Below are 57,671 nucleotides of genomic sequence, written 5' to 3' on the forward strand. Positions count from 1 at the left end.
TGCACCTGCACCTGCACCTAAGTTTCAGCCTGCTCCGGCACCAATGCAACACATGCAGCAGGCCCCTCGCCCACAAGGTCGAGGCTCAATGAACAGCAACACCGTCTCTACTCATGATCTCAACGAAGAAGAGATACCATCATGGGCAGAACGTGCGTTTAAATTCTCCGGTTTGACCGGTGACCATAGTTTAGTATGGAAGAAATTTGTCCTCTGGTATAAAGCCAAAGCCAATGAATTAATGCCATTATCTCGGATTGAATCCAAGCTGCAGTACTGGCTAGTTAACGAGAAGCAAAATGAAAGACAACAACAGCAGAAGACCGCTCAATATTCAGGAAATGCAGGACAAGCTCAAGGAAATGGGTATAGACAAAAGCTTAGCCCATCTGAACGCTTCAGGCAGCAGCTCATTCAAAAAGGCAAAAAGCCAACCTTCTGAGCCAGCTCAACCTGTTGTACCTGACGCTACAGGTCCATTAGTACCTGAAGTGATTGAAGCGCAAAGTACCGAAGTGAAAGTAGCGGCTGCACAAGCTGCGGATTCTGGTGCGTCTCAACAAGTACCTGTTGTTGATCAAGATCCTGCAGAGCTGGAACTAACCGATTGGTGTATTCACGTGTTCGGCTCTTTCTTGAGCGTGTACGAAACGCAGTGGGAATATCAGTACGGTAGTGAGCCAAGCGGTAAGTTCATTGAGTTTGCCAACTCTGTTGATTCAGACGGCCTTAACCGCGTTTTAATGCACTGCCACGAACGTATTCAGCTTGGCAACAGCTGGCCGCCGCAAATGGGTGAGCTGTGGATCCTGAAAGATTCTTTGACTGAAGAAGAGTTGTTGGATAGCCGTATTCGAGTGTTGTCACGCTCTGCAGATAATAAGATTGAGCAATGGTTAATCCAGAATAAACTGTACGATTTAAAGCGTACGGCTGAAAACAAACTCGATGGCCTGTTCAAGAAGTATTACTTGGAAGCGAAACGTTTAGATGAGAAAGGCATGCTTGAAACTGAGTTACCAGAATTCCTTCTTGCCGCTAACTCTGTAAAGAACCTGAACGATTTAAAACGTGAAGAGTACGAAAGTAAACACGGTAAAGCGATTAACCCAAGAATTCAGCGTATTCTGAACAGTAAAAAATAACCATCCGCTTGCTATCTGTTATAAGAAAACAGAGTAGCGATTACACGGTTAACAGATACAAAAATGCCAGCTATCAAGCTGGCATTTTTTACGAATTCTTACGAACTCTACAAATATCCGTGACCAACGGTACGTCCGTCACTGACTGCAAGTAATTACAGTAGGTGGATAGTTGCGTTTAGCGTGAATACGCCAGAGTCGTCATCTTTCATTTTGAAGTTTTGGTAGCTAGCGCCTACAGATAGTGGACCAAAGATGAAGTATTCAGCGCCTACAGCGTACATGATATCAACGTCGTCTTGCTTGAAGTTATCGCCTTTCACTTCGTATGAGTGAAGACCACCCTTCGCGTATACGTGAAGAGGACCGAAGTCGATGCTTGGTTTGATCGCTAGGTAAGCAGTGCTTACGTCAACACCTTGTTTATCACGGTTGCCGTAGCTAACGTTGTCGAAAGAACCTAGATCCCAGTAACCCGCTTCAACACCGATTAGTGGAAGGATACCTGTACCTACGTGGATGCCCACCGCGTTTTCATCTTCACCAGCGAATGAGTTTTGACCACCCATTACACCGCCGTACAACCAAGAATCAGCCATTGCTGTTGAAGATGCACCTAGTAGTGCTAGTGCCAATAACGTTTTTTTCATATTCGACCTTTTTCGTCCTAGTGGCAGGCCTTGAGTGGTAATAAATTGCCACCAAGTCGCCCTGTATGTAATAACTATTCAATTAGTAATGCAATAAGCAAGATTTATACCCAAACCTTGCTATTGCGTCTAGCTTTATTCCTTTAGCAAGCATCAATCGCGTTTTTAACACGCTTATCTGATACTGGGTAAGGCGTACCGAGCTGCTGTGCGAAGAAGCTTACACGAAGCTCTTCTATCATCCAACGCACCTCTTTTACATTTTCTGGAACCGCGATCCCTTTTGGAATTTTATTCAGCAGTTCTTTGTAATCATTCATTACTGACTCAACTTTGATCATGTGAAGACGATCTTTGTTCGGGTCAATTGGCAGTTTTTCCATGCGGCGTTCAATCGCTCTCATATAGCGTAGAATATCCGGCAAGCGTTTCCACCCACATTCTGTGGCAAAACCCTTAAAAATCAAACCTTCTACTTGAGCTTTTATGTCAGAAAGTGCGAATGCCATAGAAAGATCCACGCGTCCTTTCAGCTTTTTACTGATGCTGAATGCCGTGGTTAGGATGGTTTCAACCTGTTGAGCAATCTCTACTACGGTATCACCCAGCTCTGCACGTACGTGTTCTTTCATAGCTTCAAACTGCTCTGGTTCCCAAACCAAACCGCCCTTCTCTTCAATCAGCTTATCAATACCACAAGCGATACAGTCATCGATAAGATCGAGTACCTGTCCGTATGGGTTGAAGTACAAGCCAAGTTTCGATTTGTTCGGCAGGTTCGAGTGCAAGTATTTGATCGGTGATGGCACGTTCAACAAGATTAAACGACGCTGACCCGATTTCATTGCCGAGATTTGCTCTTGCTCGGTTTCGAACAGTTTGATCTCTACGCTGTCTTTGGTATCCACCAGCGCAGGGAAGGCTTTAACATCGTAGCCACCACGTTTCTGTTGGTAGACTTTTGGTAATTCACCAAAGCTCCACGTGTGCAGGTTCTGCTGCTCGATATCGTCGTCTGCCACTTTAGAAAGCGTTTCTTGAACCTTGTCTTTCAGGCTCTCTTTCAACTCATGCAGATCTTTCTGTTCTTTCAGCTTACGCTTGCGATGATCTACAGCGCGGAATGTTACCTTTAAGTGCTCTGGAATCTGGTCTAACTTCCAGTCATCACGTACCACTTCCACACCCGTCATGCGGCGTAGCTCTTTCTCAAGAGAATCCAGTAACGGTGCTTCAAGCGGTGTCACACGTGCCAAGAATGCATCTGCGTAGTTTGGCGCAGGTACAAAGTTACGGCGTAGCGTTTTAGGTAACGACTTAATCAAGCTAATTACTAGCTCTTGACGTAGACCCGGGATCTGCCAATCAAAACCGTTCTGGTCGATCTGGTTCAAGATAGGCAGCGGAATGTGTACCGTTACACCATCGTTATCGTCGCCCGGCTCAAATTGGTAACTCAGCTTGAGCTTGATACCGTTTTGGTGCCAGAAGTTCGGGTAATCCAGATCGGTAACGTGGCTAGCATCACCGCGGAACAGCATCGATTTTTCAAAGTTAAGCAGCTCAGGGGTTTTCTGACTGGTCTTCTTCCACCATGTATCAAAGTGACGGCCAGAAACCGCCTCTTCACCAACACGCTGGTCATAGAAATCGAACAGTTCATCATCGTCGATCAAGATGTCACGACGACGCGATTTATGCTCTAGCTCTTCGACTTCTTGTAGAAGCTTACGGTTCTGCTTGAAGAAAGCGTGTTTGGTTTCCCACTCACCTTCTACTAATGCACTACGTACAAACAACTCACGGCTGACGGTGGCATCAATCGCGCCGTAGTTCACAAGGCGCTTAGGTACGATTGGGATTCCGTAAAGCATCACTTTTTCGTGTGCCATTACCGCTGCTTGTTTCTTCGACCAATGTGGTTCGCTGTAACTGCGTTTAATCAGGTGTTTCGCTAGCGGTTCAATCCATTCCGGTTGAATCTTCGCGATAACGCGCCCCCAAAGTTTTGAGGTTTCTACCAGCTCCGCAGACATGATCCACTTAGGCTGTTTCTTAAATAAGCCAGACGCAGGGAAGATATGGAAGCGTGCATTACGTGCACCTTGATACTCATTCTTCTCTTGATCTTTCATACCGATGTGCGAAAGCAGACCTGATAGCAGTGACATGTGAATGCCATCGTAGCTGCCCGGTTCTGTATTCAACTTAGTATCCAGTTCACGCATTGCTTGGTGAATTTGGAAGTACACATCTTGCCATTCACGGATACGTAAATAGTTGAGGTAATCTTGCTTACACTGTTTGCGGAACTGGTTACTCGACAATGCTTTTTGCTGCTGCTTGATGTAATCCCATAAGTTCACAAACGTGATGAAGTCAGACTCTTTATCGAAGAAACGCTTGTGTTTGTCATCAGACGATTGTTGCTTATCTGATGGACGCTCACGCGGATCTTGAATCGACAACGCAGACGCGATCACCATCACTTCGTGTAGGCATCGGTTACGTGGCGCTTCAATTACCATACGCGCTAAACGTGGATCGATAGGCAGTTTTGCCAGCTTACGACCAATCGCGGTTAGCTTCTTCTTGTCGTCGCCGTGGTTCTTGTTTTTGTTCGCTGGCGGTTCAACGGTGGCGATCGCACCAAGCTCTTCAAGCAGCCTTACACCGTCTTGAATGTTGCGCTTATCGGGCGCTTCAACAAATGGGAACGCTTGAATATCGCCTAGGCCTAGCGCTGTCATCTGAAGGATAACCGATGCTAGGTTAGTACGAAGAATCTCTGGGTCAGTAAACTCTGGGCGTGACTCGAAATCTTCCTCAGAGTACAAACGAATACAGATACCTTCTGCAACACGACCACAACGACCTTTACGCTGGTTTGCACTCGCTTGAGACACTGGCTCAATCGGTAGACGTTGTACTTTAGTACGGTAGCTGTAGCGGCTGATACGCGCCGTACCCGGGTCGATAACATACTTGATGCCCGGTACGGTTAACGAGGTTTCTGCCACGTTGGTTGCCAGAACGATGCGTCGACCAGTATGAGACTGGAAGATACGGTTCTGCTCACCCGCCGATAGACGCGCGTAAAGCGGGACAATTTCGGTATCACGAAGGTTGCGTTTACTTAATGCATCTGCGGTATCACGAATTTCTCGCTCACCGTTCATGAAGATCAAGATATCGCCAAGGCCTTCATCACACAGCTCATCAACGGCTTCAAAGATGCCTTCGATTTGGTCGCGGTCTGAATCACTTTCATCACCACCTAATGGGCGGTAACGCGTATCAACTGGGTAAGTACGACCAGACACTTCAATGATCGGTGCATTGTTAAAGTGCTTAGAGAAACGCTCTGGATCGATGGTTGCCGACGTGATGATCACTTTCAGATCAGGACGCTTTGGCAGTAACTCTTTCAGGTAACCCATGATGAAATCGATGTTCAGGCTACGTTCGTGCGCTTCATCGATAATGATGGTGTCGTACTGATTTAAGAAACGGTCGTGTTGAATCTCCGCCAGTAGAATACCGTCGGTCATCAGTTTGATTTGGGTATTGTCAGAAATCTGGTCGTTGAATCGAACCTTATAACCAACGAACTCACCCAGCTGTGTTTCCATCTCTTCAGCAATACGGTTCGCAACCGAACGCGCCGCAAGACGACGGGGCTGAGTGTGACCAATTAAGCCAAAGCGGCCGCGGCCAAGCTCAGAACAGATTTTTGGTAGCTGAGTGGTTTTACCCGAACCCGTTTCACCCGCCACGATAACCACTTGGTTTTCAGCGATGGCTTTCGCGATGTCTTCGCGCTTTTGGCTAACCGGTAGAATTTCTGGGTATTCAATCGTTGGTTTCTGTGCCGCACGCTGAGTTGCCGTCATCATCGACTTAGCAATGTCTAACGCAATCTCATCAAAGACAGCGTGCTTAGCTTGTTCGTTCTTAATTTTACTCGCACCAGCAATTCGCTTATTCAAACGGAAGCGATCGCGCATCATACATTCGTTGAGCGCTTTACGAAGAGAGGCTGGGCTATTCTGAGATGATTTGTTGTTTGTCGCTGATTGTTCAGCAGATTTTTTCGATGCAGCTTGGTTTGGTTTCGCTTTGCTCTGTGAAGAACTTGGCTGTGCTGCATTCTTGTTGTTATCTGCTTTTTCCGGAGACGAAGTCAAAGCGTGTCCTATTCTTGTACTTATTAAACTCGCGCGATTATATCACAAGTCTCAAACAAAAAAGCCTGACAGCAAAGGGAAAACCTTTAGCTATCAGGCTGATTAATCTCGCTAACACTCGCAGGAGCTATGAAAGCGCGGTCAAATGTAATTCGTACTTAGTCAACTCTGGTTTAAAGCTAACGTTAAAAACTGCGCTTAAAACTCATATTGGAAGTAGACCGTGTTGTAGTTACTGCCGCCTTTGATACGACCATACTGAGAGGATTTTTCAAAGATCGCAGAACGATGATGCAATGAATAACCGAACCATAAGTTGTTCAAGTCATTCTTACCAATCAAGTCGCCAACGTTGACATCGAATGAGAAGTCTAAGTAGTTCAATAGATGGCTTGCGGTGTAACCTTTACGGTCCATCTCAGAGCCTTCGATATAGGTAATCGAATCGATGTAAGACATACCTTCTGCCACACCAACACGCCACTGAGTTGGCCAATCAAAGGTGTAGTACGCCTTGATTGCGATAATGTATTCGGTGCTGCTCGATTGAACGTCTGAACTCCAGTGGTGCGCAATACCTGGGGTTAAATAGATATCCAGTGGCAAACCGAAGATCTCATCGGTTAACGGGTGTCCATAGAAGAACGAGGTCAACTGGTTGTTGTATTCGTCTTTCTCTCGATTGAACTTCATGATGTCGCCAATATTGGATGGCGTTCCCCAGCCGTGTGCGACACGTAAGTACGGCGCATTGCTCAGTTTAGGTTTTGGCGCTTTCTCTTTGTCGTTAAAGAAACCAAAGCCAAGGTACAATTCCCCCTGATAACGGTCTTCAACAATCGAAGAATCGTAAGCGTTATCGTCCAATCGAGTCACACTGGTTGAACCCAATAAGTACAAGTTAGAAACCACATGGTAACGCGTTTCAACACCAACATTTAAGTCAACACCAGCACCAATGGTTTCATTAGATGCGGAGTAATACTCACTGTTGAAATCAGCACTTTTATAACGCAGCGTCGCGCTCGGGTAAAACTCCCAATCTCCAGTTTCATACTTGGCTTTAGCTCGTAAGTTACCGTGGAAGTTGTATTCACTGTCGCTCATGATCTCGGTTTCGACAGACCAAGAATCATCAAGTTGGTAGGTCAGTTGAGCACCAAAGTCCGCCGTATCGCCTTCAATCGCGTTCTGCTCAGATGCAGGAATATCAATAAAGCGCATGCGAGAGATAGCATTGAAAGACCACTTCTCATCGTCAGTTTGATAGAGGTATGCCCCCATCTCAGTACCGTCAATAAACACATAATCGTTCTTGAAAAACAGCATCGGTACGAATGAGCTAACCGATTGGTCGCCACCAGACGTGTCATAAGGGATGCTTGCTGTACGGAACATTGCAGCGATGCCCCACTCTTGCTCTTCAGCGGCCCACGCATTAGCACTTACGAAAATGCCACTTAGGAAAGCGCTACCTAGTAAAACCAATCCAGATGAAGGAAGAGTCGGTAAATATTTGAGCTTCATTCTTGTGTAATTACTCTTTGAAAAAAATATTGTTTTACTGATTAGACATTTATTAACCATGACGGCTAACTATTTTTAGGTTTGCTCGGCATTGACCGTTACAATGTAGAATATTCTCGGTTAAATGAAAGTATTGTGAAAGTCTCCGAATTACAAAACATTATAGATCACTTACCCAAAGATTCCGATCCAGATATTGTTATGGGTGAGGCGTGGTTGCCTGAGCGTTTGGTGGATACCAACCTAGACGGTGACATGCTATTTCTTGAATTCGATAATGCCCCTGAAGACAATCAAGGGGATGAAGAAGGCCGTGGCTTTGTTGAGCACGAGATTGCTATGATTCGAGAAAAGCTCGAACTGTTATTAGACGAGCCTTCCGATACCAAGACCAAAGCCGATGCCCTTTTGGCAATATTTCTAATGGGCCATGAACTTTCTAGCTCAGAAGTTATCGAAGTTCTTGAATCAACAGAATCTGAAATGGCAGAGCCTGAGATTGCAGAGTTTAAAACAACAGAATCTGACTCAGTAGAACTTGAAGCATTAACGCTTGAAACCACAAAGCCAGACACAAATAAGATCGAAACAAAAGAACACCACGACGACTAGCCACCAACGATTTTAGGTACCGTATTGAAACCCTCTACGACATCATCTCTTCCCCTGTTACTCGCCGGACCCATTTTAAGAAAAACCACCGCGACTGAAGTGGTACTTTGGTTAGCCACCAGCTCGCCTCTTACAGGCAGAGCCGAGCTTCATACTCAAGAAATAGACGATTCTGAAGCAGCACAAGACCAGCCGTTTTATACCTCATCGCTTGAAGAACATGATTCGATTCAAATCGGTACACATGCGTGGATAACGCTAATTCGCTTACAAGGTGAGTTTCCGGCTAATACGCTGCTTGAATATGACATTCACACAGAGTCAGGTTCACTAAAAGAGCTCGCCCCTCACCTTGTTTACAACGGTAAATCTCGCGTTGAGTTTAAGATATCGACCTCAGCTGATTACATTCTTCATGGCTCTTGCCGCAACCCGCATCATCCAAGCAAAGACAGCCTAGTTGCAGCCGATAACAAGATGGCCGATCAAACCGTCGCTGAAAGACCCGACATGCTGATGATGAGCGGCGATCAGATCTACGCCGACCATGTGGCAGGCCCAACACTTGATGTTATTCAACAAGTGATTCACCTGCTTGGCCTTGTAGGCGAAAGCTTACCGACTGACTCGCAAATTAAACAAATCAACAACAGTGACGCTCTGTATAACAGTGAATACCACTTATACCAGCGTCATCACTATTTGCCGCACCACACAGCTTCAGAATCGATGATCGATAAGTTATTCCCGAACCGTGGCGTGCCGATTTTTAGCTCTACCGATTGTGAAAACCACTTGGTCACGCTGTCTGAGTTTATCGCGATGTACTTATTGGTTTGGTCTCCGACACTGTGGCAATGCGTCAATCGAGAGCGTTTAATTGAGAATAACTTCACTCAAGGTGGACGCCAATTAACACCGACTGAGCAGCAACAATGGCGTGATGAAAGCGTCATCATGGATGATTTCATTGCTGGCTTACCGCAAGTGCAACGTCTGTTCGCGCATATTCCAACGTACATGATCTTCGATGATCACGATGTGACGGATGATTGGAACCTTACCGTGGGTTGGGAGCATGCCGTCGACCAAAACCAGTTCGCGACCCAAGTCATTGGTAACGGCCTTGCGGCTTACTGGATGTGTCAAGGTTGGGGTAACAAACCGGAGAGCTTCGATGAAACGTTTATCGAGCAAGCAAAACAGCTTTTTGTCGCTCAACCGCTCATTACTAAACAACCGCGCATTAGTAAACAAACTCATAATGAAGCCGGCAATGCAGCGACTACTCACTCTATTGGCAACATCGAGCCAGACAAGCATCAAGCCTTTATTGAGATGCTGAGTCGCTTTGAAGAGTGGCATTACACAATAGATACCTCACCCAAAGTCATTGTGTTGGATACTCGTACGCGTCGTTGGCGTTCAGAGTCACGCATGAACAAGCCTTCAGGTTTAATGGACTGGGAAGCCTTGATTGAGTTTCAACATCAGTTAATGAATCAAGATAAAGTGGTGATCGTTTCTGCTGCACCGATGTTTGGCGTGAAGTTTATTGAAACACTGCAAAAGATGGCGACCACAATCGGCAAGCCATTAGTGATTGACGCTGAAAACTGGATGGCACATCCGGGCAGTGCTAATACGCTGATTAGCATCTTTACCCATACCAAAACACCGACCAACTTCGTGGTACTTTCTGGCGATGTTCACTACTCCTTCGCTTATGACATCAAGCTTAGGTATCGTCGCAACAGCCCGAACATCTATCAAATCACCTGCAGTGGTATTAAAAATCAGTTCCCTGCTCCGCTGCTTAAATTCTGCGATGTATGGGACCGCCTGTTATACAGCCCTCGCTCAGTTTTGAACTACTTCACTAAGCGTAAACGCTTGAAGATCGAAAAGCGAAGCCCTGACAATCAGACCTTCTATCGCCTTTCAAACCGCAGTGCGATTGGAGAATTGAGGCTAGACACTGATGGGAAACCGCAATCGATCACGACACTCAGTGGCGACGGTAAAATTACCCGTTTCCCAGAGCCCGATTGATAAAATGCTCCTTATCGCTCGCGTATCCGTAATGTCAGTTTTTAGTAAAGACGCTTGCGATCACACTCTGTAGACCCAATAGTTATGCTTATGCTTATGCTTATGCTTATGGTTATAGTTGATAGCTATCAGCGTTACGGAACTCGATACAAATTTTAACTGGAGCTCGTTATGTTCAATTCTCTCACATCAATGTTTAAACAATTGATTGAAGGCCAGGACCTAAGCAAAAACCAAGGCACATCACCTAATATCGCCATCGCGAGTTTGTTGTGTGAAGTCGCGGGTGCCGACCATCAGATCAATGAATCAGAAAGAGTCGCTAAGCTACAGCTTCTGCAGCGTTTGCTGGATTTAGATGAAGAACAAGCAAAGGTACTGCTCGCGCAAGCAGAGCCGAAAGTAGAGCAATCAGTATCGCTGTATGACTTTACATCGCAACTCAGAGACCTATCTCAGCCAGTGCGAATCGACTTAATCAAAGCGATGTGGGAAGTAGCGCATGCCGACGGGGAAATTGACCCTATCGAAGATTCTGTGATCCGTAAAACAGCAGAACTGCTCTACGTCGACCACTGTGACTTCATCAAGAGTAAGTTAAGTGTTTTAGGCGAAAATTAGTGCCTGAAATAATGAATTGGAAACTGAAATAAATAAAAGCGACGGGTTAAGAAACCGGTCGCTTTTTTGAATCGGTAAACTGAAAGCTGACTAAACAGGGCTGAGAGGAGCTAAAAATTTAGCTACAACATAGTTAATGTGAGTTTCGCAAGATTATAAGCATCGACATAACCCGAGTGCTGACGACCTTCCCACTCAATATTTTTGGCTTCTTGAGCAGCGCGGTGACCAATGCGTTTGTCTTTCAAGCGATTCTGAACACGGTAAAGCGTTGCGATGTTTAAGAACTCGCTAAACGGAGGCTCGATGCCTTTTTCAATACACTCTTTGTGTAAGATAAGGTCGTCACGTCCCCACGCTGCGTAGATTTTTTTGGGACCACCAAAGTTCTTAATCATCGACTTGATGACAGACTCTAATGGGCGACCCTGCTTTTCGATTTTACGAGGTGTAATGCCCGTTAACTCGGCACAGAATAGAGAGACTTCGTCTTTCTCTGGCTTAACGTAGTATTGTGCTCGCTTCACGATAGTACCGGATGCTAGATCAATCTCAGCAAGACCAACTTCAATGATCTCTCCTGTTGTTCCCACACCGTCTTCGCTCCAACAGCACATTTCCAAATCGAAACACACAACTCGATTGTGATTCATACGTCGCCTAATTCTCTCGTCAAAAATTTTGTGAAATTGTACATGAGCCCAATACAGAACTCGACCCTAGTTGTATCAAGTGCTCATTTAGCCTGCAATTGTCACTCGATTTCGGCCATTCGACTTACTTTGATAGAGCATACTGTCTGTTTTTTGCAGAATCTCTTCCGTGTTTTCATTAGCGTAAATAGCAGCACCAATACTCAAAGTACAACTGAGCTGTCGACCTTTGTGCTCACAATGAGACTGGCTCACTGTTCTTAGAATACATTGTAAGTATCGTTCTAGGGCTTCATGGTTTGTAATACTAGAAATGATACAGAACTCATCTCCACCTATACGAAACAGGTTATCCCCCTCTTTCAAGCTCACTGAAATCAATTTAATTACATGAATGAGTAAAGCATCCCCTGCAGGGTGACCGAATTGGTCGTTAATGCCTTTGAACTTGTCGACATCAAATCCGATGAGACTTAAGGGTTCATTTCGCTGTATCGCTTTATCTAACATCTTATTGAAAGCACGTCGGTTATAAACCTCGGTCAGGCTGTCGTGGTTGGCTAGAAAACGAAGCTCTTCTGTTCTTTTATCAAGCATTTGATACAGGCGCTCTTTTTCTCGAATTTGCAGGTTCACAATATAAGCAAGCAGTAATGAGATAGTGGTACCAACTATGCCGATTCCCGCCAACACTAAGTAACCATTAAATGAAATACATGCATCTATCTTGAAGTCGATAATCCATTCACGGTTAGTTAATGTAATCGTCTTTGTAATGTGCTGCCCAGTTACCGCTTCATAACCATTGGTTTCGAACATTATCGGGGCATCTTCAGCTTCAAAACCCGTATCGGTAACACGAATATAGACATCCATGTCGCCGACAGTAGATGCCAGAAGTTTCTCAAAATAGTATGTGGTACGAACAACACCAATCACAACCCCTAACAAATTGTCCGTTTGACCATCAAACACAGGGTGGTAGACCAACATTCCGCTCTTAGGTGTGTTGCTGTCTAAACCGTCTTGCAACAGACGAACTTTGTCTGAAATATTCGCTTCACGTGTTTTTTTAATGTTATCAATGACCAGATTAAACCGCTCACGAGAAGAGTAAAAACCCAAAACACCGTTGTTCACTGGATCATTCGGATAAATATCTGTCGCGATAAATACGGGCTCGCCATCCAAGACATAACCATAAGTTTTTGGCCCATGTTTAGGGATAGTAAACATTCTATAGGATGGGTATTGAGCTTTCATTTTGGCGGTATGCTCGGCGATATCTTCTAGCGCTACTTTTTGCATCCACTGCAATCCGATCAGGCTTTTCGAACCGTTAATCGTTTGCTGAGCAAAACGATCAAATCGATCCCGACTATCGACATCATTAGAATAGAAAAAATTTGCACCGGAACCGATATAAGCGACATCGTTATCAATAAACGCTTTTAAACTGAGCGTTTGATGCTGAGCAAAGCTATCCAGATTCTCATTCAAAGACCTATTTTGATTCGCCGCAACCAAAACAAAACACAACACCGTCATCAAAAATGTGGCAAAAAAGACAACTAACGGCAAAGTTCGTTTCTTCAACCCTGTTATGGGGTCGGTAGTGTGCGGCATGTGGCTTCCAAATAGTCTCTAATGAGTTAAAAGTATATAACGGAAGGGAATCATGCTCCATTTCTGTTTAGTCTTAAAACTGACATAAAACGGGCATTGTTTACCTTGCCCTCACATCGACGACCAATATTCGACCGAATCTCGACTAAATTTCAAGCTAACACACCAAAAACCCACTTGATTAAAAACATTAAATACCACTCTTAAGCCTTGAATATGCTAGTATCCATCCATATTTATAGCTTGAAAGTGACCGTTTCGGCTTAGTGCCAATGAGTTTCTTTCCAACCTGTATATTCCTTTGAACCGACGAATATACCGTTAAATCAATTTTAAAGAGAAATCACTATGATCGTTGATTTGAACCTAATCCCACAAACGTTTGATATGCTTCACGCAGGCCTAACTGCATCAAGCGTTTTACTACTGTTAATTGCCGTTTCTCGTAAAACCAAAGTGGTTGAGAAAGTCGTAGAAAAACCAGTAGAAAAGATCGTTGAAGTTGAAAAGCCAGTTGAGAAAATTGTCGAAGTAGAGAAAGTTGTTGAAGTTGAACGTGTGATCGAAAAAGTAGTAGAAGTTGAATCTAAGCTGGCAACAGCACCAACAGATTCTGCAATGCAGCTACTGTCTATCATGCAGCAAGAAGCGCGCCTTATCGACTTCTTAAAAGAAGACCTAACGTCATTCTCTGATGAAGAAGTTGGCGCGGCAGCTCGTGTTATTCACACTGGCGGTCAAAAAGTATTAGCCGATTACGTAACGCTTTCTCACATCCGCACTGAAGATGAAGAAACACGTATCGCTATTGCTGAAGGTTTCAACCCTCAAGAAATTCGCCTAACTGGCAACGTAACGGGTAATGCGCCATTCAACGGCACACTGGTTCACAAAGGTTGGAAAGCAACTGACATGAACCTGCCTAAGCTTGCTGAAAACTACGATGCATCTGTAATTGCACCGGCAGAGGTAGAGCTATAATGGAACACCAAACTCAGCCATCATCGCACGAGTCTTCTTCTCAAGAACATACGCCGCAGATGCATTCACAAGAGCAAGCGCCTAAGTTCAGTGTTGGTATCGATTTAGGTACCACACACTGCGTTTTGTCTTTCATCGACACAACAAATGAAGACGCTCGCGTTGAGGTGATGTCAATCCCTCAATTGACGGCTCCAGGTACAGTAGAAACTCGCAGCCAACTTGGCTCGTTCCTATACCAGCCGCACGAACATGAAATGAATGCGGGATCTCGCGTTCTTCCTTGGTCTTCTGAGCCTAAAGCACTGGTTGGTGCTATTGCACGTAACCTTGGTTCGAAAACCCCTATCCGTTTGGTAGCAAGTGCAAAATCTTGGCTATGCCACGGTGGTGTTAACCGTCGTGATGCGTTCCTTCCTGCAGGCAGCCCTGAAGAAGTTGAAAAGGTATCTCCGCTTAAGACAACTGAGTTGTACCTTGAGCACCTTAAAGATGCTTGGAACCACGCTAACCCAGAACACAAACTGGCAGACCAAGATGTAACGATCACGGTTCCTGCTTCGTTTGATCCTGCGGCTCGTGACCTAACAGCAGAAGCTGCACGTAATGTTGGTTTCACTCACCTAACGCTTCTAGAAGAGCCACAAGCTGCTCTTTACAGCTGGATTGATAACAGCAACGACACATGGCGTGATGAAGTGAACGTTGGTGACATCGTTCTTGTTGTCGATATCGGTGGTGGTACGACTGACCTTTCGTTGGTTGAAGTAACACAAGATGAAGGCAATCTAAGTCTGAACCGTATCGCTGTAGGTGAGCATATCCTACTTGGCGGCGACAACATGGACTTAGCACTGGCTTACCGTCTGAAAATGAAACTGGCGCAAGAAGGCAAAGAACTGGCTCCTTGGCAGGTTCAAGCGATGACTCACGCATGTCGTGATGCGAAAGAAGCACTGCTAAACAATGCTGAACTGCAATCTATGCCTATCGTTGTTCCAAGCCGTGGTTCTAAACTGCTTGGCGCAACACTGAAAACAGAACTGACTCAGCAAGAAGTACAACAAACATTGGTTGATGGCTTCTTCCCGAAAGTAGCCGTGACTGAGCATCCAGTACAAAAGACACGTGGCGCACTGACTCAAATGGGTCTGCCTTACGCTCAAGACGCAGGTATCACTCGTCACATTGCCGCATTCCTTTCTAAGCAAGCGAACGCGCTTTCTGGAAATAGCGAAACGGCTCAGCAAGATTTCAACCCGTTTGCAAACATGCCCGGTATGCCCGGTACGCAAGGGTCAGAAGCGCCAGCGGCAGACTTCATCAAGCCAACAGCAATCCTGTTCAATGGTGGTGTTCTAAAATCGAACCTACTTGCTGATCGTCTTTCAGATACGATCAACGAATGGTTGATCAATGCTGACGAAGAGTTCGCAAAACAGCTTTCAGGTTTAGATTTAGACCTAGCGGTTGCAAGTGGCGCTTCATACTACGGCGCAGTTCGTCGTGGCCAAGGCGTTCGTATCCGCGGTGGTATCGCTTCTTCTTACTACGTAGGAATTGAAAGCGCGATGCCAGCTATCCCAGGTATGGCTCCTCCGATGGAAGCTTTGTGTGTTGCACCATTTGGTATGGAAGAAGGTTCAAGCGTACAAGTACCTAGCCAAGAATTCGGTCTAGTGATTGGTCAGCCAGTACACTTCCAGTTCTTCGGTTCAACCATTCGTCGTGAAGATGAAGCGGGTACGCACCTTGATCACTGGGCGCCTGAAGAGCTTGATGAGCTTCCTGAAATCCAAGTGACATTGCCGGTTTCTGAAGGCCGTCGCGAAGGTGAAGTGGTTCCTGTGACTTTGGCTTCTCGCGTTACTGAGCTAGGCACCTTACACCTAGAAGCGATTGCTACTGACAACGGTCAGAAGTGGCACGTTGAGTTCGATGTTCGTGAAGACTCGAATAACGACTCAAACGAACAAGCATAATGAATCAACGGCACCTTAGCGGGTGCCGTTACTTTATCAATGCATTTCTCAATCTAGTCCTGCCTGTTTCTCAGGAATGACGTTTACGAGTAACAACAATAAGACCAAAGCTATCAAAAAACTGGTCATCACTCTGGAAGAATAAGGTTTTGTATGGCAACTCCTCGTTTTTTAGTCGGCATTGACTTAGGTACAACCAATACGGTTGTCGCTTACTGTGAAATCAACGACGACCTACAACATGCTCCCGTTTCTCTTTTCGATATTGACCAACTCATCGGCCCCGGTGAAGTGGTTCGCAAGCCCCTACTTCCATCCTTTCGTTACCACCCAGCACAAGGTCAAATCTCCCCTTCTGACCTGACGATGCCGTGGGAACCAAGCCCCGTTGAAGGCGATATTAAGAACGTTATCGTCGGTGAATGGGCTCGTGAATTAGGCGCTAAGGTTGAAGGCCGCCAAGTATCGAGTGCTAAGAGTTGGCTATCACACCAAGCGGTTGATCGTAACTCCGACATTCTGCCTTGGGCTGGCGCAGCTGATGTCGATAAAGTCTCGCCAGTTGTGGCGAGTGCAAGCTACCTCAACCACATTCGCCAAGCATGGAACTACCGTAACCCGAGCAACAAGCTGGAAGACCAAGATGTTGTGGTTACCGTTCCTGCTTCCTTCGATGAGACAGCACGTAAGCTAACACTCGAAGCCGCAGAACTGGCGGGCTTAGGTAAGATTCTATTACTCGAAGAGCCGCAAGCCGTTTGTTATGACTGGTATGCCCGTCACCAACAAACCGCAGCAGATGAACTTCAACAAATCCCACTGATTCTAGTGTGTGATGTTGGAGGTGGTACCACCGATTTAAGCTTAATTGAAGCCAAATTCGATGCGAACAGCGACGGTAATAACGAGCTCGCACTCGACCGTATTGGTGTTGGTGAACACTTGATGCTCGGTGGTGACAACCTCGATTTAGCGCTTGCTCACCTCGCTGAGCAACGCTTCAATCAAAACAAAAAGCTCAATGCCTCTAGCCTAACCAAACTGATTCAACAGACTCGCGCCGCAAAAGAGAGCCTGCTTTCTGCCAATGCGCCCGATGATGTAAAGATCACCATGCTGGGCAGCGGTTCAAAACTGCTTGGCGGTACTAAGAGTATTGGTTTAACTAAACAAGAAGTCCATCAAATCGCATTGGAAGGTTTCTTCCCGCTTTCTGAGTTTACTGAAACACCCGACAAACGCCGCAGTGCTGTGGTTGAGTTTGGTCTGCCTTACGTGGCTGACCCTGCGGTGAGTAAGCACGTTGCAGAATTCCTAGCAACGCACCAACAAGTGTCTAAAGCCGCATTGGAAAACTCAGACTCTATTGAGTTCGATGACACCAAACCTGCAATTCCAGTTGGCGTGCTGCTCAATGGTGGTGTGTTTAACAGTGAACTGGTAACAGAGCGAATTACTCAGCTACTGGGCAACTGGAACGGTTCTCCTATCACAGTGCTTGATAACCCTCATCCAGATTGGTCTGTTGCCCTTGGCGCGGTTGCCTTTGGTAAAGCACGCCGCGGTGCACAGCTGAAAATCGGTGGCGGTGCTGCCCGTTCTTACTTCTTGCATCTGCAAGAGAAAAACAAGATGGGTAAAGCGCTTTGTCTGCTTGCCAAAGGAACCGAAGAAGGCCAAGAGATACGCTTGAACAGCCGTCGTTTCTCGCTGACTTTAGGTGAGCCAGTACGATTTAATCTTCTGACTTCAACACACGATCAAATTGCTCATGACACCGCCATTCAAAACGGTGTGATGGTCAATGTGGATGCCGACTTTTTCTCCCCTCTCCCACCGTATATTTCTACGCTGGAAGGCTCAGGTACTGCAGAACTTCAAGCCAACCAAAAAGAGCGTGTTGAAGTACTGCTCGCTTGTCAGTTAACCGAAGTCGGCACATTGAAAATGGAGTGTGTGAGTATAGAAGATGACTCTAAGCGTTGGTTGCTTGAGTTTGAAGTAAGAAACAAGCAAGGCGATGAATCTGATACCTCCGCGCTTCACCCAAGATTGGAAGAGTGTAAGGAGTTGATTTCTCGCCTGTACAGCGGCAACAAGAAGAGTGCTGAATCGAAAGAGATCAAAACACTATCGAAAGATCTTGAGAAGCGACTAGGTAAACGCGATGAATGGGACTTCACGACCCTTCGTCATCTATTTGATACCTTCTCATTAGGTCGTAAACGTCGTCGCCGCTCAGAAGCACACGAGAAGAACTGGCTACGTTTGGCGGGATACTCGCTACGTCCTGGCTTTGGCGATCCGACTGACTCATGGCGTATCGAACAGATTTGGGGCCTTTACCAACAGAACATTCAGTTCAAGAACCACCAAGGCTGGACAGACTGGTGGGTATTCTGGCGTCGTGTCGCTGGTGGGCTAAACCAAGAGCAGCAAGAGAGTATCTTGGCTGACATCGCTAAATACCTTCACCCAGGTGCAATGAAGAACCCTAAGACAGCCAAAGATGCGCAAGATAATGGTTATGAAGCCATGGTCCGTTTAGCGGCGTCACTTGAGCAACTTGAGGTTGAAGACAAAGTGCTGCTGGCAAGTTGGTTCTTAAGCAAAGCGATCAACCATAACCAATTTGAACAGGCTCACTGGTGGGCGCTAGGACGATTAGCATCAAGAACGCCTTTGTATGGCAGCCAACACAGCGTAATTCCTAGAGAGCAAGCTGAACAGTGGTTACCAAAACTGCTTGAACAGAACTGGCATAAAGAGCAGATGATCGCCTTTGCCGCGGTGATGATTTGTCGTAAAACCGGTGACCGTCAGTTTGATATCTCTGATGACTATCGCTGTCAAGTGATTGAGAAGCTTAAGCAAAGCAAGGTGCCTGATTCATGGTTAACACTAGTGAGTGAAGTGACTGAGCTTTCTGAGAGTGAATCTAAGCGTGTGTTTGGTGATGCGTTACCAAGCGGATTAAGCCTAATCAATAACTAGGTTTGAAAACGATTAGCTTTCGTTGCTAATGGTAAAGAAGCTAGCAAGAAAAGAAAAAGCCACTTTCGATTCGTTGAAAGTGGCTTTTTTATTGGTGGCTTAAGGCTGGTATGTGTAATCGACTTATAGCTTTTTGGTTAAGAGCCTTAGCCGTGTTGCAGTTCATCATTGTTAATGTTTGGTTCCAGTTGGGTTGATAGGAAAATCCGTATTTTCATAAATGTCAGATAGTTTTTTCGGTTTATTCTCTTTTGCTCCTTTGTTCGATTGATTATGAGTTTCGCTTAAAAGCCATTCCTCATGCATTTTTGCTGAATCCAAAAACTCTGGATCCTCCATTGCTTCCTTGCGAAGTTTATTTACACGTTCGAGAGTATCCCAAATCATAATACTTCACCTCCACTAAGGCAGTAATATAAAGATAGCTCAACCCCATAAAACTTCAACCAACCCAATGAGATAGCGATCTCAATTTCGTAATTTACCCACTTTGAACGAGTGAAAATGGTCACCTTTGTCAGCACTCAAATAGTGGGCACTTCTCCATGATCTTCGAAGATCATTAGGCACAAAAAAAGCGAGCTCAATGCTCGCTTTTTGTTTATCTATCTGTTGCTCGGATTACCAGCACTAGCTCGATTAAATCACACCGAGGTTAAGCACGGTTACCAATTTTCACCTTGCCATTGGTAGCAAACCAAAGGGCTTCTGAACGACGACGACCGATTAGAATCGGGCCATCATCGTAGAACAAGAAGTTCTTCCAATGCTTCTTGAAAATCGCCCATTTGGTTTCAAGAACATTGTACTTTTCGTAACAAAAATAAACAGTTACGTCATCTTGCCAATCAATAAAGTTAAGAATCTCTTCTGGCATTTCAGGCTCATCCGCTTCCCAATGCGCCATCCAACTGATCTCTTCATTCCAGTTCGATGCTTTGCTTGGCCAGTCTTGCGAGCTCAGTCGTTCTGCGTCTGGGCTTTGAGGGCTCACGTTCTCTTTCCAGAACTGAGATGCTCTCGCCTGTGTCATTGGCTTAATCTTTTCCAAGTCCTCTGCCGGAAGCGGCATTGACTGGTGTGTGAAAATCCATTTTCTTTGGTATTCGTCCAAAGTTGTGTATGACATCAAAATTCCTCAAATATCTGCTCAGGCTGATGGATTTACCATGCCTATCTGTTCTTTTTGATGCAGCGGCGATTAGCAAAGCTTGATATACGCTGCGTCTAAATTTTGTTTACGTTTAAAAGCTATTTGCCTTTAACTAGTACTACGTCTTAGCAATATTGCCGCTAAATAACGCGTCTATCTTCCCAATTTGGGTTAACTAATGCTGTCAGTATATGGTCTTCCCATTTACCGTTAATCTGTAGGTAGTCTTTAGCAAAACCTTCTCGGACAAAACCAAGATGTTCTAATACGCCAGCACTGCGTTCGTTGTGAGGCATGTAGCCCGCCATTAAGCGGTGCATGTTCTGCACATCAAACATGTAGTCTTTGGCCATGTTCAAACCTCTGCGCATGTAACCGTGGCCCTGTGCACTTTGCGCCAATGAGTAACCGACATTACAAGCGTAGAACGGGAAACGAGACAAATTACTGAACGATATGGTGCCTAACATTTCATTAGAGTCAGCGTTAATCAGTAAACAGTAATAGCCTAGCCCCATTTTATGAAGCTCGTTTAACTTGATCAGTCGCTGCGCCCAACTCGCTCTATCAAAGAACGCGTCTTCGCGAATCGGTTCCCAAGGTTTCAGGTACTCTCTGTTAACCTGAAAGTACTCGCTTATCATGCCAGCGTCATCAATTTCAGCCGTACGTAGAATCAGATTACCATCATGCTTATAAATGCGCTCTGGTGTACTCAAATCTTCCATAATCTTGTTCTTATTCGATCAGTTCTTTCTGATACCGTAATCACGAAGCTTATTCGCAATTGAGGTATGAGAAACATTCAAACGTTTTGCTAGCTTACGGCTTGATGGGAAAGACTGATAAAGCTTCTCTAGAATCTGAGATTCATAGTCTTTCATGATCTCATCGAGCGAGCCGTCTAAGCTCAGGTTCGCCATTCCAGCCGTCATTGTTTCAAGCTGTGGCAAGTGGAATTGCTCAACCGTTAGCGTGTCTGAATCCAACTCTGTTAGTGCGCGTAGAACCATGTTGTCTAACTGACGAATGTTGCCCGGCCATTGGTAATTACCAAGCTGGTCGACTAACTCTTGAGTCAGTTTTGGTTTTAACATACCTAACTGCTGCGCGTACTTTGCAACGAACAGTTCCAACAGTGGCGCTACGTCGTTTGAGCGTTCACGCAATGCTGGAATAGACAGAGTCAGTACATTCAAGCGGTAGAACAGATCTTCACGGAACGAACCCGAGTCGGCTAATTCAGAAAGACGGTGGCGCGTTGATGCAATAATACGAACATCCGCGTGCATCTCTTCTTCTTCACCAACACGACGGAATGAACCATCTTGTAGGAAACGCAGCAGCTTGATTTGAAGATGCGGGCTCATCTCGCCAATTTCATCTAAAAATACCGTACCGCCATTCGCTTGTTCGAAAATACCTTTATGACCTTGCTCATGGTTGAATGAACCCGGCGCATGACCAAACAATTCCGTTTCCGCTACGTCATCAGGCATCGATGCACAGCTTAGAATCAAGAATGGGAAAGACGATCGATTTGAACGGTTATGACACGCTTTCGCCAGCATCTCTTTACCCGTACCTGTATCGCCTTCAATTAATAGAGGCTGATCCAGCATAGCCAATTTCTTAGCTTGGCTGATCAAGGCTTTATGGCGATTAGAGACACCAACAAAGTGTTCGAAACCTAGGTTGTTCTGTTCTGGGATTGAATCTGGCGAGTTCATCTCTTGATTACAAGAGCGAATCGTCATTACTGCGCTTGCCAGTACCGCTTCGTTGACATCACCACCAAGGTAAATCGGCAGGATCTCAATAGAGAAATCTAAACCATCTAACACGACAACTTCACGATGACGCGTTACATCGCCTTCGATCCAACGAGCAAAGTTAAAACTAGGAACAAACGTCGCGAGCGGTTCACCGATGACTGCGTCTTCTTGCTTATTAAAAAGGTTCAATGCAGCGTGGTTAGCCATATCGACTGAGCCTTTAAGGTCAATCGCAATAACAGGATCAGGTAGGTTTGCCAGCAGAGCAATCAGCTCTGTGTTATGCCTTTCGCTTGGCATAAATTGGATTTTACGTACATCCTTCACACCTGAAATTCGGCGAATTTCAGCCATAAGTTCACTAAAAGCATCAAAATCGATATCAGGGCAGTTTAGGTAAATAATACCTTTAACATCAATTTCGATTCCTCTTAAATCAATGCTTTTTGAGGCCAAGATATCGAGCAACTCACGTGTTAAGCCGAGTCTGTCTTCACACAATACTTCAAGACGCACAAATAGTCCTATTATAGGTGTCAGGATAAGTTGACAGTAGTGTGGATTAAGCTCTGAGTTCAGTCAAGAAGAAGAGTAAACATATGTTTACTCTTCTTCTCAAACTATTGAGCTTTAAATGCTTTATTTGAGAGTGATACGCTTTATTTCTGAAAGGACGGCTTTGCGGAGGTCTGCCAGTTTTACTTTTCTCTCGTTATGCCAAGGCATAGGTCGAAGCAATGTCATGGCTTTTAGACCCAGTCTTGCAGTAAGAATACCAACACCTAGCCCCTGCCCTGCTCGAGCTGAGACTTTGCCTGCAAGATCCATCGAGACGAGATCCATACTTGCATCAATTGCGAGTTCACTGGCTCCCGCTGCTGCCATGTTGATTAACACCAATTTAAATAGCTTAATCCTAGACCAGTAGCCAAGCTCAATGCCATACACATCAGCAAGCTTGTCGATCATGGTGAAATTTCGCCAAGCCACCAGCAACATATCAGCCGCCGCCAATGGACTCACTGCAACCAAAGCCGCCGATTCGGTCGAAAACTTAGTGACGATTTGAGTCGCTACTTTGTCTTGTTGACTCACGACTAACGCATCGTACATATCCAACACTTCTGCATCACTGTGTGCTGGGTTAATGCTGTTTCGCCACTTATCGTACGAAGGAGACTCAGCGATAATGCCACCTTGCTTGGCGATGTTTTCACAGAACGCTTTGCCCTTACCGACACTTTGACTTTGGAGTAGCTCTTCACTCTGCTCTTGCACACTAAAGTGATCTTTAAGTGAACGCAGTTTCCACAGCTCTTTGCCTATCGCGCCTAAACCCAATGAAGCAATGGCAGCAATAAAGCCTGCCCAACCTAACGCAAGCCAATCAGCAGTTTGAATTGCGGTAATGACCGATTCAATTGCTTGCCATCCAACTAGGCCAGAAAAAGCGACCAATAAACCCGTTCCAAACCACTTCTTCTTTTTGCTCGGTCGAATCACTTGTTCCAATTGCTGCTCAGCTTCACCATCAAGATCAGCTTTCACTTGCGGTGCGACAGGGACAAATTTCTCTTGCTCTGTGAACAGTTGTTGAGCGCCTAAATCCGGGCCAACGTCACTCATGTCTTGCTCATCAAAAGAGGTCTTCAACGGTTCATTAAAGACCTGCTTTGTTTTTAATTCACTCATTTTGATTGCCTCAATTACTTCAACTTGTCGCCAATGAGATACTCTAAAACCTTGTCGACTCTTAGATGTTGGCAAGGCTCATCGGAATGTTGCTCCATCGGTCTAAAGCTCGTGAAATCAAACTGGTTGGTTTCCCAATACTGTTTATTAGGCAACTTACGCGGCACCTCTCCCGGATACATGGTTTGAGGGACATTATCCAAAGTCACACCTTGCAACGCCGGAACATTGTCTGAACCCGACGAGATATAACCCGCGCTGGTCGCTTGAATAGACGCGATACTCATACAACTCATGTCGATGTGTTCAAACGCCGCCTGCTGCCAAGCCGGATGTACCATCTGTTGTAACAGTGACACCAAGTTCGGATGTTGATCCGGTGTCACGTGGTCAGCCTTGGTGGCTGCAAACAAGATCTTGTCGATCTTCGGCGCAAATAAACGTCTTAAGATATTGCTTCGACCGTACTTAAAGCTCTTAAGTAACTGTTCTAACGCGCCACGCATATCCATGAAAGAGTCATAGCCCGCATTAAGTGGCTGTAAGCAATCCACCAACACGATTTGTCTGTCGAACGTCGCGAAGTGATTCTTGTAGAACGCTTTCACGACCTTCTGTTGATACTCTTCATAACGCGCTTTCAGTACCGCATAGTTACTTGTTTTTGAGAACTTACCCTCAGGTGCGAGACACGGGAAGAATTGCAACACAGGCGCGCCTTCAAGCTCACCCGGTAATACGAATCGACCCGGTTGTACCCAATGCAGTCCGTTACTTTTACAAGTATGAAGGTACTGGGTGTAGCTATCGGCAATCGCGACCAGTTTCTTTTCGTCCGCTTCTGCTAGCAAATCGATATCACCACGCATTACGTTCCACTGTTGCGAGTAAGTTTCTCTGTCGCCTTTCAATGCGGCAAACTGAGATTGGCTCCAGGTATCGAAGTCCATATCCAGTAACGGCAAATCAAGCAACCATTCACCTGGATAATCGACAATATCGAGATAAAGGGTGCTGTTTTTACTCAGTAGCTTCTTTGCGCCCTTCGCAGGCTTATATTTGATGGCTAAACGAATCTCACTGACATCACGCGTTGGTACCGGCCATTCTGGTGGCTGTGCATTCAACGACTCCATCGCTTCATCATAAGAGAAGCGTGGAATCATCATGTTGTGTTGCGGGATACGCTTTGCGCCAATAATTCTTCCATCTCTCGCCGATGCAAGCAGTGGCAAGTTTTTGTGGGTAGACGTATGAAGAAGCTGATTAACCAGCGAAGTAATGAATGCTGTCTTACCCGCACGAGAGAGCCCCGTGACCGCTACTCGAATATGAGAATCCGTTCCTCTGCTTATAAAGTCACTCATTTCTTGAGTTAGGTGTTTCATTAGAACGACTCCGTGATAGTTAGGCTAGCTGGTTATGATAATAGAAAGGCAAGCCTACGTTCTTTCCCCGTTGGGATAGTTTGTATGCTTTTGCTTATGTTGATGAGTATGCAATACACATTCTTAATGCTAGATGAATAAAAGCCCCTGACTACATTCATAATCAGGGGCTTTAGAATTTTTGCACGATATCCGACGTCTAATCGTCTTCAATCAACTTGTAGATAACAAACAGTGCAATCTCTGCAATTAGCCAAAGCGCACATGTAATCGTCACGTATTTATTATCAAAGATACTGATCCCTTTCAAGATCAGGTCGTAGCCAACAAAAGCACCAATCACCACTGCCAAGATAATCTGTAGGATCTGAATAAAACGAGGCATTCCTCTCTCCTATGTTCTTATATCAAACTATGTGTTTATCACTATATCATTGATAATAAGACAAAAGTGCAGATAATGCTGCACTTTTGTCTTTAACTTTCTGTCAAAAATTGCAATTCAAACGCTGAAGTTAGCGACAATTACGATTTTTTGGCGTCGATTAATTACGCTTTCTCAGCTTCAGCAATCTTCACTTTCCACGTGTCAGGGCCGATCTGGTGTGCGTTCACGCCGTTAGAGTCAACCGCTACCGTTACAGGCATATCTTCAACTTCAAACTCGTAAATCGCTTCCATACCGAGATCTTCAAACGCAACAACGCGTGCTTTTTTAATTGCTTTTGCGACTAAATAAGCTGCACCACCAACCGCCATTAGGTAAACCGCTTTGTGCTCTTTGATTGATTCAACCGTTGCAGGGCCACGTTCCGCTTTACCGATCATGCCCATAATGCCAGTTTCGTTCAGCATCATGTCAGTGAACTTATCCATACGTGTTGAAGTTGTTGGGCCCGCAGGACCTACCGCTTCATCACCTACAGCATCAACAGGACCCACGTAGTAAATGAACTTACCTTTGAAATCAACGCCAGCTGGTAAGCCTTCGCCGCTTTCTAGCATGCCTTGAATACGTTTATGAGCAGCATCACGACCGGTTAAGATCTTACCTGACAGAAGAACCGTTTCTCCGGTCTTCCACTCTTGTACGTCTTCTTTAGTCACTTCATCAAGGTTAACACGGCGTGTATTTGCGCCCGCTTCCCAAGTGATGTCTGGCCACTCTTCTAACTTAGGTGGCGTTAGCTCTGCTGGGCCGCTGCCATCTAGCGAGAAGTGAACGTGACGCGTTGCTGCACAGTTCGGGATTAAGCAAACTGGCTTAGATGCTGCGTGTGTTGGTGCTGTTTTGATTTTTACGTCAACCACAGTCGTTAGACCGCCAAGACCTTGTGCACCAATACCTAGCTTGTTTACACGGTTGAAGATGTCTAGGCGAAGCTCTTCTTCTGCGTTCTCAGGGCCTTTTTCGATAAGCTCTTGAATATCGATGTGTTCCATCAAAGATTCTTTCGCTAGTACCGCTGCTTTCTCAGCCGTACCGCCAATGCCTATACCTAGCATACCCGGTGGACACCAGCCTGCACCCATTGTTGGCAGCGTCTTCTCTACCCATTCTGCAATATCATCAGAAGGGTTCAGCATAACCATCTTGGTTTTGTTCTCAGAACCGCCGCCCTTAGCCGCGATTTGAATTTCAACTTTGTTGCCTGGAATCATATTAATGTGGACAACCGCTGGTGTGTTGTCTTTGGTATTAATACGCTTACCTGCAGGGTCCATTAGGACAGATGCACGCAATGGGTTATCTGGGTTGTTGTAAGCTTGACGAACGCCTTCATCAACCATCTGTTGTACTGTTTGATCCGTTTCCCACCTAACATCCATACCGATGTTCACGAAACAAGTAACAATACCCGTATCCTGACAAATTGGACGATGGCCTTCCGCAGACATGCGCGAGTTGATAAGAATCTGAGCGATCGCATCTTTAGCTGCTTGGCTCTCTTCTTTCTCGTACGCTTTTTCTAGGGCTTGGACAAAGTCTAAAGGGTGATAATAAGAAATGTACTGAAGTGCGTCAGCGACACTGCTGATCACATCTTGCTTACGAATAACCGTCATTGCATGCCTCTTTATTGTTCTGGTTCCATGTGGGTTCACAGTTTGACTATATGTGCCAAATCGAATTAGGTGGTTTAGCTTTTTATTGTGTTGAGCTGTATTTAGTTGCTTTAGCAATCGCTTGCATAGCTTTAAACTAAACCACTTGGATTACTCCGTTCTAATCAAGAACCCATTTTATTTTCAATTTATGATACTCTTGCTTCCTCTCACACGCCATGCAGTGATCGAACTCTTTGTCACAAATTAAACAAATGAATAACAACGAATTTCGCTCTATCCAAATCAAGCCGCTTGAATATCAATCAACTTTAGCTAAACAGCTGTTTTCCCATATTGAAAACCTGCCGTGGGCAATGCTATTACGCTCCGCTTCAGAAAGCCACGTTGATAGTCGATACGATATTTTAGTTGCTCAACCCATCGCCACCTTCGAGACAATCGGTGCAGAAACGACCGTTAATGTTAATGAGACGTGCGAGGTTTCAGACTCTGATCCTTTCGAACTACTCGACCAATATCAGCAACAATTATTGCCTGCGACTAAAGAGCACACTCAGTTGCCATTCGTTGGCGGCGCTTTAGGCTATTTTAGCTATGATTTAGGGCGCAGAGTCGAGACACTTCCATCACTCGCAAAGCGTGATATTGAAGCACCTGACATGGCAGTTGGCTTGTATGAATGGGCTGTTATCGTTGACCACCAATTGAAAACGGCGTGTATTGTCGGTAGCAATATCGATGAACATCATGATTGGCTAATGCAGCAGATGGCTCAATCACACCTATCACATGCGCCCTTTGGGTTAACCACACCGTGGCAATCCAATATGAGCGAAGAGAGCTACGCCACTAAGTTCGATAGTGTTCAAGAGTACCTGTTATCCGGGGACTGCTATCAGATTAACTTAGCTCAGCGCTTCAATGCCCAATACCAAGGTAGTGAATGGCTGGCTTATGACAAGTTAGAACAGTACAACTCAGCGCCCTTTTCGGGTTTTATCCGTTTGGCCGACTGCGCAATCATCAGTGTTTCGCCAGAGCGTTTCTTAGAACTCAAAGACAACGTCATTGAAACCAAGCCAATCAAAGGCACACGACCTCGTTCTGAGGACCCGATGATTGATAATGCCAACGCGCAAGACCTAGCAAGCGCCGATAAAGATCAGGCGGAAAACTTGATGATCGTCGACCTACTTCGTAATGACATTGGCCGAGTAGCAAAACCGGGCACAGTGCATGTACCAAAGCTCTTCGATATTGAAAGCTTCCCTGCCGTGCACCACTTAGTGAGCACGATACGAGCGGACCTTGATGACCAATACTCTGCAACTGACCTTCTGAGAGCCTGTTTCCCTGGAGGATCGATTACTGGCGCACCAAAAGTTCGCGCGATGCAGATCATTGAAGAGTTAGAACCGCATCGACGTTCAGCGTACTGCGGCAGTATTGGCTACATCAGCCGAAATGGCAGAATGGATACCAGTATTACCATTCGTACATTAGTCGCCGAGAACAACACGCTTTATGCTTGGGCTGGCGGTGGTGTGGTATTTGATAGTGATTGTGCTTCTGAATACCAAGAAACACTGGATAAGCTGAGTCGAATTCTACCGATACTTGAAGATTGCTAAACCTAGTGTCATTAACTGCGAGTTCCGCGACTTAATGACGAGTTCCGTAGCTTAACGGCTAGCAAAAGTTCGATATAAAAAGAAACCGAAGGATCGTAAGATCACTTCGGTTTTTTAGTCTGTAAGTTAGAGTACATAACTCACAACGCTTTATTCGCGTGTTTAAGCGACCTTCACCGCAGAGACACCCCACTTCTTAAGCATCTCTTTCAGATCGTTGGCGGTGTAAGGTTTACTCAAAATGTCATCCATCCCACACTGAATACAACGTTCGCGTTCTTCAAGTGTCGTTCCGGCGGTCAGAGCCACAATAGATTTAACGTAACCCTTCTCTCTTAGCTTCTCTGTTGCTTCAAACCCGTCCATAACAGGCATTCTGCAATCCATGAATACAATATCGTATTCATTGTCTGACGCGAGTTCAAACCCTTCGACACCATTGCTTGCGATAGCAGGTTCAATCTCATGTTTACGAAGCATTTGCTGGATGATGATCTGGTTCATCTTAATATCATCAACCACCAGCACTTTAAGTAGTGACAATTCCGCCTCATACTCAAAGCCCTTGGCGACACTATCACTCTCTGCCGGAACATCGACAACTTGAAGAGGAATCGAGATGGTAAACGTCGTGCCTGAACCAACGACACTGGTCACCCCAATATCACCATTCATCAGAGCCACCAGTTTGCGACAAATCGCTAACCCAAGTCCTGTACCCTCATAGTTCCGACTACTTGAGTTATCTGCCTGCGTAAAAGGTTCAAACAGCGTCTTATGCGCCGATTCAGCGATTCCGACTCCGGTATCTTCTACAGAGAAAACAAATTGGTTTTTGTCCCACTCAATATCAACATTCACATGCCCTTCTTCTGTAAATTTAATCGCATTACCTATTAAGTTCACAAACAGTTGTGTGATGCGCTCTAAATCGCCTTGGAAATGGGAGGGAACGTTTGACGTAACACTGATATTGAATTCGAGCTGCTTCTCAATTGCTCGATTGACGAAGATGCTTTCAATCGTGTTTCTCAAATCACGTAGGGCAAATTTCTTTGGAATAAGCTCCAACATCCCTGCATTGATTTTGCTGTAATCCAATAGATCATTAATGATGGTTCGGAGAAACTCTCCAGATTGGCTCAGGTTGTTCACTATCTCACGCTGAGAGCTATTCAGTTCGGTATCACTGATCAACTCGGCACTGCCTAGTAAGCCATTAAGTGGAGTTCTTAACTCATGATTAATCATGGCCACAAAATCACGAGTTGCCCTTTCGGACTCTTCCGCTCGTTTACGTGATTCAATATTTCGGTTGATTGCTAGTTGATGGGTTAAGGCACTGCAGATAAGGTCCGTGACCAACAACAGTTGGCTTTGGATAAACTCGTAGTCTTGGTCTAACAACCTGACTCTGACGATTAACGCACCAACTATGACTTTTTCAACCTCTAAGGGCACGGTCAGTAGGTTGTCTTGCCAATGAGGTTCTTGAATGTCTTGCTCTAACACCTCGACAGTCTCATCGCCATAATCATAGGTCTGTAACTGAGGGATGAGCTTGGGAGGTAGAATCAAACGACTGGCTTCGATTAAGTAACTGTTAGTCACGTTGGTCGTTAGTTCAGATAGCATGACATCATCGAGATCATTTCTTAGAAACGCGCGCCCAAAATCAATCAACAGGTTGTCGATTTGTTCTTGGAATTCAATGCGGCGTATATTCGCGTTGGAGCGCTTTTCTAACTGACGCAAAGCAAGCTCAAGTTGTTGGTTAGCCTCGAACAGTTCGAGGCTCTTCTGTTCCAACAATCCTTCAGCCGCTTTTCTTGCCGCGATTTGACGCTTAAGCTTCTTCTCTAGGGCAGATGCCAGATCCATATTACTTTTCTACTTTGAGATTAAACCTAACCACGCTTTGGTCATCATTTTGTGGCGTCATCTCCACCGCGATAGATTCACCGTGGTATTCAGCACATCCTTCAATAAGCCCTAAGCAAACATGAGACATACACCTTGCGCTTTTGTAGTCAAAAACAAGTTGTGCTTCGGTCGTGGTGATAAAACTGAATTCAGGTGGCTCAGCATCCGGATAGAGCTTCTTCACTTCAACATGAATGTAACGCTCTACGTGCTGAATAAATTGAAAGGTGGTATTGCTGTGAGCAAGGCTCGCTTTATTCGGTAATGAGGCCAGTAAGTTCTTAAATACAGACTGCCCAAACACGCGTTGCAAGCTTGCCGCATCAATATCGGTTTTCTTACTCAAGTTGATAATCAACCTGACAAGGTCTTTGTGGTCGTAACTGCCGACCGACGTATAGATCCCTTCATCTTCTGACATTTCTAGAACTTCTTCCAAAAGCTCTAGCCCAAACTTGTCTTCAACAAGCTCTAAAAATTCGGTGAATATGATTCCTTTCATCTCATACCTTTTCTTCTATTTCTTTTTAGAATGGTCCACTAAGTTATTGTTATCAAATTCTTAAACAAAAAATCTACGTTTCGTCACCCAATTTTATGACATGGGTAACGCTTACTCGCCTGTATGCACATATTGAATATAGCAAAAATCGTCATTTTGAGGAGATTCATCGGTAAACAGCCTCTCATGACGCCCAATTGATAACTAAAAGAGGGAAAGTGAATGAAGAAAAACTCGATATTGGTAATCAACCCACGGTTATGTCTATACTTAAAATCATAATAATCAATATATTGGCTTGATATGAATAAAGAAAACTTCCTTCAGCAATTCCAACTTAACCCTACCGTTGGCTATCATCCTGAGTCAGTAGAGCGTGTTTCGCACATCAGTGGCGAGCAATTACGTAAAGCGGCAGTGGTGGTAGGTTTAGTTGAAAGAGAAGATGGTTTACATGTCATTTTTACTAAAAGAGCGGCTCATTTAAAGCATCACCCCGGCCAAGTCAGCTTTCCTGGTGGTAAACACGAACTTTCTGACCCTTCTATGCAATTCACTGCACTGAGAGAGCTCCATGAGGAGGTGGGAATTCGATCGGATCAAGTTAAAATTATTGGGCAATTACCAGCATTGAGTACTATTAGTAAATTTTCTGTGACGCCGATTATTGCCATGGTCGATCCTGACTATGAAGCCATCATTGATGAGAACGAAGTTGCCTCAATTTTTGAGGTACCCGCTACCTATGTTTTAGACCAAGCCAAGTTACACAGCCACACTGTTAACTTTAAACAAATCAAGCATCGAGTTTTTGCTATGCCCTTCCAAGAGCACCTAATTTGGGGCGTTACGGCGCAAATCATCCATTCACTGCAGCAACATGTAGTGCAACAAATTACATAGCAACTACGTTTTATTTAATCTCTGTTAACAAAATCCAGACTTTCTATGGAACAGATTTATTAATGCAATTTTACGCAAACGTTTCCCTGGTATAAATCTATACAACCCCGCCTTTCGCATAAATAAAAGTAATACCAAGCATAAACATAAATCACCTGTGGCACGCTATTTTCGTGATCAAAAATCCGTTTTTCGCATATCATGTGACACGCCGTTTCATTACATGATTTAGATCTATTTTTTGCAGAAGAAAATTCTGCAGAATTAGCCCCGACTTATTTCCTGTTCCCAAAAAATGAGTAATTTAACATGAACACAACAACTTCTTCGGCAAATGCCGTTAAAGATTCAAGCAAGTTTAACTATAAAGATTTTACCTGGTGTTTATCACTATTCGGTACAGCAGTTGGTGCTGGCGTACTATTCCTTCCAATCAAAGCTGGTGCGGGTGGTTTTTGGCCATTAGTTATCCTAGCTCTAATTGCGGCACCAATGACTTGGTTCGCACACAAATCTCTAGCTCGTTTCGTACTGTCTGCTAAAAACCCTGAAGCTGACATTACAGATACAGTAGAAGAACACTTCGGTAAGACTGGCGCAAACCTTATTACTTTCGCTTACTTTTTCGCTATCTACCCAATCGTTCTGATTTACGGTGTTGGTATCACAAACACTGTTGATTCTTTCCTAGTAAACCAAATGGGTATGGAATCTATTCCTCGTCCTCTTCTTTCTGGTGCACTTATCCTTGCTATGACTACAGGTGTTGTATTCGGTAAAGATCTGATGCTGAAAGCGACTTCAGCAATGGTTTACCCACTAGTATTCATCCTACTAGCACTGTCTTTCTACCTAGTTCCGGATTGGAACACTTCAATGATGGAAGTAACACCTGAATGGTCAACAATGCCTTCTGTTATCTGGCTTGCAATTCCAATCATCGTGTTCTCTTTCAACCACAGCCCAATCATTTCACAGTTCTCTAAAGAGCAACGTCGTGTATACGGTGAAAACGCAGTTAAGAAAACTGACGCGATCACTGGCGGCGCAGCAATGATGCTGATGGGTTTTGTAATGTTCTTCGTATTCTCTGTAGTTCTTTCTCTATCTCCAGAGCAACTAGCAACAGCACAAGCACAGAACATCTCTGTTCTTTCTTACCTAGCAAACGTACATGAGTCTCCACTTATCTCTTACATGGGTCCTCTAGTAGCGTTCGCAGCGATTACTTCTAGCTACTTCGGTCACTTCCTAGGTGCTCACGAAGGTCTTGTTGGTCTAATCAAGTCTCGCTCTGGTTCTTCAATCTCTAAGATTGAAAAAGCATCTCTAGCGTTCATCGTTGTTACAACTTGGATTGTTGCGGTAGTTAACCCAAGTATCCTAGGTATGATTGAAACAATGGGTGCTCCAATGATTGCAGCTATCCTGTTCCTAATGCCTGTGTTCGCGATGCAGAAAGTACCAGCTATGGCTAAGTACAAAACTTCAGCACCTGTGCAAATCTTTACAGCTTTATGTGGTCTAGCGGCTATTAGTTCTGTAATCTACGGCGCTCTTTAATCTCAAGCCCTTTTTATAAGATGGCATCCATCTTATATCGCGAGATTAGACAAAAAATATAATGATAATAAATGAGCCTCCCGACTCCCCTTGGGAGGCTCTCTTTTTGAGGTAATCGCTATGATTAGTGTATTTGATATCTATAAAATCGGTGTTGGTCCATCGAGCTCACACACAGTTGGACCAATGAAAGCGGGTAAAGAATTTATTGATGACCTACGTTCAATGGGAAAATTGCGCGACATCACTAAAATCACCGTGGACGTATATGGATCACTATCACTGACAGGGAAAGGTCACCACACAGATATCGCAATCATCATGGGTCTTGCTGGCAATACTCCTGAGCGTGTTGATATCGATTCTATTGCTGGCTTCATTGCTCGCGTAGAAGAAACTGAGCGCCTTCCTGTTGGCATGCACTGTCATACAGTATCGTTCCCACGCGATGGCGGTATGAACTTCCACACTAGCAACCTTTCTCTACACGAGAACGGCATGAGCATTCATGCATGGGTTGGTGACGAAGTTGCATACTCAAAAACGTACTACTCAATTGGCGGCGGTTTCATCGTTGACGAAGAGAACTTCGGCAAAGAAGAAGAAAACCCAATCAAAGCACCTTACGAATTCACAACAGCTGAAGAGCTGGTTAATCAGTGCAAAGAAAGCGGTCTTTCTATCAGTACACTGGTTATGAAAAACCAAGCAGCGTTCCACTCAGACGAAGAGTCTCGCACTTACTTCGCTAACATCTGGAAAACTATGCGTGAGTGTATGGATCGCGGTATGAATACTGAAGGTATCCTGCCTGGTCCACTACGTGTTCCTCGCCGTGCAGCAGCACTTCGCCAACAGCTAATGACTTCAGAAAAAACAACCAATGATCCAATGTCGGTTGTTGACTGGGTAAACATGTTTGCTTTCGCAGTAAACGAAGAAAATGCAGCTGGCGGCCGTGTAGTAACGGCACCAACAAACGGCGCATGTGGCATCATCCCTGCTGTATTGGCTTACTACGATAAGTTCATCCAAACAGTGACAGAGAAAGATTACATCCGTTACTTCGCAGCTTCTGGCGCGATCGGTGGTCTTTACAAGCGTAACGCTTCAATCTCTGGTGCTGAAGTTGGCTGTCAGGGTGAAGTTGGTGTGGCATGCTCTATGGCTGCTGCTGGTCTTGCTGAGCTTATGGGTGGTAGCCCTGAGCAAGTATGTATGGCTGCAGAAATCGGCATGGAGCACAACCTAGGTCTAACATGTGACCCAGTTGCTGGCCAAGTACAAGTACCATGTATCGAGCGTAACGGTATTGCTGCAGTTAAAGCAATCAACTCGACTCGTATGGCGCTTCGTCGCTCTTCTGCTCCTACTGTTTCTCTAGATAAAGTTATCGAAACAATGCTAGAAACAGGTAAAGACATGAACGCTAAATACCGTGAGACATCTCAAGGTGGTTTGGCTGTTAAGGTTGTTTGTTAATCATTCTGAATTAATAAACCGATAATAAAAAAGGAACGCCGCGGCGTTCCTTTTTTGTATCTGAAGCTTTTGGAGCTAAAGCTTGGTGACTGATTGATTCAACCGACCAAATTGTTTTGTTAAATCACTTGCGAGATAAGCAGGAAACAACCAAACAGCAGTGAGAACAACATCATTGCGCTGCCACCTTCTGCTCGGTATCGGTCATCAGCAACTTTCATGAAGCGCTGCTTGTGAACCATAACCAGAGGAACAAACACCGCTAGGAACACCAAGATGATGCCTGCGTAATTCAGCACTTGTAGGAACTTGTCTGCAGCAAGCAATGAACCCGCCAACGGCAAGATAAAGCTAATGCAGTACGTTACCGCTGTATTTTGGTTGAACATGTCTTTGTTCTGGTTGAACAACGCCATTGCTACGCCAAAGAAAGAAGTCAACAACGCCAAGCCAGTGAAGGTAGACAAGACGTTACCCACCCAAGGAGACTGAGCCTCAAACGCCGCCATCAAATCTGATACGTTCTCAAAGCTTCTGAATTGCTCTTCACTCAAGTTGCCCACTACCGCAAACAACCAACACAAGTAACACACTAATGGGATCAGAGAACCGATGATCACCATGTTACGCAGCTGTTTGTCTGTCGCTTCGTGGTTGTAAGAAACCAAGGTTGGAATCACCACCATAAAGCCAAAGCTCGTAAACAGGATGGCACTGGTTTTGATTAGGTCAACGTGGTCATGGTTGGTTACCTGCATCAAGTTTTCTTGAGTCATGCTCGGCGCTAAGAAGGCCATGGTTGCAAACAAACTAGCAAGCATCACGAAGAACAATGCTCGATTGAGCTTATCAATCACACCAGTACCACTTGCGACTACTGCGCCAGCAAGCAAGGTAAACACGGTTTGGCTGGTAGTCGCGGTAATTTCGACGCCAAAGTTAGACAGTAACTTACTCAGCAAGTCACCTGCGCCCAGAATGTAAGCCATTAATAGGCAAATCAACAACGCGTATAGCAAGCCGTTGGTAAGCAACTGACCTTGTTTACCCAAGGTTTTTCGGGCAATAGAGTTTAATCCTAGACCGCCACCCGCTTTGATGGTCGCTTCTAGAAGTAGTAATGCTGCGTAAGTCGTACCGAAACAGATCAGTACCATAAGCAGTGTGCCGTAAAGCAATCCGAATTGAGCTAATACCATTGGGATCGCAAGCATACCAGCACCGAGAGCGGTACCAGCGATAATTAGGGAGCTACCCATCATTTTAATATTCATTGTTTTTAACTTATTTGTTTAGTTTTTATAGATGTGAGTCTTCGTTCATCGAGCGGATGACAAAGGAGTTCAGATAGAAATAAAGTTATAAAACGAATAACAATAGGAGCGATAAGCGGTAAAGAAGCGTGCAGAGACGTTGTCGAACAGGGCGTTCAAAGGGGAGCTTGTCTTAAAAGAGGTAAAACGAGAAGCGTGAGTAAACATTAACTGATGTGGTGAACCTTCCGTAGGTTCAATAATCGGTGATGTAATCTTGAATTTCATGTATGTGTCCAATAAGTCACATTCCATAGTATTTGAAGCAGCGTATCCGTTGCTGCCCTACCTCTATCATAGAGGTCTTTTCATCTTATCGAATGAGCCTCGAAACACAACGCTATAACCACAATTTTTGCTATTAAATTGAACAAAACAACCATTTGGATATAAATTGACCACTAAGTCGTCTAAAACAATAGTCTTTATTGATAAAAGACAAGCGGACAAATACATCGAGCTAATTAACAACCTAGGCTTTTCTAATTATCAGCACAATCAAAACTCGATGCTGCACTTCAATTTTCCCAAAACAACAGTCTGTTTTAAGAACAGCGAGGAGCTTGAAGCGCGTTCCATTTCAACATCAGACACGACACAAACTCGCTACATCACAGAAACATAACCACAACCGGAGTGTGGTCACACAATTCGTTATACCCCATAGGTGGTAGGAATTCTTACTAGTACAGTATTTGCGTCATTATAATTAATAAAAACAAACACCTTATGCGCTCAACAATCACCTTTAAAATCCTAGTGGCCCTCGCCATCGTGTTCACCTTTTTGCTGGCAATATCGACCTATTTCCAATATTCGCAACAAAAGCAACTTGTAAACTCAGTGTTAAGTGAGCAGCTTCACGACAAAGCAAGTAACTACTTCGATAGCCTCAATATGATGATGCTCACCGGCACCATGGCACAAAAAGAGACCCTTCGTCAGAAAGCACTGGCTCAAGAAGGCATTGAAGACGTTCGTGTTTTACGCGCCGACGCTGTCAGCAAGTTATATGGCCCAGGTAATGACAACCAAACACCGGTTGACGATATTGATAAACGAGCGCTAGCGGGCGAAACCGTTATCGAACCTTTTTCTGCTGATTGGGGCAAAGGCTTGGTTATTGCTCTGCCAATGAAGTCGAGTGAAGATTACCGAGGAACCAATTGTGTCGCCTGTCATATGGCACCAGAAGGTGAAGTCTTGGGTGCGATTCGTCTCGAATATAACCTTAACCATGTTAACTCGCTGATTAACACTCAAACCATGGCTGCTATTGGCATTATGGCAGTGATCTCGTTTGCCGGATTTGTCCTTACGATGGGATTAATTCGTAAGATTATCGTGCGCCCGCTGCAACAGACTTCTCGCTTTATGACCCAAGTCAGCAACGATAAAAACCTATCCACTCGCCTGCCGGAACAAAGCAAGGATGAGATTGGCACGCTGGCTAACTCCATCAACTCGTTCATGGGAACCGTATCCGACAGCTTAGAAAAGGTACAAAACACCTCGCACAAACTGAATGCGTCTGCCAACCAACTGACTAGTGTCGCGCAAATTACCGAGCAAGCCGCCAGTGACCAGCAAAGCGAAACCGCCGAAGTGCAACATAATGTCGAAGGAATACAGGCACAGCAAGTCAATGTAGAACAAGCGACTTTAACGGCTTCAGAGCTTATTAATCACACCGCAGATGTGGCATGTAAGAGTGCCAACCAAGCACACGACGCAAGCAGTGAGATAAAAAACCTCGTTAGCAGCATAGAAGAAGTGAAACACAAAATACTGACACTCAATGAGCAAACCGGAGAGGTCTCTTCAATATTGAGTGTGATTCGTGGCATTGCTGACCAAACCAATCTTCTGGCCTTGAATGCAGCAATTGAAGCGGCACGTGCGGGAGAACAAGGTCGTGGGTTTGCGGTGGTGGCTGATGAAGTTCGCCATCTTGCATCACGAACCGCTGAAGCAACAGGCAGTATTGAGTCAATCATTCATCAGTTCCAGCAAGGCAGCGAAGAGTCGCTGACTTCTGCCGATCGCGTTTGCGAACAAGCCCATCAAAGCTCAACCGATATCGACGCACTTTCAATTGAAATGAATGGTGTGGTCGAAGAGATGAAACAGGTGCTGGCTCACGCACAGAATATTCAGCAGCAAACGCAATCCACCACACAAGCGACTCAAGATGTTCAACAAAAGGTTGAGACCATCACCTCTCACGCCAACAACACGTCGCAATCTGCGGCTGAAACTCGCAACATCAGCAATGACTTAGAAGAGCTGTCTGATCACCTTGAGTCACTGATTAATCAGTTTACTTTGTCGAGTACAAAGAAGAAGTCATAGATCGCCAACAAAAAAGCGCTCAACAATGAGCGCTTTAACTTCATAACAATGTCTAGTTCAGGCTTTCAGGCTTTAAAAGTACCTTAAGCCAAGATTAGTGCGTAATGGAAACCGCGGTTAAGTCTTTATGCTTGTGATACATCGCGTGTTTGACTATCAGATTCGCACTCACGCTATCCATTCCTGACACTTCAACGTAAGCCCCTTTTTTACGGAACTTGAACACAACCTTATCAAGCGCCTCGACCGAGGTATTATCTAAGAATGACGCATCCGATATATCGATGGTCACTAAAGAGGTCGCGTTGTCATAATCAAATAAGTCGACAAACGCATCTGACGAAGCAAAGAAGACATGGCCTTTTACTCGGTGAATGGTGTGCATTTCGTTTGTCACGACTTCATCGGATATAAACACCATGGATTTGCTGGCATGTGCATAAAACAGAGCCGACAGCACCACGCCAACCGCAACACCTATCGCTAAGTTATGAGTAAACACCACCGCCGCCACGGTTGCTAGCATGGTTACATTGGTTGGCAGTGTGTGATCTTTAAGCTCAACAATGGAACGCCATGAGAATGTGCCGATAGAAACCATGACCATCACAGACACTAAAGCGGCCATCGGTATCAGCTTCAACCAATCAGAAACAAACACCACCATTAGCAACAAAACCACCCCAGCGATCATGCTGGACAATCGGGTTAAGCCACCTGATTTGATGTTAATGATCGACTGACCGATCATTGCGCAGCCCGCCATTCCACCAAAAAGGGAAGCCACGATGTTCGCAACGCCCTGCCCTTTACACTCATTGTTTTTATTGCTTTCAGTATCAGTCAGGTCATCGACTATGGTCGCTGTCATCAAGGATTCCAACAAGCCAACCAGAGACAGAGCAATCGAATATGGCAGGATGGTTGCAAGCGTCTCAAACGTGAATGGAATATTAGGAATCAAGAACACAGGCAGTGAATCGGGAAGCTTGCCCATATCGCCAATCGTTCTCACATCTAAGCCGAAGAGCAAACTAATGATTGTCAGGGTAACAATCGCGACCAGTGGAGAAGGTATTGCGCGACCAAACTTGGGGAAATAAGGAAGCAGATAAATGATCGCCAAACCCAAAGCGACTAACACGTAAACGCTTGAGGGGACGTTGATTAATTCAGGAAGTTGGGCCATGAAAATTAGAATGGCGAGCGCGTTAACAAATCCAGTAATCACCGATTTGGAAACGAAATTCATCAGGTTACCAAGCTTGAGATAACCAGCTGCGATCTGAATGACGCCAGCTAGAAATGAAGCGGCGAGTAGATATTCTAGTCCGTGCTCTCTCACTAAAGTGACCATTAGTAGCGCCATAGCGCCTGTTGCACCGGAAATCATTCCCGGACGACTGCCAACCAAAGCAGTGACGACACAAATACAGAACGAGGCATAGAGCCCTACTTTAGGGTCAACGCCTGCAATAATTGAAAATGCGATGGCTTCAGGGATCAATGCGAGTGCAACCACAATCCCAGATAATGAATCTCCTTTAACGTTTGATAACCAGTGTTTTTTTAAATAATTAAGCATGTAATTCTCTTTTACTTGTACAGCCAGTCCTGCCTTGTTGAGACATAATTTGATCGACTGTTTTTCTTGAATGAGCGAGCGCTCGAAAAGTGCGGGTGTAGAGAGAATGCAGGGGTTAAAGCGGCGTAATTAACACGTAGATATTAAACTCCTCTTGTTGCTTTAGTGGGAAATTAAGAAGGTGATCAAGTCCAAAATGACTGAATCCGCGCCAATGTAGAGTGAGTCTCAACACAATCACACTCCCATTATTGAAAACAAAGGTTTCGATTACGCCATGCTCGTTCAGCAGCTCACATAGGGTGAAAGGTAAGGCTGACGCTAAGATCGAACAAAAAACACACCCTCAAACCTATTTATCGTCAGTAGACACAATATTTCTTTCACCAAGCAAGAATAAAGGTTGAAGCTGTCGGTATGACAGGTAATATGTTCAATCGATTTAAAAAGTTTATACAACTTAATGTTTCGGCTAATTATTGTGCAAATGTATATTTATTTGCAGCAATGCCAGAGACTTTGAGTTGAATTTGTCCCTCAATGGAGAATGAAATCAACATGACTTACGCGCCTGTAACAGACGTACTTGGCGGCAAGCTAGCGGTAGACAGTGAAGTAACTGTTCGCGGCTGGATCCGTTCACGTCGTGATTCCAAAGCTGGAATCTCTTTCCTTGCCATTTATGACGGCTCTTGTTTCGACCCGATTCAGGCCGTGGTTCCTAATAATCTTAATAATTACGAAAACGAAGTATTAAAGCTAACAACTGGCTGCTCTGTTGAAGTAACGGGTAAGATTGTTGAGTCTCCTGCGAAAGGTCAAGACTTCGAACTAGCAGCAACTGATGTTAAAGTTGTTGGTTGGGTTGAAGATGCTGACACTTACCCAATGGCTAAGACACGTCACTCTATCGAATACCTTCGTGAAGTTGCTCACCTACGTCCACGTACAAACGTGATTGGCGCAGTAGCACGTGTACGTAACTGTCTATCTCAAGCGATTCACCGTTTCTACCACGAGCAAGGCTTCTTCTGGACTTCTGCTCCGCTTATCACTGCATCTGATGCAGAAGGCGCTGGTGAAATGTTCCGCGTTTCTACGCTAGACATGGAAAACCTACCACGCACTGAAAAAGGCGATGTAGACTTCAACGAAGATTTCTTCGGTAAAGAGACGTTCCTAACAGTATCTGGCCAACTTAATGCTGAAGCTTACGCTTGTGCACTAAGCAAGGTTTACACGTTCGGTCCTACGTTCCGTGCTGAAAACTCAAACACAAGCCGCCACCTAGCTGAATTCTGGATGGTTGAGCCAGAAGTTGCGTTTGCAGATCTTAACGACGTAGCGAAACTGGCTGAAGACATGCTTAAGTACGTTTTCGCTGCTGTTCTTGAAGAGCGCCGCGACGACCTTGAGTTCTTCGCTTCTCGCATCGACAAGCAAGCAATTACTCGTCTAGAGCAATTCGTTGACGCTGACTTCGCACAAGTTGACTACACTGACGCAATCCAAATCCTACTAGACTCTGGTAAGAAATTTGAGTTTGACGTTGAGTGGGGCATCGACATGTCTTCTGAGCATGAGCGTTACCTAGCTGAAGAGCACTTTAAAGCGCCTGTTATCGTTAAGAACTACCCGAAAGACATCAAAGCTTTCTACATGCGCTTAAACGACGACGGCAAAACAGTTGCTGCAATGGACGTACTTGCACCAGGCATCGGTGAAATCATCGGTGGTGCACAACGTGAAGAACGTCTAGACATTCTAGACGAGCGTATGATTGCTATGGGCATCGACCCTGAGCACATGAGCTGGTACCGTGACCTACGTAAATACGGCACAGTGCCACACGCTGGTTTCGGTCTTGGTTTCGAGCGTCTAGTCTCTTACGTAACAGGTATGGGCAACGTTCGTGACGTGATTCCATTCCCACGTACACCACGCTCTGCAAACTTCTAATTCGAAACCTATTCGATATTAAAAGTTAAGAACAAACAAAAACCTCCGCACTTGCGGAGGTTTTTTTATGTTCGGAATAAAACGAGTCCAGATGCTTCTGCGTGCCACTATCTGAGACTCATTATTTCAAAAGCTAATCCACATCTTGGTCGATAGCGTATTTTATTGCAAGACCGCAAATTGCCATCATAACGAATGGGATCGCGGCAGTGGTGTATTCCGCCCACGCCATATCAGCGAATGCTTTTGCCAGCAGTACGTGGCCGAGAATAAGCAGAAGCGCACACACAATAGCGACAATAATCAGCTTAACTTCATTTCCCATAGTCATTTTCAACATAACGGTATCTCCAATATTTGGTCTACCGTTATTGAATCACAACTCTTTGGTCAATTAGGCGTACAGTTACCCCACAAACAACCCGTACAGTTGGAATGATTGTCTTTTATGAGGGACTTAAGGTTTTACGAGTGCGTAAGTTGATGTGCCAGTTTGCCAAGCCAGATGAGCGCCTGTTCTTTCTCTTCTGTCAGTTCATAAGAGAAGTTCAATCGTATCGCGTTATCCACTCTGCCATGCTCACTAAACAGATCGCCAGATGCAACGCTAATGCCTTGCTCGATAGCCAGTTGATGAAACTGTTGGCTGTCGAATTTTTCAGAAAAGCGAATCCATATCAAGTAACCACCAGCCGGCTCTTCAATCTCTATTGAATGCGGAAAGTACTGCTTAATGACATCGATAAATCGCTCTTTCCTGACGACAAGGTTTTTACGCAGTTTACGAAGGTGATTGTCGTAGCTTTCATGCGTTAAGAAATGAGCGACACCAAGTTGAACAGGAGCGCTACTCGATAACGTAGAAAAAAGCTGTAACTTTTGAATCGCGTCGTTAAAACGCGTGTTCACAACCCACCCTACTCGATAACCAGGACACAAACTTTTTGAATACGACCCACAAAGCAAGACAGAATCGGTCTTATCGAAGGCCTTTAGTGGCTTCGGCTTATGCCCTTCGTAATAAAGATCGCCATACACGTCATCTTCAATAATGTAGGTTCCATGCTGTTCTGCAATCTCTACCACACGGCGCTTTGCCTGTTCCGACAAACTGGTTCCCGTTGGGTTTTGAAAAGTCGTCATCAGCCAACACGCTTTAACATCTTGGTTTTGTAGCGCGTTTTCAAACTGCTCTATATTCAACCCATTGATTGGGCAAACGTCCACTTCGATCGGGTTAAGCCCGAGCCTCTCGACAGCCTGCAGAGCACCATAGAATGCGGGAGACTCAATCACGACGTTATCACCCGACTTGGTGACCGTTTGCAGGCTCAAGTTGAGCGCCTCCATAGCACCCGACGTAATCACGATGTCTTGATGATTAACCGTAATCCCTTGCTGCAGATAACGCTGTGCGATTTGCCTTCTCAAGGACTCACTGCCCGGTGGTAAATTATTTATCACACTCGCGCCAGTCATCTTCCTACCCGCGCTGGCAAGGTTTCGAGTCAAGGTAGGTAACGGGAAAAGGTCGGGATCTGGGAATGCAGAGCCGAAAGGAATCACACCTTCGGCTGAACTCGACTTCAAGAAATCAAATAAGCGGTCATTAATGGCTTTCTTTTCACTAACGAGTGGCTGTGCGTAGTCAACGCCGTCCAGCCTTGGCGCTACAAAGTAGCCCGACTGAGGTTTAGCGATGATCCACCCTTCGCTTTCTAGCAACTGGTAGGCTTGTAAGACAGTACTATTGCTGACGTTGTAATTTCGACAACTCATGCGTACCGAAGGGATCTTCTCTCCGGATCGCCACGTATTGTTGGCTATCTGAGTTCGAATATCCTTTGCAAGCTCTTCATAACGCGCCATCTAATTGTACTACCTAGAGAAATTCTGTGAGCCGGTGATTTTATCACTTACGCCAACAACTATTGCTGCTATCCATATGATCGCACCTAATTTCCACAATAGTGTGAATTGGTTCACAGATAACTTTGTAAGCTTTGCTAAGTTTGTACCCAAGGTAGGAGCTAAGTTGGCTTTCTACCTCAATAATTTGATGTAACCCAAAAACATGCGAGATAACAATGAAAAAAATAGAAGCAGACCAATTAAGTTATAAAGGAGAGTCAAACGGTGTTCACAGTTGGACAACACCGAGCGGTCAGCCATATTACTGGCACCCAGATTGGCTCCATATTGCTGAAGATGCGACAGGCTCACATCCAAAGCAAAAGATCGATGTCGAACAAGACCAAGCACCAACGGAAAAACACGCGGTGTCTGCTATTCTGAAACACATCAACCAATGGGCTGCAGACAAACTAGCGTCTCACCCTGAGATTGAAACCGGCTCAATCGAAGCTGAAATCAATCTCAAAAAGTAACGGGTTAAAGTAGATATCGAACTCAATCACGCGCGATTCTAACCCAATACACAGACTGAATAGCCTCGACCCTCGACCGGGGCTATTCAAGCATCTTCATAAAAATGCTGCAATAACCCCCACCTAGCTAACAAATCTCTAACACAAACCAGTTTCTTGTATCAATCCACGAAAGCTATCGATAGAATTTCCGGTCTTATTCACGTCAGTTATGCTAATCATTCGCAATTCTAAAGTCGTGAATCAATGAATGCGTAAATCTAATAAGAATGAGAACAAAGGCTTACCGATGGATACTTCAAATTACAATCAATCGCTAACGACTAAGTTATACGTCATTGCTGGCGTGCTGTTTGGCACCTATGGCAGTCGGGTGTGCCCTATGCTCGATAGCTTAACGACGTTAGAGATTTTCACACAAGTCAGTATTGTGTTTATCTTATTATGGCTCGCACGTCGTTACCCATTGGCGCAACATACCTTGGTCAAGCAAGGCCGATTCACGCAACTCGATACCCTGCTATTTTTTGCTGCAAGTGTGCCTTTCGCGCTCTACTACAACTTAAGCTATGAATTCACCATAGATAGTAATTTGAAGGTGCTGTTTGGCATGAGTCTATTCGGCTTCTTTACCGGAACCATTCTTCAATTGAATGCCAAGCTCAGCCAAATGGATAAAATGGAGACGACTGGACAATTCGACTTCCAACTGGTTGGTGAAAGAAGTTCACTGGTCAAGCAGATGATAGGCTTGGTTATCGTGCTTCTGGTAACACTGACAACTATGTTGACGATGATTGCCGTTAAAGACATCTTCTGGCTAGAACACAACCCTGACCGCTTATTGGATGGCACCGGCAAGATCAGCGTGATCAAAGAGTTTATTTATTTGGCTGTGGTACTGGGTGGCTACGCGATAACCATCATGACGCTTTGGAGTAAGCTAATTAAGCGTATTCTCCTAAGCCAAGAGCACGCATTAAACAAAGTCACCAATGGCGAGCAAGGCGTTCGCTTACCTATTTTCGGCTACAACGAGCTTGGATCAATGGCATCTATGACCAATACCATGCTTGATAGCCTTGAAACCGCGCAAAACGAAGTGAAAACCACACGTGACGTGGCCATTGTGAGCTTATCGGCATTGGCTGAATCTCGAGACAATGAAACGGGCGCACATATCCTAAGAACTCAAGAGTACGTCAAGGTGCTCGCACAAGAGCTCAGCAAATCAGAAACCCACTCAAGCTTGTTAACACCAAACTACATCGAGTTGCTCTACAAATCTGCGCCTTTGCACGACGTGGGCAAAGTAGGTGTTCCTGATAGTGTGTTATTGAAGCCGGGCAAATTGACGGACGAAGAGTTTGAGATAATGAAAGGTCACCCCGCGATTGGGGCTGAAGCGTTATCTATTGCAGAAAAGCAGTTGGGAAGTAGCTCTTTCTTAAGAGTCGCAAAGGAGATATCTCTGACTCACCACGAGAAATGGAATGGCAGTGGTTATCCTAATCAGTTGTCTGGTGAAGATATCCCGTTATCTGGCCGTTTAATGGCATTAGCTGATGTTTATGATGCGCTCATCTCGAAGCGAGTCTACAAGCCAGCCTTTACTCATGAACAAGCTAAACAGATCATCTTAGAGGGCAATGGGACGCATTTTGATCCGCAAGTTGTCCAAGCTTTTCTGGTCGTCGAACAAGCGTTTGTTTCAATTGCTGCGACCTACAAAGATGGCAAAAATGTAGCGAGTGAACTCGAGCGCGAAAGCTTTATTGCTCAACCAGCGTAATCTATTCAAAATCCACTAACTTCTTGCACCCTATAGGTTAATCCGTAGGGTGTTTTGTTATCAAATATCCTCTTTAGTCAATAAATCTGATTGAAATGGATTTTTTTTGGTCTTTCTGTTCACTTCGTATTGTCTTAAAAATTCCATACAGGTATAACTACCCATAGATACTATCCCCTCTCAATTGACATGGATGAAGATTATGTTTGAAAAAGTGTTAGCTGCTCCCGCCGATCCTATCCTCGGCCTTACTGAAGAGTTTAAAAAAGACTCTCGTGCAGAGAAAATCAACCTTGGCGTTGGCATCTACAAAAATGAAGATGGTCAAACACCAGTACTTAAAACAGTAAAGAAAGCAGAAGCTGCACTTCTTGAAAACGAAAAAACCAAATCTTACCTAACGATTGAAGGTACAGCTGAATACGGTCTAGCGGTTCAGAAACTTCTTTTCGGTTCAGACGCAGAGATCGTTGCATCTCAACGCGCTAAAACAGCACAAGCTCCAGGTGGTACAGGTGCACTTCGCGTAGCGGGTGAATTCATCAAGCGCCAACTGGGCGAAGTGAAAATCTGGATCAGTAACCCAACTTGGGCTAACCACAACGGCGTTTTCGCAGCTGCGGGGATCGAAACTGCTCAATACAGCTACTACAACGCTGAAACTAAAGACAAAGACTTCGCTGGCATGGTTGCTGACCTAGAGAAAGCTTCTGAAGGCGATATCGTTCTTCTTCACGGCTGCTGTCACAACCCAACAGGTATCGACCCAACAACTGAAGAGTGGGAAGTACTGGCTAAATTGGTTGCTGAGAAGAAACTGCTGCCTCTATTCGATTTTGCTTACCAAGGTTTTGCAAAAGGCGTTGAAGAAGATGCTGCTGGCCTACGTATTTTTGCTCAATACAACAAAGAGATCCTTGTTGCTAGCTCGTTCTCTAAGAACTTCGGCTTGTACAACGAGCGTGTTGGTGCATTCACTCTGGTTGCTGAATCAGCAGACGTAGCAACGACAGCATTCTCTCAAGTTAAGAGCATTATCCGCTCTATCTACTCTAACCCACCAGCCCACGGCAGTGCTGTCGTTACTCACATCCTTGGTGATGCTGATCTACGTGCTGAATGGGAAGCAGAAGTGGCAGAAATGCGTGACCGTATCCAAGAGATGCGTGAACTATTCGTAACGACACTGAAATCAGAAGGTGTTGATGCAGACTTCACATTCATCGAACGTCAAAACGGCATGTTCTCGTTCTCAGGTCTAAGCAAAGAACAAGTAACTCGCCTAAAAGACGAATTCGCAATCTACATTGTTGGTTCTGGCCGTATCAGTGTTGCTGGTATGACTAAGTCAAACATGGGTCCTCTATGTAAAGGTATCGCTGCGGTTCTTTAATCGAAAAGCGAAACCTGTATTTGCAGACCAATAGATGTGTAAAAGCCAGCAATTAAGCTGGCTTTTTTGTGTCTGTCTCTTTGTATATAAGAGCTATTAGTGCACTTAGCCTTTTCGTTACTGGCTAATACTCTAGGAAAAATTCCACTCCTAGCTCGTGAGTACGCTCGCTACGAATTTTACCTTCACCATCTCGATGTTGATATGACCCACCAATCGCAAACTTATTGGTCACTAGATAACGTAAACCTAAGTGATAGACCTCTTCATCAAACAGGTCACTTCGATTCACTTGCACACTCCCGTTAGCTATCCAACGTTTCGCAAAGCCATAGTTAAGCTCAGCTTTTACCCCTTGGATGAACTCAGTGTCTGAAGATTCAGTTCGGTTGGTGTCATTATCTTCAACCTTACCTTTAGTGATACCAAGCAGGTAGTAAGCCACTATATCTAAATCTGTCTTAATGCTGTAACGGTAACCAACACCTGGCATCAGCGTATCAATTCGAGTTGTGGTGTCATCAGGGTGAATAAAGCGTGCGCTGTAGTCTCCCAGCAACAACCAATCATCCGTCATCGCGTAACTGACGCCTAATCCATACGACGAGGCGTTATTATTACTGCCTGCATCTTCATTTAAACTGCCCGAATGCGCCGTGGCATAAATATGGTCGTAATCTAAAATATCCACCGCGTTAGTGTCCGCCCACAAACTTGGAGAAAACATAAAAACCGCAGATACAAAACTAAGCTTCCACTTCGACATTCCTATCATCCTTAAACTGTCACTCCATTAATTGAAAGGTTAGTCTATCCATAAGACTTTAAAAAGGTTTTAGCTCACAGATTGATTTGTGACGGCAAAATATTATCAAATGTTGTACCATGAAATCATACAAACCAATGGATGATCATTATGGATGCTGAGTTATTAGAGATTCAAAACTTTCTGGCACAATACCCCCCTTTCACAGAACTCCCTGAGGAGATGTTGGCGAAAGTGACCAGTAGCGTGGAAATTTCTTATTACCGCCAAGATACCCCTATCATTCACTTTGGTGATCAAATACATGACTTATACATCGTTCGAAGTGGCGAAGTCGAAGTCTATCGTCGTAAAGGCGAACTCTATAACCGCCTGGATGAAGGCCACTTGTTCGGTCAAATGGGCCTACTGACCAACAACAAGGTGCGTTTCCCAGTTAAAGCCACCGAAGATACCCTGCTTTACTGTATTCCTGAGCCTATCTTCCAAGAGCTCTACGACAACTACGACTCCTTTGCCGATTTCGTAGAAGTAGAAGATAACGCGCGACTGCGCCAAGCCAACTCAGACAGCAACGACGCTAACGACTTAACGACATCCAAGGTTAAAACGCTGCTGACCAGCGAAGCGCCGATGATCGAGAAGACTCGTACGATACAACAAGCCGCGACGATGATGGCCGAAGACAATGTCTCTTCCCTGCTGATCATTGATCCAGAAATCGTTGAAGATGATGAAGATGACTCAACACCCGTGATTGGCATCATCACCGACCGAGATTTATGTACTCGCGTTTTAGCTGAAGGGCTTGACCCATCGGATGAAGTCTCTAGCGTAATGACACCGGAGGTTATCTCTCTCGATCACAATGCTTACGTATACGAAGCTATGATGACCATGCTTCGCTATAACGTGCATCATTTACCAGTGCTTAAAGATAAGAAGCCGATTGGTATTATCGAAGCGACCGATATTGTTCGTTATGAGTCTCAAAACTCGCTGTTATTGGTAAGTAGTATCTTCCAGCAACAAAGTATCGAAGATCTGAAGGTGCTTTCCGAGCAAGTAAAAGACAGCTTTGTGCGCTTAGTTAACGAAGATGCCAACGCCCACATGGTGGGTACTGCAATGTCGGTAATTGGTCGTAGCTTTAAGCAGCGAATTATCGAACTGGGCGAAGAGAAATTGGGCAAGTCGCCTATTCCTTACTGTTTCCTCGCACTGGGCTCTATGGGGCGTGATGAGCAGCTGCTGGTTACCGACCAAGATAACGCAATCATTCTTGATGATACCTACGAAGAGAAAAAGCACGGTAAATACTTTGAGGAGCTGTCGACCTTTATTTGTGATGGCTTAGATCAGTGTGGCTATGTGTATTGTACTGGCGATATCATGGCGACTAACCCAACGTGGCGTATGACTCGTCGACAATGGGAAGAGTGCTTTGCCGATTGGATTGATGATCCAAACCCGAAAGCACTGTTAAATGCTTCAATCTTCTTCGACTTAGATGGCGTTTATGGTCGTCTGAAATGGGCCGAGCAATTGAACAGCTTTATTGTTCGACGCGCACGTAAGAACAATCGCTTCTTGGCGTGTCTTGCACGTAACGCACTCAACCGTACACCTCCGCTCGGCTTCTTCAAAGATTTCGTGATGGAGAAAGATGGCCGTCACAACAACTCTATCAACCTTAAGCGTCGTGGTACTGCGCCACTCGCCGATTTGATTCGTGTTCACTCGCTCGCGGTAGCGTCTCGCTCTAAGAACTCGTTCGAACGCTTAGATGACATTATTGACGCCGGTATTCTGCCAAAAGGCCGAGCTCAAGATTTGAAAGATGCGATGGAGTTTATCTCTCTGGTTCGTATTCGCCACCAAGCACACGATGTCGACAACAACATCGAGCCTGATAACAACATCGAGCCAGAGAACCTGTCTGACTTCGAACGACGTAACCTAAAGGATGCATTCCAAATATTAAGTAATGCGCAAAACTTCCTTAAGTTCCGTTATCAAGCCAGCAACAAGTTTAAGTAGGGCCTATGAACAAACTATTCAGATCACCTGCGGTCGATTGGCCATTTAAGTTTGCTCAGAAGCTAGAACGTGCGAAAGACGAGCGCTTAAAGCACTTTTATAGCCAGCCTCTTCCAGCGCCTGATACGCCACTTTCAGAAGTGATGTTCTTGGCTGTCGACTTTGAGACAACGGGATTAAACCCAAACAAAGACGGCATTATTACTATTGGTTTAGTGCCATTTACGCTCAATCGCATCTACTTGCGACAAGCCAAACACTGGACGCTGAGACCAAAACAGAAGCTCGAAGAAGAGTCTGTCGTGATTCATGGTATCACTCACAATGACATCATTGATGCGCCAGACCTTAGCGAAGTGTTGGGTGAGATCTTAGAATCAATGGCGGGACATATTCCGGTGGTTCACTATCGTCGTATCGAACGTGACTTTTTGGACAATGCATTGAAAGTGCGACTCGGTGAAGGCATTGAGTTCCCAGTCCTCGACACGCTGGAGATTGAATCTCAGATCCAGAACAAACTGGCCGGTGGCCTATGGAATAAGCTAAAAGGCAAAAAACCAGCATCAGTGAGGCTTGGTCAGAGCCGTCGTCGATACCACCTACCCGACTACACGCCGCATCATGCATTAACTGACGCGATTGCGACCGCTGAGCTTCTCCAAGCGCAGATTGCTCATCACTTTGACGCAGAGATGCCTTTGAAGAATTTCTGGCTCTAATTGAGTTTCGTAAGCTAAACATAAACACAAAGCCCATCAACTTTCCATTGGTGGGCTTTTTCATTTTTATCGTCTGTGTTTAAGCAACGGTTGGCCCGACTAAGCGCATTTCCCATAAGCGTTTAAACATATTATAACGTCACACCGCAGCAGTTCCGCTCTAATGGACGTCGAAAATCGTGATCGCTATTTGTCAGCGTGATTGGCATTATTACTTCCCAACCACAGACAACGTTTGGTAATAAAGACGCTTTTGCTGATACATATTCTCATCAGCGACTGAGAACAATTGCTCAACGTCTGTTGAATTACTAGAGGCTGCACCAATCGAGAATCTGACAGGAATAGAGATACCCGCTTTAGTCTCGATTGCCTGTTGCTCCTGAGCAATGTACAACTGCTCAGTTATCTTTGCGACATTGAGCGAACTCGACTCACCAGACGTTAAGGTAAGCACCGCAAATTCATCTCCACCCAAACGGTATAGATTACTGGCAGGTGTCAATTCGTGGCTGATTACGTCTACGCAGCGCTGTATCAGCTCATCCCCGATCTCATGCCCATGAACATCATTGGTCGTTTTCAAGCCATTGATATCAATAATGATCAAAGAAATCTGATTTTGATTGTCGTTAATGCTGCGTTTACTGAATTCGAGATCTTCATTAAAAGCTTTACGATTCAAACAGCCAGTCGGCATGTTAATCCGTGTAATATTTTCGAGCTCTAGCCAACCAGCTAACTGTTTTTGGTACATGTCAAAAATCAGAAGATCTTCTTCACTGAGGACATCAAATGAACTTGAACAAAAATACCCGATCGCCGTCCCCTGTGAGTCACAGAGTATCAGGTCAGCCTCGCCAGTCCGGTTAAAATGAAACTGAATCGAATGTTGAACAAGTAATGTCTTTAACTCTTGATCGACCATTTGAGGAATCAACCGATATTCAGCCGCGTGTCTTGATGATGCAAACTGAACGATCTTCAAAAGACGATGCTTCTGGGATTCTTCACGCGCGAGCGAATACGTTAACTTGCTGGTTTTCTCTTCAACTAAGTCCTCTAGCAGAACATTAAACCTTTCGAGTTTATCGTTACTTTCTGTAAGCTCACGGACTTGGTATTGTATGCGACCCCACAAGGTTTCCAATAAACGACTCAGCGTGACGAACTCTGTAAAACGATGTTCATCCACACTATGAGTCGGTGACTGGTTATGCGAATACGACGTAACAGATTCAGCCAACAGGTTTAACTGCCCTGAGAACCAGCGGCTTAGGAACAGAGCAAACACAATCGCGATGGCAAGCGTCGCCACCAATATTCTGACAAAGACCACCTGAGCTTGTTGCATCTCTAATAAACGCTCACTGTCGGAAATATGATGTTTGACGTTCAGTACCAATTTGTCGGTAAAGAATGTGCTGTCGATAGAGATAATGTTCGCACTTTGTTCAGAAGATTGAGCATCCGTTGAATCAATATAGTTAAACTCAACCGACTCATTTTGATAAAGGAAAGGCGTCACTTTAGTCTTAAGTCTGTCATACCCCATAAGAACCACAAGATAACCCTGCGGCGTGTATGTAGAACCTTCTATCAAACGATAAGGTAAAATCGGCGCGACAAAAGCGATACCTGCAGCGGCATTATCCGCCACTTCAGTTTCGGTAAACTCGGTGTGGAACAATTTCCCTTGCCCATAAACCGATTGAGGACGCTTCAAGCTTTCTAATAACTGGCTCTGCTCAAAATGGTACAAGCTGCCTTTGCTGTCATAAATGGGCTTCCAGTTTTGGTCCAGAATATAAGTCGCGGACACACTCTCCGCTAGCGCATTGAAGCTATCCATCTTGTCCCAAACAACACTCGAGAAAAAGATATTACCACCCGCTTTAATCAATGATCGGTCATGCGAATACCATTGAGTTAGGCTCGCCGTCAGCTTAATTTGCTCTTGTACGGTTTGACGAATACCGGTCGTAGAGTTGTCCAGCTTGGTTTCTTTTTGCTCTAAAGAACTTTGGTTTTGTTTATTGAGAATCAACTGTCCCGCTAGGTAAACAGGAAGCATTGAGCAAGCCAGCAACACCAAGCCCATGGTGTATTTTAATGATAGCTTCAATCTCTTACCCTCATATTCGCCGAGTAATATTGAACAAAATCATTGTAAAACTTATGCAGTTCACTCTTTGGCATCCCTGACTTGTAACGCTGATACGCCCGAGCCGATGCCTCCCAAACGATCGCCATCTTGTAGTCACTCGACATCATTTGCGATGCTTGAAACTCATCGTACATATTTGAAAGTGTCTGGTTACCTTCCTCAACACGGCGTTGATTAACCTCATAAAACGGCGAAACCATGGCACTCGAGTGAGCTAAATAGGTGAAACTGTTTGATTGCAGGTATTGAACGACTTCTTTCAAAGCCAATTTCTTATCTGGGTTTTGCATGCCTTTTTCCGTGACAGCAAAAACCTTTGCGCCACTAAATGAAGACATACTTTCACCACGATAGGTCGGCAACGAATTGATGTACAAATCTCGACCAAAGGCGGCATCGAGTTCGCTGAACGCCCAATCACCGTCAATCAAAAACTCGACTTCCCCATTGATGAACCTCTGCCTCGCGCAAATATCGCTGCACGATGATTCGATGACTTTTTTCTGCTGCAACATGTCGATGAAATCAAAGATAGCAACTAACCCTTCACCATTAACATTCTTCGACGATAATAAGTCTTCAGAAAAAAGCTGATAGAAAGCTAGATAGAAGTACATGTTTGGATTGGGAAAAAGCACGCTCACTTGATCGGACTGAGCAGAGCGTTCAATTAGGCTCTCCCATGTCACGACTTGCGCTTGAGGCTTGCTCGAATACAGAACGACTTGGTTTCCAATACCAACCGGTAACGCCTTAAGCTCACCGTTGATGACCACTGCATCAAGCGCTTTTTTCTCATAGCGTTGGGTATCGACCCAAGCATCAGGAAGCGTCGCTAAATCGATATATTCAGTTAGACCTAAGAAGTCAGAAGGAACCCAGATGGCGTCGGGAAAGGTATTGTCTCTAGGATCAGCAACAAGCAGTTCAGAACGAATACTGTTGACGTCAAACGAACGAATTTCTACACGATGATCAGTCATCGCTTCGATATGTTCTTTTACATAATCGGCCGTTTCATAATTAATACCAGCCCATATTTCAAGTGTGGACGAACAAGCAACGGCCGGAAATAGCATCGCAAATAGACTCAATAACCTCACACTTGGTTCCTTGTGGTAAAAATTAGACGTTGGATTTTAATCGCCCATCAATAAACCGGGCGATGCGGCTTATCGCTCACTGCTCATGATTAGAGACCTAGCTTTGGGCGACACGTTATATAGTAAAAAGTGCCTAAATAACAGTTGATACTCTCGCTTTAAGAGAAAGGTCTGCTCATTCTGATACATCCGTCATATCTCTGGATGACTGTTCTTACAATAAATCAACATACCATACCCTTTATTATTAACGACAAAAAAAATGCCGCAAAAGCGGCATCTATCTCGTTCGGTGCATTCGACACAATAAAAATCAAATAAGCAATTTATCAGTCAAAGCCCTATCATCGATTAAGCGTATTTCTCTTCGAAATCTTTCATGAAGCTAACCAGCGCTTGAACGCCTTCCAGAGACATTGCGTTGTAAAGTGAAGCTCTCATTCCACCTACTGCTCTATGGCCTTTCAGTGATTTCAGACCTGCAGCATCAGCCAATTCTAGGAACTTGCCATCTAACTCAGGTTTCGCCAGTTGGAACGGCACGTTCATTCTAGAACGGTTTGCAGTGTGAACATCGTTTTTGTAGAAAGCTGAGCTATCGATTGCATCGTAAAGCAGCGCTGCTTTCTCTTTGTTCACCAACTCCATCGCTTCAACGCCACCTTGAGCTTTCAGCCACTTGAACACAAGGCCTGATAGGTACCAAGCGTAGGTTGGTGGTGTGTTGAACATTGAGTCTTTTTCAGCAAGTACTTTGTAGTTCAGAATACTCGGCAACACGTCGTTTGCGAGTTCGAGTAGATCATCACGTACGATTGCAATGCAGATACCCGCAGGGCCGATATTCTTTTGCGCGCCCGCGTAGATAACACCGTACTGAGACACATCAATCTTACGAGACAGAATGTTAGATGACATATCCGCTACGATTGGCTTATCCGTTTGAGGAAGCTCGCTGATTTCAATACCATCGATGGTTTCATTCGGACAGAAATGTACATACGCAGCTTCCGGGTCAATTTTCCAATCTTTAGCTGGAACAACCGCTGCTTTACCATCAATTGACGTCTTCGCGTTGAATACATCGATTTCGCAATATTTGCTCGCTTCAGTCACTGCACTTTCTGCCCAGTAACCCGCATCAATGTAAGTCGCTTTCGTCGCATCACCTAAAAGGTTTAGAGGAACAGCAGCGAATTGAGCACGAGCGCCCCCCTGACAGAAAAGAACTTTGTAGTTGTCTGGGATGTTCAGAAGATCACGTAGGTCCTGTTCGGACTCGTCAGCAACTTGAATAAATTCCTTGCTGCGATGGCTGATTTCCATCACGGAAGTCCCTAAACCATTCCAATCAATAAAGTCCGCTTGCGCTTGTTTCATTACCGGTTTAGGCAGTGCAGCTGGGCCAGCACTGAAGTTGAATACGTTATCTAATGTAAGTTCCATGGGGATGATTGCTCCTGCTAAATAATAACTATGCAAGTAATACCATGTTTTACCCAACATAAAAACAACAAAAGAGGTCTTAAGACCTCTTTTGTTTTGTACCGTATAAAATGTTTAAGCTTAACCTGCTAAATCACCCTATCAGTATTCACGCCTGCTCTGTTTATTGAACAAAAACCGGCATAAGTAGAGCGATTAATGGAATTTCTTGTCCATTTTCGAACACTAGGTTTCCATTTTCTAAGTCAGCGCTGATTTCATAACCACTGTCTGTTTCCTTGATCATTTCCATCACAAGCAATTCATCGATACCTTCACGGATGAATGGATACTCTTCAACAAGTTCATTTGAGAAGCTAGAGTGAACGTTGCCCGTTAATGCAGGCATGATCATCGAAGGGTTGCTGCTGATGTTTTCGGTCCCTTCCGGCACGCTCACCAACCACTTAGATTCGAACTGTCCCTTACCTAACTCTAACGACATGTTGTTCATTGAAAGGTCGAAACCTTTAGCAAACAGGATATCGATAAATGGAATGATCTCTGCAACGTCTTCTTGCGTCATCACAGGATTAGATTGGTAAATCTCAAAGATTTTCTCAAACGACTCGCTATCCAACTTCGACATTTCAAAATCGACGTTTAGGTTGTTCAACTGGCCTTCACTGGTCTCGATGTTTGCGATATCCAGCTTGAGGTTGCTGCGCAGACGCTTAGTTGCTTCATCTAGATGTGATTCAAAATCGTACTTAGAATTTTCAATGGTCATGAAAGGCTGCATTGCAGAATCTGAAACCAAGAAGCTATCGATAGTAAAATTCTGAGTACCTAACCAGTAGCCTTTCGCTTGTTGGCCTGAACCCACACCTTTCAGATTAGACAGCGTTACCTCTTCACCGGTTTCAAAATCAATTTGAACTGAAGGGATTGAAAGCTCGTAATCAACTTGGCCTAAAACAGTCGCATGGCCAGAAAGATTCGATTTAGTGATCGAGACCGAAGTCCCATTCTCATCAGAACCTTGGTGATTGAACTGGCTTAACTCAAAGTTAAAGTCAGTGTTGCCGTTTAGCTCAGTACTAGTGGTCAGAGTTAAAGGCAGAATATCGGTATTCTCAAACGTCGACAGTGCATTTAGACTCACCAAACCATGGCTAACCGCACTATTTATGACAAACTCACTCGGCAACCCATCAATCGCAAGTTGCTCTTTCAGGTTTTCATCCGTCACAGTTAAACGAGTGGTTATGTTGGAAGACAAGTAACCTCTATCGTATTCCACGATCTCAGCTTGAATGCTTGAATTGTTAAGCTTTGCAACGCCATCGGTAATCGCATTTTGTCCAATTTGCCCAACCGCTAGCGGCCAACAAAGTGCCAGTGAGATTGCTCCGCCAATTGCACCAATTTTTCTTAACTGTTCCATGAGTTCTCTTTCTACACGTGTCTGTTTTTTTTAGTCTAACCCATCAGTAGCAAACAAGAAACATTGAGTTAAATCAGTCTATTGCTCGATACTTCGATTGCCTCAATA

The 57,671-nt window shown here is 44.8% G+C and carries 42 protein-coding genes and 1 pseudogene; 19 read left to right on the top strand and 24 right to left on the bottom strand.

What is annotated here, in order from left to right; genetic code table 11:
- A pseudogene (locus AB4154_RS04445) lies at positions 1-442 on the top strand (hypothetical protein); the annotation flags it as partial.
- Positions 363-1,145 (top strand): hypothetical protein, encoded by a 783-nt coding sequence (locus AB4154_RS04450; RefSeq protein ID WP_102321035.1) that lies wholly within the window; start codon positions 363-365, stop codon positions 1,143-1,145. The pseudogene AB4154_RS04445 and the gene AB4154_RS04450, both read left to right, overlap by 80 nt.
- 155 nt (positions 1,146-1,300) lie before the next feature.
- On the opposite strand, the gene AB4154_RS04455 is transcribed toward AB4154_RS04450, so the two are convergent.
- The 3 genes from AB4154_RS04455 to AB4154_RS04465 all read right to left on the bottom strand — a co-directional run bounded on the left by AB4154_RS04455 (position 1,301) and on the right by AB4154_RS04465 (position 7,509).
- Complete coding sequence (locus AB4154_RS04455) at positions 1,301-1,795, bottom strand: outer membrane beta-barrel protein (RefSeq protein WP_372122325.1); 495 nt, start codon at positions 1,793-1,795, stop codon at positions 1,301-1,303.
- A gap of 143 nt (positions 1,796-1,938) precedes the next feature.
- On the bottom strand, positions 1,939-5,982 hold the full coding sequence (hrpA, locus tag AB4154_RS04460; protein WP_372122327.1) for an ATP-dependent RNA helicase HrpA: 4,044 nt from the start codon (positions 5,980-5,982) through the stop codon (positions 1,939-1,941).
- Between the two features lie 198 nt (positions 5,983-6,180).
- Positions 6,181-7,509, bottom strand: a complete 1,329-nt coding sequence (locus tag AB4154_RS04465; protein WP_372122329.1) for a MipA/OmpV family protein — start codon at positions 7,507-7,509, stop codon at positions 6,181-6,183.
- A gap of 81 nt (positions 7,510-7,590) precedes the next feature.
- Between AB4154_RS04465 and AB4154_RS04470 the strand changes: the two genes are divergently transcribed.
- The 3 genes from AB4154_RS04470 to AB4154_RS04480 all read left to right on the top strand — a co-directional run bounded on the left by AB4154_RS04470 (position 7,591) and on the right by AB4154_RS04480 (position 10,794).
- Complete coding sequence (locus tag AB4154_RS04470; RefSeq protein WP_372122331.1) at positions 7,591-8,121, top strand: hypothetical protein; 531 nt, start codon at positions 7,591-7,593, stop codon at positions 8,119-8,121.
- A gap of 24 nt (positions 8,122-8,145) precedes the next feature.
- Complete coding sequence (locus AB4154_RS04475; RefSeq protein ID WP_372122333.1) at positions 8,146-10,173, top strand: alkaline phosphatase family protein; 2,028 nt, start codon at positions 8,146-8,148, stop codon at positions 10,171-10,173.
- A gap of 171 nt (positions 10,174-10,344) precedes the next feature.
- Entirely contained in the window at positions 10,345-10,794 is a 450-nt protein-coding gene (locus tag AB4154_RS04480; protein ID WP_017060439.1) for a TerB family tellurite resistance protein, read from the top strand.
- Positions 10,795-10,916: 122 nt separating this feature from the next.
- Here the strand turns inward: AB4154_RS04480 and AB4154_RS04485 are convergent, their stop codons facing one another.
- Positions 10,917-11,447 carry a 3'-5' exonuclease gene (locus tag AB4154_RS04485; RefSeq protein ID WP_017068784.1) on the bottom strand — a complete coding sequence of 177 codons (531 nt, stop codon included), beginning with the start codon at positions 11,445-11,447 and terminating at the stop codon, positions 10,917-10,919.
- 87 nt (positions 11,448-11,534) lie between these two features.
- Positions 11,535-13,073 (bottom strand): diguanylate cyclase domain-containing protein, encoded by a 1,539-nt coding sequence (locus AB4154_RS04490; RefSeq protein WP_372122335.1) that lies wholly within the window; start codon positions 13,071-13,073, stop codon positions 11,535-11,537.
- A 348-nt stretch (positions 13,074-13,421) separates the two neighbouring features.
- Between AB4154_RS04490 and AB4154_RS04495 the strand changes: the two genes are divergently transcribed.
- The 3 genes from AB4154_RS04495 (at position 13,422) to AB4154_RS04505 (ending at position 19,030) form a co-directional block, all read left to right on the top strand.
- Positions 13,422-14,054 carry a DUF2760 domain-containing protein gene (locus AB4154_RS04495; RefSeq protein WP_372122337.1) on the top strand — a complete coding sequence of 211 codons (633 nt, stop codon included), beginning with the start codon at positions 13,422-13,424 and terminating at the stop codon, positions 14,052-14,054.
- Positions 14,054-16,036 carry an Hsp70 family protein gene (locus AB4154_RS04500; protein ID WP_372122339.1) on the top strand — a complete coding sequence of 661 codons (1,983 nt, stop codon included), beginning with the start codon at positions 14,054-14,056 and terminating at the stop codon, positions 16,034-16,036. The genes AB4154_RS04495 and AB4154_RS04500 overlap by 1 nt, the downstream gene beginning before the upstream one ends.
- 153 nt (positions 16,037-16,189) lie before the next feature.
- Positions 16,190-19,030, top strand: a complete 2,841-nt coding sequence (locus AB4154_RS04505; protein ID WP_372122341.1) for an Hsp70 family protein — start codon at positions 16,190-16,192, stop codon at positions 19,028-19,030.
- Positions 19,031-19,201: 171 nt separating this feature from the next.
- Here the strand turns inward: AB4154_RS04505 and AB4154_RS04510 are convergent, their stop codons facing one another.
- From AB4154_RS04510 to AB4154_RS04545, 8 genes are all read right to left on the bottom strand, one after another.
- Positions 19,202-19,417 carry a hypothetical protein gene (locus AB4154_RS04510; protein ID WP_017065431.1) on the bottom strand — a complete coding sequence of 72 codons (216 nt, stop codon included), beginning with the start codon at positions 19,415-19,417 and terminating at the stop codon, positions 19,202-19,204.
- A gap of 268 nt (positions 19,418-19,685) precedes the next feature.
- Positions 19,686-20,159 (bottom strand): DUF2947 domain-containing protein, encoded by a 474-nt coding sequence (locus AB4154_RS04515; protein WP_017060433.1) that lies wholly within the window; start codon positions 20,157-20,159, stop codon positions 19,686-19,688.
- A gap of 164 nt (positions 20,160-20,323) precedes the next feature.
- On the bottom strand, positions 20,324-20,911 hold the full coding sequence (gene rimJ, locus AB4154_RS04520) for a ribosomal protein S5-alanine N-acetyltransferase (RefSeq protein WP_017065430.1): 588 nt from the start codon (positions 20,909-20,911) through the stop codon (positions 20,324-20,326).
- 18 nt (positions 20,912-20,929) lie between these two features.
- Entirely contained in the window at positions 20,930-22,474 is a 1,545-nt protein-coding gene (tyrR, locus tag AB4154_RS04525) for a transcriptional regulator TyrR (protein WP_017067720.1), read from the bottom strand.
- Between the two features lie 123 nt (positions 22,475-22,597).
- Entirely contained in the window at positions 22,598-23,650 is a 1,053-nt protein-coding gene (locus AB4154_RS04530) for a YcjF family protein (RefSeq protein ID WP_372122343.1), read from the bottom strand.
- Positions 23,651-23,664: 14 nt separating this feature from the next.
- On the bottom strand, positions 23,665-25,038 hold the full coding sequence (locus AB4154_RS04535) for a YcjX family protein (RefSeq protein ID WP_372051713.1): 1,374 nt from the start codon (positions 25,036-25,038) through the stop codon (positions 23,665-23,667).
- 199 nt (positions 25,039-25,237) lie between these two features.
- Positions 25,238-25,423: a hypothetical protein gene (locus tag AB4154_RS04540; protein WP_004734731.1), complete on the bottom strand. Its 186-nt coding sequence runs from the start codon at positions 25,421-25,423 to the stop codon at positions 25,238-25,240.
- A 164-nt stretch (positions 25,424-25,587) separates the two neighbouring features.
- Positions 25,588-27,105, bottom strand: coding sequence for a fumarate hydratase (locus AB4154_RS04545; protein ID WP_372122344.1), 1,518 nt, complete (start codon positions 27,103-27,105; stop codon positions 25,588-25,590).
- Positions 27,106-27,359: 254 nt separating this feature from the next.
- Between AB4154_RS04545 and pabB the strand changes: the two genes are divergently transcribed.
- Complete coding sequence (gene pabB / locus AB4154_RS04550; RefSeq protein WP_102320449.1) at positions 27,360-28,739, top strand: aminodeoxychorismate synthase component I; 1,380 nt, start codon at positions 27,360-27,362, stop codon at positions 28,737-28,739.
- 162 nt (positions 28,740-28,901) lie between these two features.
- Here pabB and AB4154_RS04555 read toward each other — a convergent pair whose 3' ends face one another.
- The gene (locus AB4154_RS04555) at positions 28,902-30,620 is read right to left on the bottom strand and encodes an ATP-binding protein (RefSeq protein ID WP_102428579.1); all 1,719 of its coding nucleotides are present in this window, start codon (positions 30,618-30,620) and stop codon (positions 28,902-28,904) included.
- Position 30,621: 1 nt separating this feature from the next.
- Positions 30,622-31,164 (bottom strand): heme NO-binding domain-containing protein, encoded by a 543-nt coding sequence (locus AB4154_RS04560; RefSeq protein WP_017060423.1) that lies wholly within the window; start codon positions 31,162-31,164, stop codon positions 30,622-30,624.
- Positions 31,165-31,467: 303 nt separating this feature from the next.
- On the opposite strand from AB4154_RS04560, the gene AB4154_RS04565 reads away from it, so the two are divergent.
- The 3 genes from AB4154_RS04565 to AB4154_RS04575 all read left to right on the top strand — a co-directional run bounded on the left by AB4154_RS04565 (position 31,468) and on the right by AB4154_RS04575 (position 35,112).
- On the top strand, positions 31,468-32,067 hold the full coding sequence (locus AB4154_RS04565) for a CoA pyrophosphatase (RefSeq protein WP_017060422.1): 600 nt from the start codon (positions 31,468-31,470) through the stop codon (positions 32,065-32,067).
- Between the two features lie 309 nt (positions 32,068-32,376).
- Entirely contained in the window at positions 32,377-33,630 is a 1,254-nt protein-coding gene (locus AB4154_RS04570) for an aromatic amino acid transport family protein (RefSeq protein WP_017065422.1), read from the top strand.
- Positions 33,631-33,750: 120 nt separating this feature from the next.
- Positions 33,751-35,112, top strand: coding sequence for an L-serine ammonia-lyase (locus AB4154_RS04575; protein ID WP_017060420.1), 1,362 nt, complete (start codon positions 33,751-33,753; stop codon positions 35,110-35,112).
- A gap of 119 nt (positions 35,113-35,231) precedes the next feature.
- On the opposite strand, the gene AB4154_RS04580 is transcribed toward AB4154_RS04575, so the two are convergent.
- Positions 35,232-36,374: an amino acid permease gene (locus tag AB4154_RS04580; RefSeq protein ID WP_372122381.1), complete on the bottom strand. Its 1,143-nt coding sequence runs from the start codon at positions 36,372-36,374 to the stop codon at positions 35,232-35,234.
- 780 nt (positions 36,375-37,154) lie between these two features.
- Here AB4154_RS04580 and AB4154_RS04585 point away from each other — a divergent pair.
- Positions 37,155-38,777 carry a methyl-accepting chemotaxis protein gene (locus AB4154_RS04585; protein ID WP_017068771.1) on the top strand — a complete coding sequence of 541 codons (1,623 nt, stop codon included), beginning with the start codon at positions 37,155-37,157 and terminating at the stop codon, positions 38,775-38,777.
- A gap of 94 nt (positions 38,778-38,871) precedes the next feature.
- Here AB4154_RS04585 and AB4154_RS04590 read toward each other — a convergent pair whose 3' ends face one another.
- Positions 38,872-40,362 carry a SulP family inorganic anion transporter gene (locus AB4154_RS04590; protein WP_372122346.1) on the bottom strand — a complete coding sequence of 497 codons (1,491 nt, stop codon included), beginning with the start codon at positions 40,360-40,362 and terminating at the stop codon, positions 38,872-38,874.
- A gap of 558 nt (positions 40,363-40,920) precedes the next feature.
- Here AB4154_RS04590 and asnS point away from each other — a divergent pair.
- Complete coding sequence (gene asnS, locus AB4154_RS04595; protein WP_017060416.1) at positions 40,921-42,321, top strand: asparagine--tRNA ligase; 1,401 nt, start codon at positions 40,921-40,923, stop codon at positions 42,319-42,321.
- 133 nt (positions 42,322-42,454) lie between these two features.
- Here the strand turns inward: asnS and AB4154_RS04600 are convergent, their stop codons facing one another.
- Both AB4154_RS04600 and AB4154_RS04605 read right to left on the bottom strand, forming a co-directional pair.
- Complete coding sequence (locus tag AB4154_RS04600; RefSeq protein WP_004734707.1) at positions 42,455-42,661, bottom strand: hypothetical protein; 207 nt, start codon at positions 42,659-42,661, stop codon at positions 42,455-42,457.
- Between the two features lie 125 nt (positions 42,662-42,786).
- Entirely contained in the window at positions 42,787-44,190 is a 1,404-nt protein-coding gene (locus AB4154_RS04605; protein WP_372122348.1) for a PLP-dependent aminotransferase family protein, read from the bottom strand.
- 218 nt (positions 44,191-44,408) lie between these two features.
- Here AB4154_RS04605 and AB4154_RS04610 point away from each other — a divergent pair, with 218 nt between their 5' ends.
- From AB4154_RS04610 to AB4154_RS04620, 3 genes are all read left to right on the top strand, one after another.
- Complete coding sequence (locus AB4154_RS04610; protein WP_017060414.1) at positions 44,409-44,708, top strand: hypothetical protein; 300 nt, start codon at positions 44,409-44,411, stop codon at positions 44,706-44,708.
- A 250-nt stretch (positions 44,709-44,958) separates the two neighbouring features.
- Complete coding sequence (locus tag AB4154_RS04615) at positions 44,959-46,500, top strand: HD-GYP domain-containing protein (protein WP_069597131.1); 1,542 nt, start codon at positions 44,959-44,961, stop codon at positions 46,498-46,500.
- A gap of 202 nt (positions 46,501-46,702) precedes the next feature.
- Positions 46,703-47,893, top strand: a complete 1,191-nt coding sequence (locus AB4154_RS04620) for an amino acid aminotransferase (RefSeq protein ID WP_017065416.1) — start codon at positions 46,703-46,705, stop codon at positions 47,891-47,893.
- A 124-nt stretch (positions 47,894-48,017) separates the two neighbouring features.
- On the opposite strand, the gene AB4154_RS04625 is transcribed toward AB4154_RS04620, so the two are convergent.
- Positions 48,018-48,659 (bottom strand): outer membrane beta-barrel protein, encoded by a 642-nt coding sequence (locus AB4154_RS04625; RefSeq protein ID WP_017060411.1) that lies wholly within the window; start codon positions 48,657-48,659, stop codon positions 48,018-48,020.
- Positions 48,660-48,809: 150 nt separating this feature from the next.
- Here AB4154_RS04625 and AB4154_RS04630 point away from each other — a divergent pair, with 150 nt between their 5' ends.
- Together AB4154_RS04630 and AB4154_RS04635 are read left to right on the top strand one after the other, a co-directional pair.
- The gene (locus tag AB4154_RS04630; RefSeq protein WP_372122350.1) at positions 48,810-50,699 is read left to right on the top strand and encodes a DUF294 nucleotidyltransferase-like domain-containing protein; all 1,890 of its coding nucleotides are present in this window, start codon (positions 48,810-48,812) and stop codon (positions 50,697-50,699) included.
- A 5-nt stretch (positions 50,700-50,704) separates the two neighbouring features.
- Entirely contained in the window at positions 50,705-51,421 is a 717-nt protein-coding gene (locus AB4154_RS04635; protein ID WP_048658409.1) for a 3'-5' exonuclease, read from the top strand.
- Positions 51,422-51,632: 211 nt separating this feature from the next.
- Here AB4154_RS04635 and AB4154_RS04640 read toward each other — a convergent pair whose 3' ends face one another.
- The 4 genes from AB4154_RS04640 to AB4154_RS04655 form a co-directional block, all read right to left on the bottom strand.
- Complete coding sequence (locus AB4154_RS04640; protein WP_372122383.1) at positions 51,633-53,522, bottom strand: GGDEF domain-containing protein; 1,890 nt, start codon at positions 53,520-53,522, stop codon at positions 51,633-51,635.
- Between the two features lie 20 nt (positions 53,523-53,542).
- Positions 53,543-54,691: an extracellular solute-binding protein gene (locus tag AB4154_RS04645; protein ID WP_029235305.1), complete on the bottom strand. Its 1,149-nt coding sequence runs from the start codon at positions 54,689-54,691 to the stop codon at positions 53,543-53,545.
- A 351-nt stretch (positions 54,692-55,042) separates the two neighbouring features.
- On the bottom strand, positions 55,043-56,137 hold the full coding sequence (gene serC, locus AB4154_RS04650; protein WP_017065411.1) for a 3-phosphoserine/phosphohydroxythreonine transaminase: 1,095 nt from the start codon (positions 56,135-56,137) through the stop codon (positions 55,043-55,045).
- A 163-nt stretch (positions 56,138-56,300) separates the two neighbouring features.
- Complete coding sequence (locus AB4154_RS04655; RefSeq protein WP_372122352.1) at positions 56,301-57,563, bottom strand: DUF945 family protein; 1,263 nt, start codon at positions 57,561-57,563, stop codon at positions 56,301-56,303.
- Positions 57,564-57,671: the final 108 nt, after the last annotated feature.

The sequence above is a fragment of the Vibrio sp. 10N.286.51.B11 genome, from assembly GCF_041469245.1.
In the GTDB taxonomy this organism is placed as follows: Bacteria; Pseudomonadota; Gammaproteobacteria; order Enterobacterales; family Vibrionaceae; genus Vibrio; species Vibrio crassostreae_C.

Coding starts and splice junctions, on each gene's coding strand:
- AB4154_RS04450 (WP_102321035.1), top strand. CDS start 363: ATGGGTATAGACAAAAGCTTAGCCCATCTGAACGCTTCAGGCAGCAGC.
- AB4154_RS04455 (WP_372122325.1), bottom strand. CDS start 1,795: ATGAAAAAAACGTTATTGGCACTAGCACTACTAGGTGCATCTTCAACA.
- AB4154_RS04465 (WP_372122329.1), bottom strand. CDS start 7,509: ATGAAGCTCAAATATTTACCGACTCTTCCTTCATCTGGATTGGTTTTA.
- AB4154_RS04480 (WP_017060439.1), top strand. CDS start 10,345: ATGTTCAATTCTCTCACATCAATGTTTAAACAATTGATTGAAGGCCAG.
- AB4154_RS04485 (WP_017068784.1), bottom strand. CDS start 11,447: ATGAATCACAATCGAGTTGTGTGTTTCGATTTGGAAATGTGCTGTTGG.
- AB4154_RS04490 (WP_372122335.1), bottom strand. CDS start 13,073: ATGCCGCACACTACCGACCCCATAACAGGGTTGAAGAAACGAACTTTG.
- AB4154_RS04495 (WP_372122337.1), top strand. CDS start 13,422: ATGATCGTTGATTTGAACCTAATCCCACAAACGTTTGATATGCTTCAC.
- AB4154_RS04500 (WP_372122339.1), top strand. CDS start 14,054: ATGGAACACCAAACTCAGCCATCATCGCACGAGTCTTCTTCTCAAGAA.
- AB4154_RS04505 (WP_372122341.1), top strand. CDS start 16,190: ATGGCAACTCCTCGTTTTTTAGTCGGCATTGACTTAGGTACAACCAAT.
- AB4154_RS04510 (WP_017065431.1), bottom strand. CDS start 19,417: ATGATTTGGGATACTCTCGAACGTGTAAATAAACTTCGCAAGGAAGCA.
- AB4154_RS04515 (WP_017060433.1), bottom strand. CDS start 20,159: ATGTCATACACAACTTTGGACGAATACCAAAGAAAATGGATTTTCACA.
- rimJ (WP_017065430.1), bottom strand. CDS start 20,911: ATGGAAGATTTGAGTACACCAGAGCGCATTTATAAGCATGATGGTAAT.
- AB4154_RS04530 (WP_372122343.1), bottom strand. CDS start 23,650: ATGAGTGAATTAAAAACAAAGCAGGTCTTTAATGAACCGTTGAAGACC.
- AB4154_RS04535 (WP_372051713.1), bottom strand. CDS start 25,038: ATGAAACACCTAACTCAAGAAATGAGTGACTTTATAAGCAGAGGAACG.
- AB4154_RS04540 (WP_004734731.1), bottom strand. CDS start 25,423: ATGCCTCGTTTTATTCAGATCCTACAGATTATCTTGGCAGTGGTGATT.
- AB4154_RS04545 (WP_372122344.1), bottom strand. CDS start 27,105: ATGACGGTTATTCGTAAGCAAGATGTGATCAGCAGTGTCGCTGACGCA.
- pabB (WP_102320449.1), top strand. CDS start 27,360: ATGAATAACAACGAATTTCGCTCTATCCAAATCAAGCCGCTTGAATAT.
- AB4154_RS04555 (WP_102428579.1), bottom strand. CDS start 30,620: ATGGATCTGGCATCTGCCCTAGAGAAGAAGCTTAAGCGTCAAATCGCG.
- AB4154_RS04560 (WP_017060423.1), bottom strand. CDS start 31,164: ATGAAAGGAATCATATTCACCGAATTTTTAGAGCTTGTTGAAGACAAG.
- AB4154_RS04565 (WP_017060422.1), top strand. CDS start 31,468: ATGAATAAAGAAAACTTCCTTCAGCAATTCCAACTTAACCCTACCGTT.
- AB4154_RS04570 (WP_017065422.1), top strand. CDS start 32,377: ATGAACACAACAACTTCTTCGGCAAATGCCGTTAAAGATTCAAGCAAG.
- AB4154_RS04575 (WP_017060420.1), top strand. CDS start 33,751: ATGATTAGTGTATTTGATATCTATAAAATCGGTGTTGGTCCATCGAGC.
- AB4154_RS04580 (WP_372122381.1), bottom strand. CDS start 36,374: ATGATGGGTAGCTCCCTAATTATCGCTGGTACCGCTCTCGGTGCTGGT.
- AB4154_RS04585 (WP_017068771.1), top strand. CDS start 37,155: ATGCGCTCAACAATCACCTTTAAAATCCTAGTGGCCCTCGCCATCGTG.
- AB4154_RS04590 (WP_372122346.1), bottom strand. CDS start 40,362: ATGCTTAATTATTTAAAAAAACACTGGTTATCAAACGTTAAAGGAGAT.
- asnS (WP_017060416.1), top strand. CDS start 40,921: ATGACTTACGCGCCTGTAACAGACGTACTTGGCGGCAAGCTAGCGGTA.
- AB4154_RS04600 (WP_004734707.1), bottom strand. CDS start 42,661: ATGTTGAAAATGACTATGGGAAATGAAGTTAAGCTGATTATTGTCGCT.
- AB4154_RS04605 (WP_372122348.1), bottom strand. CDS start 44,190: ATGGCGCGTTATGAAGAGCTTGCAAAGGATATTCGAACTCAGATAGCC.
- AB4154_RS04610 (WP_017060414.1), top strand. CDS start 44,409: ATGAAAAAAATAGAAGCAGACCAATTAAGTTATAAAGGAGAGTCAAAC.
- AB4154_RS04615 (WP_069597131.1), top strand. CDS start 44,959: ATGCGTAAATCTAATAAGAATGAGAACAAAGGCTTACCGATGGATACT.
- AB4154_RS04620 (WP_017065416.1), top strand. CDS start 46,703: ATGTTTGAAAAAGTGTTAGCTGCTCCCGCCGATCCTATCCTCGGCCTT.
- AB4154_RS04625 (WP_017060411.1), bottom strand. CDS start 48,659: ATGTCGAAGTGGAAGCTTAGTTTTGTATCTGCGGTTTTTATGTTTTCT.
- AB4154_RS04630 (WP_372122350.1), top strand. CDS start 48,810: ATGGATGCTGAGTTATTAGAGATTCAAAACTTTCTGGCACAATACCCC.
- AB4154_RS04635 (WP_048658409.1), top strand. CDS start 50,705: ATGAACAAACTATTCAGATCACCTGCGGTCGATTGGCCATTTAAGTTT.
- AB4154_RS04640 (WP_372122383.1), bottom strand. CDS start 53,522: ATGGGCTTGGTGTTGCTGGCTTGCTCAATGCTTCCTGTTTACCTAGCG.
- serC (WP_017065411.1), bottom strand. CDS start 56,137: ATGGAACTTACATTAGATAACGTATTCAACTTCAGTGCTGGCCCAGCT.
- AB4154_RS04655 (WP_372122352.1), bottom strand. CDS start 57,563: ATGGAACAGTTAAGAAAAATTGGTGCAATTGGCGGAGCAATCTCACTG.